Origin of the sequence: Amycolatopsis bartoniae (genome assembly GCF_014191255.1) — a bacterium.
In the GTDB taxonomy this organism is placed as follows: Bacteria; Actinomycetota; Actinomycetes; order Mycobacteriales; family Pseudonocardiaceae; genus Amycolatopsis_E; species Amycolatopsis_E bartoniae.
In genome coordinates this window covers 111,811-168,134 of the sequence record NZ_JACHWH010000009.1, presented here as the reverse complement: position 1 = coordinate 168,134, position 56,324 = coordinate 111,811, and the positions used below count along the sequence as shown (strand labels likewise).

Annotated in this window: 54 protein-coding genes (2 of these 54 only partly in view); 28 read left to right on the top strand and 26 right to left on the bottom strand. The window is 72.6% G+C overall.

Translation table 11 applies throughout. The features are described 5' to 3' along the window. Positions 1-356, top strand: partial view of an aldo/keto reductase gene (locus FHX82_RS30405; protein WP_145936271.1) — the 3' portion only. 460 nt of this gene lie to the left of the window's left edge; only the last 356 of its 816 coding nucleotides appear in the window; its start codon lies beyond the left edge, outside the window; it ends in the stop codon at positions 354-356. 144 nt (positions 357-500) lie between these two features. Here FHX82_RS30405 and FHX82_RS30400 read toward each other — a convergent pair whose 3' ends face one another. The 5 genes from FHX82_RS30400 to FHX82_RS30380 form a co-directional block, all read right to left on the bottom strand. Next, complete coding sequence (locus FHX82_RS30400) at positions 501-2,609, bottom strand: 3-hydroxyacyl-CoA dehydrogenase NAD-binding domain-containing protein (protein ID WP_145936270.1); 2,109 nt, start codon at positions 2,607-2,609, stop codon at positions 501-503. Beyond that, positions 2,606-3,799 carry a thiolase family protein gene (locus FHX82_RS30395; RefSeq protein ID WP_145936311.1) on the bottom strand — a complete coding sequence of 398 codons (1,194 nt, stop codon included), beginning with the start codon at positions 3,797-3,799 and terminating at the stop codon, positions 2,606-2,608. The genes FHX82_RS30400 and FHX82_RS30395 overlap by 4 nt, the downstream gene beginning before the upstream one ends. Positions 3,800-3,997: 198 nt before the next feature. After that, positions 3,998-5,236, bottom strand: a complete 1,239-nt coding sequence (locus tag FHX82_RS30390) for a ribonuclease D (RefSeq protein ID WP_145936269.1) — start codon at positions 5,234-5,236, stop codon at positions 3,998-4,000. A gap of 68 nt (positions 5,237-5,304) precedes the next feature. Next, complete coding sequence (locus tag FHX82_RS30385) at positions 5,305-6,021, bottom strand: response regulator (RefSeq protein WP_091510303.1); 717 nt, start codon at positions 6,019-6,021, stop codon at positions 5,305-5,307. 424 nt (positions 6,022-6,445) lie between these two features. Beyond that, a complete protein-coding gene (locus tag FHX82_RS30380) occupies positions 6,446-7,009 on the bottom strand; it encodes a DUF3000 domain-containing protein (protein ID WP_183176921.1) in 564 nt (187 codons plus the stop codon). Between the two features lie 87 nt (positions 7,010-7,096). Here FHX82_RS30380 and hemE point away from each other — a divergent pair, with 87 nt between their 5' ends. The 4 genes from hemE to FHX82_RS30360 are packed head-to-tail and all read left to right on the top strand — an operon-like array spanning position 7,097 to position 11,539. Next, entirely contained in the window at positions 7,097-8,173 is a 1,077-nt protein-coding gene (gene hemE, locus FHX82_RS30375) for a uroporphyrinogen decarboxylase (protein WP_145936268.1), read from the top strand. Further along, entirely contained in the window at positions 8,173-9,546 is a 1,374-nt protein-coding gene (hemG, locus tag FHX82_RS30370) for a protoporphyrinogen oxidase (protein ID WP_183176920.1), read from the top strand. The genes hemE and hemG overlap by 1 nt, the downstream gene beginning before the upstream one ends. Positions 9,547-9,550: 4 nt before the next feature. Further along, positions 9,551-10,243: a hydrogen peroxide-dependent heme synthase gene (gene hemQ, locus FHX82_RS30365; RefSeq protein ID WP_145936266.1), complete on the top strand. Its 693-nt coding sequence runs from the start codon at positions 9,551-9,553 to the stop codon at positions 10,241-10,243. Positions 10,244-10,294: 51 nt separating this feature from the next. Beyond that, entirely contained in the window at positions 10,295-11,539 is a 1,245-nt protein-coding gene (locus FHX82_RS30360; protein WP_145936309.1) for a CoA transferase, read from the top strand. A 40-nt stretch (positions 11,540-11,579) separates the two neighbouring features. On the opposite strand, the gene msrB is transcribed toward FHX82_RS30360, so the two are convergent. From msrB to FHX82_RS30340, 4 genes are read right to left on the bottom strand one after another with little or no spacing between them, the layout of a single operon-like run. Further along, positions 11,580-12,002, bottom strand: coding sequence for a peptide-methionine (R)-S-oxide reductase MsrB (msrB, locus tag FHX82_RS30355; RefSeq protein WP_145936265.1), 423 nt, complete (start codon positions 12,000-12,002; stop codon positions 11,580-11,582). A gap of 10 nt (positions 12,003-12,012) precedes the next feature. Next, positions 12,013-12,306 (bottom strand): hypothetical protein, encoded by a 294-nt coding sequence (locus tag FHX82_RS30350; RefSeq protein ID WP_145936264.1) that lies wholly within the window; start codon positions 12,304-12,306, stop codon positions 12,013-12,015. A gap of 18 nt (positions 12,307-12,324) precedes the next feature. Next, a complete protein-coding gene (locus FHX82_RS30345) occupies positions 12,325-13,884 on the bottom strand; it encodes a serine/threonine-protein kinase (protein WP_145936263.1) in 1,560 nt (519 codons plus the stop codon). A gap of 20 nt (positions 13,885-13,904) precedes the next feature. After that, on the bottom strand, positions 13,905-14,633 hold the full coding sequence (locus FHX82_RS30340) for a TVP38/TMEM64 family protein (RefSeq protein WP_145936262.1): 729 nt from the start codon (positions 14,631-14,633) through the stop codon (positions 13,905-13,907). 31 nt (positions 14,634-14,664) lie between these two features. Here FHX82_RS30340 and FHX82_RS30335 point away from each other — a divergent pair, with 31 nt between their 5' ends. From FHX82_RS30335 to FHX82_RS30320, 4 genes are all read left to right on the top strand, one after another. After that, complete coding sequence (locus FHX82_RS30335; RefSeq protein WP_145936261.1) at positions 14,665-14,955, top strand: hypothetical protein; 291 nt, start codon at positions 14,665-14,667, stop codon at positions 14,953-14,955. Positions 14,956-14,959: 4 nt separating this feature from the next. Beyond that, positions 14,960-15,979 (top strand): non-homologous end-joining DNA ligase, encoded by a 1,020-nt coding sequence (gene ligD / locus FHX82_RS30330; protein WP_145936260.1) that lies wholly within the window; start codon positions 14,960-14,962, stop codon positions 15,977-15,979. Between the two features lie 106 nt (positions 15,980-16,085). Continuing rightward, positions 16,086-16,976, top strand: coding sequence for an LLM class flavin-dependent oxidoreductase (locus FHX82_RS30325; protein ID WP_145936259.1), 891 nt, complete (start codon positions 16,086-16,088; stop codon positions 16,974-16,976). Positions 16,977-17,014: 38 nt separating this feature from the next. Continuing rightward, positions 17,015-18,040, top strand: a complete 1,026-nt coding sequence (locus tag FHX82_RS30320; protein WP_145936258.1) for an LLM class flavin-dependent oxidoreductase — start codon at positions 17,015-17,017, stop codon at positions 18,038-18,040. Here the strand turns inward: FHX82_RS30320 and FHX82_RS30315 are convergent. The 5 genes from FHX82_RS30315 to FHX82_RS30295 all read right to left on the bottom strand — a co-directional run bounded on the left by FHX82_RS30315 (position 17,938) and on the right by FHX82_RS30295 (position 23,273). Next, positions 17,938-19,158, bottom strand: coding sequence for a glycosyltransferase 87 family protein (locus tag FHX82_RS30315; RefSeq protein ID WP_229880974.1), 1,221 nt, complete (start codon positions 19,156-19,158; stop codon positions 17,938-17,940). The two genes, FHX82_RS30320 and FHX82_RS30315, sit on opposite strands and share 103 nt — an antisense overlap. 132 nt (positions 19,159-19,290) lie before the next feature. Next, positions 19,291-20,850, bottom strand: coding sequence for an alpha/beta hydrolase (locus tag FHX82_RS30310; RefSeq protein ID WP_229880976.1), 1,560 nt, complete (start codon positions 20,848-20,850; stop codon positions 19,291-19,293). Positions 20,851-20,906: 56 nt separating this feature from the next. Further along, positions 20,907-21,977 (bottom strand): ATP-dependent DNA ligase, encoded by a 1,071-nt coding sequence (locus FHX82_RS30305; protein ID WP_145936257.1) that lies wholly within the window; start codon positions 21,975-21,977, stop codon positions 20,907-20,909. Positions 21,978-21,992: 15 nt separating this feature from the next. Then, positions 21,993-22,517 carry a GNAT family N-acetyltransferase gene (locus FHX82_RS30300; RefSeq protein WP_145936256.1) on the bottom strand — a complete coding sequence of 175 codons (525 nt, stop codon included), beginning with the start codon at positions 22,515-22,517 and terminating at the stop codon, positions 21,993-21,995. A 9-nt stretch (positions 22,518-22,526) separates the two neighbouring features. Beyond that, positions 22,527-23,273 carry a pyrimidine reductase family protein gene (locus FHX82_RS30295; RefSeq protein ID WP_145936255.1) on the bottom strand — a complete coding sequence of 249 codons (747 nt, stop codon included), beginning with the start codon at positions 23,271-23,273 and terminating at the stop codon, positions 22,527-22,529. Between the two features lie 40 nt (positions 23,274-23,313). Between FHX82_RS30295 and zapE the strand changes: the two genes are divergently transcribed. Next, the gene (gene zapE / locus FHX82_RS30290; RefSeq protein ID WP_229880978.1) at positions 23,314-24,336 is read left to right on the top strand and encodes a cell division protein ZapE; all 1,023 of its coding nucleotides are present in this window, start codon (positions 23,314-23,316) and stop codon (positions 24,334-24,336) included. Here zapE and FHX82_RS30285 read toward each other — a convergent pair. Both FHX82_RS30285 and FHX82_RS30280 read right to left on the bottom strand, forming a co-directional pair. Then, complete coding sequence (locus tag FHX82_RS30285) at positions 24,236-24,844, bottom strand: phosphatase PAP2 family protein (protein ID WP_145936253.1); 609 nt, start codon at positions 24,842-24,844, stop codon at positions 24,236-24,238. The two genes, zapE and FHX82_RS30285, sit on opposite strands and share 101 nt — an antisense overlap. Before the next feature lie 57 nt (positions 24,845-24,901). Continuing rightward, a complete protein-coding gene (locus FHX82_RS30280; protein ID WP_145936252.1) occupies positions 24,902-25,360 on the bottom strand; it encodes a MarR family winged helix-turn-helix transcriptional regulator in 459 nt (152 codons plus the stop codon). 93 nt (positions 25,361-25,453) lie between these two features. On the opposite strand from FHX82_RS30280, the gene FHX82_RS30275 reads away from it, so the two are divergent. Next, positions 25,454-26,509, top strand: coding sequence for an SDR family NAD(P)-dependent oxidoreductase (locus FHX82_RS30275; protein WP_145936251.1), 1,056 nt, complete (start codon positions 25,454-25,456; stop codon positions 26,507-26,509). A gap of 37 nt (positions 26,510-26,546) precedes the next feature. Here FHX82_RS30275 and FHX82_RS30270 read toward each other — a convergent pair whose 3' ends face one another. After that, the gene (locus FHX82_RS30270) at positions 26,547-27,002 is read right to left on the bottom strand and encodes a MarR family winged helix-turn-helix transcriptional regulator (protein ID WP_145936250.1); all 456 of its coding nucleotides are present in this window, start codon (positions 27,000-27,002) and stop codon (positions 26,547-26,549) included. Between the two features lie 41 nt (positions 27,003-27,043). Between FHX82_RS30270 and FHX82_RS30265 the strand changes: the two genes are divergently transcribed. Further along, a complete protein-coding gene (locus FHX82_RS30265; protein WP_145936249.1) occupies positions 27,044-27,943 on the top strand; it encodes an alpha/beta hydrolase in 900 nt (299 codons plus the stop codon). Here the strand turns inward: FHX82_RS30265 and rocD are convergent. Beyond that, positions 27,930-29,126 carry an ornithine--oxo-acid transaminase gene (rocD, locus tag FHX82_RS30260; RefSeq protein WP_145936248.1) on the bottom strand — a complete coding sequence of 399 codons (1,197 nt, stop codon included), beginning with the start codon at positions 29,124-29,126 and terminating at the stop codon, positions 27,930-27,932. The genes FHX82_RS30265 and rocD overlap by 14 nt on opposite strands. Positions 29,127-29,265: 139 nt before the next feature. Here rocD and FHX82_RS30255 point away from each other — a divergent pair, with 139 nt between their 5' ends. From FHX82_RS30255 to FHX82_RS30230, 6 genes are all read left to right on the top strand, one after another. Then, entirely contained in the window at positions 29,266-31,332 is a 2,067-nt protein-coding gene (locus FHX82_RS30255) for a S9 family peptidase (RefSeq protein WP_145936247.1), read from the top strand. Next, on the top strand, positions 31,329-32,279 hold the full coding sequence (locus tag FHX82_RS30250) for an LLM class F420-dependent oxidoreductase (RefSeq protein WP_145936246.1): 951 nt from the start codon (positions 31,329-31,331) through the stop codon (positions 32,277-32,279). The genes FHX82_RS30255 and FHX82_RS30250 overlap by 4 nt, the downstream gene beginning before the upstream one ends. A gap of 609 nt (positions 32,280-32,888) precedes the next feature. After that, positions 32,889-34,271 carry a pyridoxal phosphate-dependent decarboxylase family protein gene (locus FHX82_RS30245; RefSeq protein WP_373308644.1) on the top strand — a complete coding sequence of 461 codons (1,383 nt, stop codon included), beginning with the start codon at positions 32,889-32,891 and terminating at the stop codon, positions 34,269-34,271. Next, entirely contained in the window at positions 34,268-35,548 is a 1,281-nt protein-coding gene (locus FHX82_RS30240; RefSeq protein ID WP_145937038.1) for a lysine N(6)-hydroxylase/L-ornithine N(5)-oxygenase family protein, read from the top strand. The genes FHX82_RS30245 and FHX82_RS30240 overlap by 4 nt, the downstream gene beginning before the upstream one ends. Then, the gene (locus FHX82_RS30235; protein ID WP_145937037.1) at positions 35,545-37,293 is read left to right on the top strand and encodes an IucA/IucC family protein; all 1,749 of its coding nucleotides are present in this window, start codon (positions 35,545-35,547) and stop codon (positions 37,291-37,293) included. Before FHX82_RS30240 ends, FHX82_RS30235 begins: the two co-directional genes overlap by 4 nt. Positions 37,294-37,331: 38 nt before the next feature. Further along, a complete protein-coding gene (locus tag FHX82_RS30230) occupies positions 37,332-38,516 on the top strand; it encodes a type I glutamate--ammonia ligase (protein ID WP_229880979.1) in 1,185 nt (394 codons plus the stop codon). Here FHX82_RS30230 and FHX82_RS30225 read toward each other — a convergent pair. Next, complete coding sequence (locus FHX82_RS30225; RefSeq protein ID WP_145937035.1) at positions 38,476-39,717, bottom strand: glycosyltransferase 87 family protein; 1,242 nt, start codon at positions 39,715-39,717, stop codon at positions 38,476-38,478. The two genes, FHX82_RS30230 and FHX82_RS30225, sit on opposite strands and share 41 nt — an antisense overlap. A 52-nt stretch (positions 39,718-39,769) precedes the next feature. Further along, positions 39,770-40,114, bottom strand: a complete 345-nt coding sequence (locus FHX82_RS30220; RefSeq protein WP_145937034.1) for an STAS domain-containing protein — start codon at positions 40,112-40,114, stop codon at positions 39,770-39,772. Positions 40,115-40,170: 56 nt separating this feature from the next. Between FHX82_RS30220 and FHX82_RS30215 the strand changes: the two genes are divergently transcribed. Beyond that, on the top strand, positions 40,171-40,659 hold the full coding sequence (locus tag FHX82_RS30215; RefSeq protein ID WP_311733416.1) for a DUF6098 family protein: 489 nt from the start codon (positions 40,171-40,173) through the stop codon (positions 40,657-40,659). 57 nt (positions 40,660-40,716) lie between these two features. Further along, the gene (locus FHX82_RS30210) at positions 40,717-40,896 is read left to right on the top strand and encodes a hypothetical protein (RefSeq protein ID WP_145937032.1); all 180 of its coding nucleotides are present in this window, start codon (positions 40,717-40,719) and stop codon (positions 40,894-40,896) included. Here FHX82_RS30210 and FHX82_RS37425 read toward each other — a convergent pair whose 3' ends face one another. Both FHX82_RS37425 and FHX82_RS37420 read right to left on the bottom strand, forming a co-directional pair. Beyond that, positions 40,897-41,232: an anti-sigma factor antagonist gene (locus FHX82_RS37425; RefSeq protein ID WP_229880980.1), complete on the bottom strand. Its 336-nt coding sequence runs from the start codon at positions 41,230-41,232 to the stop codon at positions 40,897-40,899. It abuts the gene before it with no gap. Beyond that, on the bottom strand, positions 41,229-41,624 hold the full coding sequence (locus tag FHX82_RS37420) for an Hsp20/alpha crystallin family protein (protein ID WP_229880981.1): 396 nt from the start codon (positions 41,622-41,624) through the stop codon (positions 41,229-41,231). Before FHX82_RS37420 ends, FHX82_RS37425 begins: the two co-directional genes overlap by 4 nt. A 94-nt stretch (positions 41,625-41,718) precedes the next feature. On the opposite strand from FHX82_RS37420, the gene FHX82_RS30200 reads away from it, so the two are divergent. Genes FHX82_RS30200 through FHX82_RS30190 form a run of 3 tightly spaced genes read left to right on the top strand, consistent with a single transcriptional unit; the run spans position 41,719 to position 44,371 of the window. After that, positions 41,719-42,363 carry an HSP18 transcriptional regulator gene (locus FHX82_RS30200; protein WP_229880983.1) on the top strand — a complete coding sequence of 215 codons (645 nt, stop codon included), beginning with the start codon at positions 41,719-41,721 and terminating at the stop codon, positions 42,361-42,363. Positions 42,364-42,414: 51 nt separating this feature from the next. Continuing rightward, positions 42,415-43,212 carry an alpha/beta fold hydrolase gene (locus FHX82_RS30195; RefSeq protein WP_145937030.1) on the top strand — a complete coding sequence of 266 codons (798 nt, stop codon included), beginning with the start codon at positions 42,415-42,417 and terminating at the stop codon, positions 43,210-43,212. Positions 43,213-43,216: 4 nt separating this feature from the next. After that, positions 43,217-44,371 (top strand): PP2C family protein-serine/threonine phosphatase, encoded by a 1,155-nt coding sequence (locus tag FHX82_RS30190; protein ID WP_145937029.1) that lies wholly within the window; start codon positions 43,217-43,219, stop codon positions 44,369-44,371. Between the two features lie 4 nt (positions 44,372-44,375). On the opposite strand, the gene FHX82_RS30185 is transcribed toward FHX82_RS30190, so the two are convergent. After that, positions 44,376-45,182, bottom strand: coding sequence for an alpha/beta fold hydrolase (locus FHX82_RS30185; RefSeq protein ID WP_145937028.1), 807 nt, complete (start codon positions 45,180-45,182; stop codon positions 44,376-44,378). 197 nt (positions 45,183-45,379) lie between these two features. Between FHX82_RS30185 and FHX82_RS30180 the strand changes: the two genes are divergently transcribed. From FHX82_RS30180 to FHX82_RS30165, 4 genes are read left to right on the top strand one after another with little or no spacing between them, the layout of a single operon-like run. Next, positions 45,380-48,760: a S8 family peptidase gene (locus tag FHX82_RS30180; protein WP_145937027.1), complete on the top strand. Its 3,381-nt coding sequence runs from the start codon at positions 45,380-45,382 to the stop codon at positions 48,758-48,760. Positions 48,761-48,815: 55 nt separating this feature from the next. Further along, a complete protein-coding gene (locus FHX82_RS30175; RefSeq protein ID WP_229880985.1) occupies positions 48,816-50,735 on the top strand; it encodes a S9 family peptidase in 1,920 nt (639 codons plus the stop codon). Between the two features lie 47 nt (positions 50,736-50,782). Then, positions 50,783-52,204: a serine/threonine-protein kinase gene (locus FHX82_RS30170; protein ID WP_229880987.1), complete on the top strand. Its 1,422-nt coding sequence runs from the start codon at positions 50,783-50,785 to the stop codon at positions 52,202-52,204. Between the two features lie 33 nt (positions 52,205-52,237). Then, entirely contained in the window at positions 52,238-53,068 is an 831-nt protein-coding gene (locus tag FHX82_RS30165) for an SDR family NAD(P)-dependent oxidoreductase (protein WP_145937025.1), read from the top strand. A gap of 5 nt (positions 53,069-53,073) precedes the next feature. Here FHX82_RS30165 and FHX82_RS30160 read toward each other — a convergent pair whose 3' ends face one another. Both FHX82_RS30160 and FHX82_RS30155 read right to left on the bottom strand, forming a co-directional pair. Next, positions 53,074-54,243, bottom strand: coding sequence for an acyl-CoA dehydrogenase family protein (locus FHX82_RS30160; RefSeq protein WP_145937024.1), 1,170 nt, complete (start codon positions 54,241-54,243; stop codon positions 53,074-53,076). Beyond that, positions 54,240-55,181 (bottom strand): alpha/beta fold hydrolase, encoded by a 942-nt coding sequence (locus FHX82_RS30155; RefSeq protein ID WP_229880989.1) that lies wholly within the window; start codon positions 55,179-55,181, stop codon positions 54,240-54,242. The genes FHX82_RS30160 and FHX82_RS30155 overlap by 4 nt, the downstream gene beginning before the upstream one ends. 125 nt (positions 55,182-55,306) lie before the next feature. Between FHX82_RS30155 and FHX82_RS30150 the strand changes: the two genes are divergently transcribed. Beyond that, positions 55,307-56,269, top strand: coding sequence for an AraC-like ligand-binding domain-containing protein (locus FHX82_RS30150; RefSeq protein ID WP_145937023.1), 963 nt, complete (start codon positions 55,307-55,309; stop codon positions 56,267-56,269). Here FHX82_RS30150 and FHX82_RS30145 read toward each other — a convergent pair. Then, positions 56,202-56,324, bottom strand: the 3' end of a protein-coding gene (locus FHX82_RS30145) for an LLM class flavin-dependent oxidoreductase (RefSeq protein WP_221216726.1). It continues 846 nt past the right edge of the window; the window shows 123 of its 969 coding nt (coding positions 847-969); the start codon falls outside the window, past its right edge — the gene reads right to left on this strand; the stop codon is at positions 56,202-56,204. The two genes, FHX82_RS30150 and FHX82_RS30145, sit on opposite strands and share 68 nt — an antisense overlap.

The following is a 56,324-nucleotide window of genomic DNA, read 5'->3' as shown; positions in this document are numbered from 1 at the left end:
TGGTGCCGGCGGTCGACCAGGTCGAGCTGCACCCGGCGCTGCAGCAGCCGGAGCTGCGCAAGTTCGACGCCGACCACGGGATCGTGACGGAGGCGTGGAGCCCGCTCGCCCGGGGCGGGCTGCTGTCGCACCAGGTGATCACCACGATCGCCCGGAAGCACGGCAAGACCCCGGCGCAGGTCGTGCTGCGGTGGCACATCGAGATGGACCTGGTGGCGATCCCGAAGTCCGCGACACCGGAGCGCATCCGGGAGAACATCGACATCTTCGACTTCGAGCTGGACGCCCAGGACGTGGCCGCACTGGCCACCCTGGAGTCCGGCGACCGCCAGGGCCCCCACCCGGACGAGGGATAGCGCGCTGGCGCCGCGAGCGTGAGGAGGACGACGAGATCTTCGGCCCCGACTACCCGGAAGACCCGTGGGAGCGCCGCCGCTGAGCAGCGAAAAGGCCACCCCCGCAACCAACCGTGGGGGTGGCCTTCCGCTGTCGCCCGGGGACTACGCCGGGACCGACGCCACGCCCGGCGCCAGGAACGGCTTGCCGTTCACCTTCGTCGAGATGCCCGTGCGGTCCAGGTACGGCGTGATGCCGCCGAGCCAGAACGGCCAGCCCGCGCCGAGGATCAGGCACAGGTCGATGTCCTGCGCCTCCGCGACCACGCCCTCGTCGAGCATGATGCGGATCTCCTCGGCGATCGCCGACAGCGCGCGCTCGCGCACCTCCTCCTCGGTGGACGGCTTGTCACCCTGCTGCCAGAGCGCCGAAACCTCCGGGTCCACGGTCTGCTGCCCCGTCGAATCCCACTGCCACACCGCGGTCTTGCCGGAGTCGACGAACCGCTTGAGGTTCTCGCTCACGCCGAACCGGTCGGGGAACGCCGCGTGCAGCGTCTCGCCCACGTGCAGCGCGATCGCCGGGCCCACGAGCTGCGTCAGCACCAGCGGCGACATCGGCAGGCCCAGCGGGTCGAGCGCGTGGTCGGCCACGTCGAACGGCGTGCCCTCGTCGATCGCCGTCAGCACCTCGCCGAGGAAGCGCAGCAGCAGCCGGTTCACGACGAACGCCGGCGCGTCCTTCACCAGCACACTGGACTTCTTCAGCTGCTTGCCCAGCGCGAACGCCGTCGCCAGCGACGCGTCGTCCGTCCGCTTGCCGCGCACGATCTCCAGCAGCGGCAGCACGGCCACCGGGTTGAAGAAGTGGAAACCGACGACCCGTTCCGGGTGCGCCAGCTTCGACGCCATCTCGCTGACCGACAGCGAGGACGTGTTGGTGGCCAGGATGGCTTCGGGCGAGACGTACTGCTCCAGCTCGCCGAACACCTGCTGCTTGACGCCCATCTCCTCGAACACGGCCTCGATCACGAAGTCCGCGTCCGCGAACGCCGCCTTGTCCAGCGAGCCGGACACCAGCGCCTTCAGTCGGTTCGCCTCGTCCGGAGAAACCCGCTTCTTGCCGAGGAGTTTGTCGATCTCACCGTGCACATAGGACACACCCTTGTCGATGCGCGCCTGGTCCACGTCGGTGAGCACCACCGGCACCTTGAGCCGCCGCACGAACAGCAGCGCCAGCTGCGACGCCATCAGGCCCGCGCCGACCACGCCGACCTTGCCCACCTTGCGCGCCAGCGACTTGTCCGGCGCACCGGCCGGCCGCTTCGCGCGCTTGTTGACGAGGTTGAACGAGTACAGCCCCGCGCGGAGCGTGTCGCTCATCAGCAGCTCGGCGAGCCCGTCGGTCTCGGCCGCGTAACCCGCGCCGAGGTCGTTGTTCTTCGCCAGTGCCAGCAGTTCCACGGCCTTCGTCGCACCAGGGGACGCGCCGTGCGTCTTTCCGTCCACAATGGACCGAGCACGCGCGATCGCGTTGTCCCACGCCTCGCCGCGGTCGATCTCGCGCCGCTGCACGGTGATCTCGCCGTTGACGACCTTCGCCAGCCACAGCAGCGACTGCTCCAGGTAGTCCGCCGAACCCAGGACCTCGTCCACGATGCCCAGCTCCGCCGCCTTCGCGACGTTCAGCATCTTGTTCTGGTTCAAGGCGTTCTCGATGATCACCGTGACCGCGGCGTCCGCGCCGATGAGGTTCGGCAGCAGCTGCGTGCCGCCCCAGCCCGGGAACAGGCCGAGGAACACCTCGGGGAACGCGATGGCGGCGGTGTTCTCCGACAGCGTGCGGTAGTGGCACGACAGGGCCAGCTCCAGCCCGCCGCCCATCACCGCGCCGTTGACGAACGCGAAGGTCGGGATCTTCGAGTCGGTCAGGCGGCGGAACACGGTGTGCCCGGTCTCGGCGATCTCACGCGCCAGCGACGGGTCGGAGATCGCCTCGACGCCGGACAGGTCCGCGCCGACGGCGAAGATGAACGGCTTGCCGGTGACGGCGATCGCGGCGGGCTCGGCGGCGAACGCCTCGTCCAGCGCCGCGTTGAGGCTCACCAGGCCCTGCGGCCCGAACGTCGACGGCCGGGTGTGGTCGTGGCCGTTGTCGAGGGTGACCAGCGCGACCGGCTTGTCCAGCCCAGGTACGCGCACCAGGCGCGTGACGGCCTTCGTCACCACCTCGTCCGGGAAGGCGGCCTGTGCCTGCTCAACCGTGAAGGTCACTTGTCGCTCCCGTCGTAGTTCGGGTTCTCCCACAGCACGGAACCACCCATGCCGATGCCGATGCACATCGTGGTGAGGCCGTAGCGGACCTCGGGGTGTTCGGCGAACTGGCGCGACAGCTGCGTCATCAGCCGCACGCCGGAGGACGCCAGCGGGTGCCCGCAGGCGATCGCGCCGCCCCACGGGTTCACGCGCTCGCTCGTGGCGTCGAGGCCGAAGTGGTCGAGGAAGGCGAGCACCTGCACGGCGAACGCCTCGTTGATCTCGAACAGCCCGATGTCCTCGATGGACAGTCCGGTGCGCGCGAGCAGCTTCTCGGTGGCGGGCACCGGGCCGATGCCCATCACCTCGGGCTCGACGCCCGCGAAGGAGTAGCCGACCAGCCGCATGCCGACGGGCAGGCCCAGCTCGCGGGCGGTGTCCTCGTCGGCGAGAATCGCGCCGGTCGCGCCGTCGTTGAGGCCCGCGGCGTTGCCCGCGGTGACGCGGCCGTGCGGGCGGAACGGGGTCTTGAGCTTCGCCAGCTGCTCGACGGTGGTGCCGGGGCGCGGCGGCTCGTCCTCGGTGGCCAGGCCCCAGCCCAGCTCCGGGTTGCGGATCGCGACGGGCACCAGCTCGGGGCCGATCTTGCCCGCCTTGACCGCGTCGGCGTAGCGCTCCTGGCTCTGCGCGGCATACTCGTCGGTGCGCTGCTTGGTGATCGCCGGGAAGCGGTCGTGCACGTTCTCGGCCGTCTGGCCCATGACCAGCGCGGTCGGGTCGACCAGCTTGTCGGCGACGATGCGCGGGTTCGGGTCGACGCCCTCGCCCATCGGGTGGCGGCCCATGTGCTCGACGCCACCCGCGATCGCGATGTCGTAGGCGCCGAAGCCGATGCCACCCGCGACGGAGGTCACCGCGGTCATCGCGCCGGCGCACATGCGGTCGATCGCGAAGCCGGGGACGGACTTGGGCAGGCCGGCCAGCAGCGCCGCGGTGCGGCCGATGGTCAGGCCCTGGTCACCGGTCTGGGTGGTGGCGGCGATGGCGACGTCGTCGACGCGCTCGGGCGGCAGCTCGGGGTGCCGGCGCAGCAGCTCGCGGATGACCTTGACCACGAGGTCGTCGGCCCGGGTGTTGGCGTAGATGCCCTTGTCGCCCGCCTTGCCGAACGGGGTGCGGACCCCGTCGACGAAGGCCACGGTGCGCACCGCCCGCGCAGACGGCGCCAGGGGTGTTGCGGCCACGGTTGCTCCTCACGGAAAAAGGAAGATGTACTCCCGCACCATAGCCCTTGTTACCCGTGGGTAACCAGTGGCGTGGCCCGGTCGAGTGGGTCACGCCACTTCCACGCCGCCGCGCACGCTCGAAGCGACTGTTTCCGGAGCGGAAGCCGCCCCCGGCAGCGGCTACTTCCCCGCCGTCTTCTGCAACGCCTCCGACAGCTTCCCGGCGGTCAGCTCGATCTGCCAGGGCCGCGCCCCACCGGCGCGCAACGCCTCGGCGACGCCCTCCGGCGAGCGGTCCGCGGGCGGGCGCCAGCAGGTGCGGCGCAGCAGGTCGGGCAGCAGGAGGTTCTCCACCGGCAGCCCGTGGTGCTCCGCGATCGCGTTGAGCGCGGCGCGCGCCGCGGCGAGGCGGGCCGCCGCGTCCGGGTCCTTGTCGGCCCAGCGGTTGGCCGGGGGCGGCCCGTCGTTCGGCTGGGACGGGTTCGGCAGCTGCTCGCGCGGCAGGCCCCGCGCGGTCTGCAGGTGCCGGAACCAGTTCCCCGTGTACCGCCGCTGCACGCGGCCGCCGAACACGGGCAGCGCCTGCAGCTCGGCGACGTTCTTGGGCTCCGACAGCACCGCGTTGATGATCGCGCTGTCCGGCAGCACCCGGCTGGGCGCGCGGTCGCGCTTGCGGGCCAGCTCGTCGCGCGCCTCCCACAGGGCGCGGACCGCCGCGAGCCCTCGTGCGGTGCGGACCTTGTGGATGCCGGACGTGCGCCGCCACGGTTCGTGGCGCGGCGCGGGCGGGGCCGCCGTCCGGACAGCCTCGAACTCCTGCCGCGCCCACTCCAGCTTCCCCTGCGCGGCCAGCTCGGCTTCGAGCTTCTCCCGCAGTGGGACGAGCAGCTCGACGTCGAGGGCGGCGTAGTTCAGCCAGTCCACGGGCAGCGGCCGCTTCGACCAGTCCGCGGCGCTGTGCCCCTTCTCCAGCCGGTAGCCCAGCAGCTTCTCGACAAGCGTGCCGAGCGCGACCCGCTCGTGGCCCGCCAGGCGCCCGGCCAGCTCGGTGTCGAACAGGCTCGCCGGAGCCAGGCCCAGCTCGGCCAGGCACGGCAGGTCCTGCGAGGCGGCGTGCAGCACCCATTCCTCGCCGTTGATCGCCTGCCGCAGCGGTTCGAGCTCGCCGTCCAGCGCGATCGGGTCCACCAGCAGCGTGCCCGCGCCTTCCCGGCGCAGCTGCACCAGGTAGGCCTTGGGCCAGTACCGGTAGCCCGAAGCTCGTTCGGTGTCGACCGCGATCGCGCCGGTGCCCGCGGCGAGCTTTTCGCACGCCCTGGCCAGCTCGACCGGGTCGGAGATCACGGGTGGAGTTCCGTCCGCCGGCTCCTGCAACAGGATCGGTTCAGCGGTCTCCGGGTCGTGATCTGCGGTTTCCACAGCTTTCCACCCTACGGGACGGGCCGACCGCGCCTGGTGGACCCGTCCCGCAGAGCGTTCATCTGAGGTCAGCGGATGACGCCCGCGCGCATCGCCAGCGCCACCATCTGCGCCCGGTCACCGGTGCCGAGCTTGCGCCCGATCCGCGACAGGTGCGACTTGACGGTGAGCGCGGAGAGGCTGAGCTCCTCGCCGATCTCCTTGTTGGACTGACCGTCCGCCACGAGCTGGAGAACCTCCACCTCGCGCGCGGACAGTTCCCGCGGTGTGTTGTCCGTGCCGGGAACCCGCGTGCCGGTGGCCAGCACCGGAGCAACACTCGGGTCCGCGTACACGCCGCCCTCGAGCACCCGCCGGACGCCGTCCGTCACCACCATGGGTGACGCCGACTTCAGCAGGTACGCCTGGGCGCCCGCCTGGAACGCCGACCGCACGGCGTACGGGTCGTCCGAGGACGCCAGTACGACGATGCGCGGCCAGCCGTGGTTGCGGAGCTCCGTGACCAGCTCGATGCCCGAACCATCGGGCAGCCCGAGGTCGAGAATCGCCAGGTCACAGGGACCTGTCGCGCTCGCACGCGCTCTGGCCTCGGCTACCGTGGCAGCCTCGTGTACGGTGCCCGCTCCCATCTGAGCGAGTCGTGCGGCAATAGCCTCCCTCAGCAACGGGTGGTCATCGACCACCAGCACGGAAAACAGCTCTTCCCGCGGGTGCGGAACCATGCTCGCCGGCAAAGCACCGGCTGGCGTGGATCTGACGGCCTGAGATAAGCCGACGGCAGCCACGTCACTACCTCCCTGGAGTCGGTCGTGCCCCCCGACCGGCACCGGGACTTTCGGCCAATCAGCCGCGCCAGCCTTAGACCGAAAGTGGTGTCGTCGAAGGAGCACTCTAGCCGTCTCAAGGGCTGAGCGGGGGGATCGAACGGGTATCTATCCCGATCGAGTAGTTACTAAGTGGTGTCCTTGTAACACAAACGGGTTAATACACCGCCGGTTGCTAACGACTTGCGGAGCGAACACGATAGAGCACAGTTGGAGGCCGTCGGATGCGCGTGCATACGGACCGTGCATCTGCTCGGGCACCAAGTTACCCGGCTTCGACCCGTCCGGGGAGAGGGTTCATCAGAACGCAGTAAAGGGTCCCCTCACCGACGGCGAGGGCGTGCGACCACCCGGTAGAGCGACAACCGGCGGAAGTCGCCTCCGGCTAGGAGCTCTGGCGGTGGCCGAAGAGGGTGACCCCGACCGGGGGAAGGCCGGCGACGCTGGACATCAGCTGCAGGAACGCCTCACCGTGCGGTTCGAGGTTGCCGTCGGTGGGTGTCCACGACGCCCGCAGTTCGAGGTCGTCGGTGCGTGCGGGGCCGGAGATGTCGCCGAAGCGGGCCGACGACGTCTCGGTGACCGTACCGCCCAGCGCGGTCCACTCGGCACCCGAGTGCTCCAGCGCGTCGGTCAGCCACGACCAGCCCACGGCGGGCAGGAAGGGATCGGTGGCCAGCTCGCGATCCAGCTCCGCCCGCACGTACACGACGAGCCGCAGCACGCCGTGCCAGTTCTCCTGGCCGTCGGGGTCGTGCAGCAGCACCAGCCTGCCCGAGGCGGGCACGTCGGCGGGTCCGGTGGTCTCGCAGCTGAGCGCGTACGCCCACGGAGCCAGCCGCTGCGGAGCGCGCACGGGCTCGAGGGTCATCTCCGGCCGGGGCCGGACGGCCTGCAGCGCCGCGACGGCTTCACGGAAGAGCTCGGGCGCATGCGTCATCGCGGTCACTCAGCCGACTCTAGGACCGATCAAGGAGCCTGGGGCGTAGACGCGCCGAAGGAGGGCCCCGCCCGCCCGCGTGGCACCATGAACACGATGTCTACTTCTGCCCCCTCACGCCGGCGGGCCCAGCGCGATCTGTCCGGAGCGCCCCTGCTGGTCGCTGCCCGCGGCGGCCGTCCCTCGCGGGTGCCGGTGTGGTTCATGCGCCAGGCCGGCCGGTCGCTGCCCGAGTACCGCGCGCTGCGCGAGGGCGTGCCGATGCTCAAGTCGTGCTTCGACCCCGAGATGCTCGCGGAGATCACGCTGCAGCCCGTGCGCCGCCACGGGGTCGACGCGGCGATCCTGTACAGCGACATCGTCGTCCCGCTGTTCGCGGCGGGCGTCGGGATCGACATCGTGCCCGGCACCGGCCCTGTCCTCGCCTCGCCGGTGCGGACGGCGGACGACGTCAAGGCGCTGCCGGAGCTCGAACCGGAGCAGGTCGCGGCCGTCGCCGAGGGCGTGGGGCTGCTGGTCGAGCGGCTCGGGGGCACGCCGCTGATCGGGTTCGCCGGTGCGCCGTTCACGCTCGCGTCCTACCTCATCGAGGGCGGGCCGAGCCGCAACTACGAGCACACCAAGGCGCTCATGCGCTCGCACCCGCGGCTGTGGCACGAGCTGGCCGACCGGCTCGCGACCATGGCGCTGACGTTCCTGCGCGTCCAGCTGGACGCCGGGGCGGACGCGGTGCAGCTGTTCGACTCCTGGGCCGGTGCGCTGTCGCTGCGTGAGTACCGCGAGTTCGTGCTGCCGCACTCGGCGAAGGTGCTCGGCGGGCTGGCGGAGTACGACGTGCCGCGGATCCACTTCGGCGTCGGCACCGGCGAGTTGCTGACCGCGATGCGCGAGGCGGGCGCCGACGTGGTGGGCGTCGACTGGCGGATCCCGCTCGACGAGGCCGTGCGGCGGCTGACGGCGGACGGCTCGCCCGCGCCCGCCGTGCAGGGCAACCTCGACCCGGCGCTGCTGGGCGCTTCGTGGCCGGTGATCGAGGCCGAGGTGCGGCGCGTCGTCGCCGAGGGCCGCGCCGCGGCGGGGCACATCTTCAACCTGGGGCACGGCGTGCTGCCCGGGACCGACCCCGAGGTGCTGACCAGGGTGGTCGAGCTGGTGCACGCGCTGGAGCCGTGATGCACGTCGCGGTGATCGGCGGCGGGATCTCCGGCGCCACGGCGGCGTACCGGCTGCGCGGGCAACTCGGTGCCGCGGCGACGATCACGCTGTTCGAGTCCGGCGACCGCCTCGGCGGCAAGCTGCGGACGATCGAGCTGGCCGGGCAGCCGTACGACGTGGGCGCGGAGGCGTTCCTCGCGCGCCGCCCGGAGGCGCTCGCGCTCGCCAAGGAGACCGGGCTGGGGGATCGGCTGACCCATCCGACCGGGGCCCGCTCCACGATCCGCGCGGGCGGGCAGCAGGTCGGCATGCCGGGCGGCACCGTGATGGGTGTTCCGGGTTCGCCCGAAGCGGTGGCCGGAGTTCTCTCCGAGGACGGGCGCCGCCGGGTCGAGGCGGAGGCCGGGCTGCCGCCGGTCCGGCTCGACGGTGACGTGGCGCTGGGCGCCCTGCTGCGCGAACGCTTCGGTGACGAGCTCGTGGACCGGCTGGTGGATCCGCTGCTCGGCGGCGTGTACGCGGGTGGGGCGGACGGGCTCGGCCTGCGGGCGACAGTCCCGGCGCTGGCTTCCGCGATCGAGAAGGGCGCCCGGTCGCTCACCGAGGCCGCCGCCTCGCTGGTGCCTGCCTCGCCGAGCGCCGCGCCGGTGTTCGGCACGCTCGCCGGAGGGCTGGGCACCCTGGTGGAGCGGCTCGTCGAGCTGGCGAAGCCGGACGTCCGGCTCAACACGCTCGTCCGCGGGCTGCGGCGCACGCCCGCCGGTTTCCGGCTGGAGCTGGTCGACGAGGCCGTGGACGTCGACGCGGTGCTGCTCGCCGTGCCCGCGCCCGCCGCCCGGCGGCTGCTCGAAGACGTCGCGCCCGCGGCGTCGTCGGCGCTCGGCTCGGTCGAGGTCGCGTCGATGGCCGTGGTCGCGCTGGCGCTGCCGCCGGACGCGGCCGTGCCGGACGCCTCCGGGGTGCTCATCAGCGCCGGGGAACCGCTCGCGTCGAAGGCGTTCACGTTCTCCAGCCGCAAGTGGCCGCACTTCGGCGACAGCGCGTTGTTCGTGCGTGGTTCCGTGGGCCGGTTCGGCGAACCGGGCGCGCTGCGGGCGGACGACGAGGAGCTGGTCCGGCTCGTGCGGGCCGATCTCGCGGAGCTGACCGGCGTGACGGCCGAGCCGCTCGACACGTACGTCATGCGCTGGGGCGGCGGCCTGCCGCAGTACGGCGTCGGGCACCTCGACGTCGTGGCGCGCGTCGAACGGGAGGTGGCGCGGGTGCCGGGGCTCGCCGTCGCGGGTGCCGCCCTGCACGGCGTGGGCGTGCCCGCCTGCATCGCCACGGCCACGGCGGCCGCGAGCCGCATCACCTCGGGGCCGCTTCCCGGCGGGTCAGTGCCATCATGAAGAGATGGCGCGCCTGAACTACAACGAGCTCAACGACACCATCCGCTACACCGCTTGGTCCGTGTTCCGGGTCGAGCCGGGCAGGCTCCCCGAAGACCGGGGCGAGGCGGCCCGGGAGACCACGGAGTACCTGGACGCCCTGGAGGGCAAGGGCGTGGTCGTGCGCGGCGTGTACGACGTGTCGGCGCTGCGCGCGGACGCGGACTTCCTGATCTGGTGGCACGCCGAGGAGGCCGAACAGGTGCAGGCCGCCTACACCGGCTTCCGCCGCACGCCGCTCGGGCGGGTGTCGACGCCGGTGTGGAGCCAGTTCGCGCTGCACCGGCCCGCGGAGTTCAACAAGAGCCACGTCCCGGCGTTCCTGGCCGGTGAGGAGGCTCGCAAGTACGTCTGCGTGTACCCGTTCGTGCGCTCCTACGAGTGGTACCTGCTGCCCGACGAGGATCGGCGCAAGATGCTCGCCGACCACGGCAAGATGGCGCGTGACTACCCGGACGTGCGAGCGAACACCGTGGCGTCGTTCGCGCTCGGTGACTACGAGTGGATCCTCGCCTTCGAGGCCGACGAGCTGCACCGGATCGTGGACCTGATGCGCCACCTGCGGGGCAGCGAGGCGCGGCGGCACGTGCGTGAAGAGGTCCCGTTCTACACCGGCACCCGCGTGCCCCCGGCCGAGCTGATCGCCGCCCTGCCGTAGGTGGACGGGCTCTGGCGGGCCCTCACGGGCGAGGAGCCGCGGCCGGTCGCGATGACCGGCCCGGAGTCCGTCCTGCCGGGGCCGTTCCGGGTGACCGAGGCGGCCGCGCAGAGCGTCGCCGCGGCGACGCTCGCGGCGGCGGAGCTGGTGCGGCTCAAGGGGATCGATCCCGGTGAGGTGTCGGTCGACCGCCGGCACGCGGCGGCGGTGTTCCGCAGCGAGCGGTACGTCCGCGTCGACGGGGAGCCGCCGGCGGCGCTGTGGGAACCGCTTTCCGGCGACTACCGGGCCGCGGACGGCTGGGTTCGGCTGCACTGCAACTACCCGCATCACGCGGAGGCGGCGTGCCGTGCGCTCGGCACGCGGGACCTGGCCGCAGCGGTGGCGACGCGGACTGCTTGGGACGTGCAGGAAGCGGTGGTCGCGGCAGGCGGTGCGGCGGCGGCGATGCGCCGGCCGGACGAGTGGCTCGCGTCGCCGCAGGGGCAGGCGGTGGCGGCCGCTCCGTTGGTGGAGTGGGATTTTCTCGGCGCCGCACCGGTTCGTGAACTGTCCACATCGGACCGTCCGCTCGGCGGGGTGCGCGTGCTGGAGCTGACGCACGTGATCGCCGGGCCCGCGGCGGGCCGGGTGCTGGCCGCGCACGGCGCGGAGGTGCTGCACATCAGCGCGGCGCACCAGCCGGTGCTGCGGCCGCTCGTGGTCGACCTCGGGATGGGAAAGCGGTCGGCGCACGTCGATCTGCGCACGGCCGAGGGCCGCGACACGCTGTGGCGGCTGGTGTCCGAGGCGGACGTGTTCCTGCAGTCCTACCGGCCGGACGCGTTGGCGCGGCTGGGTTTCTCGGCGGAGCGGCTGGCGCGGGCGCGGCCGGGGATCGTGGTCGCGGAGCTGGACGCGTACGGCTGGCGGGGCCCGTGGGCGGGGCGGCGCGGTTTCGACAGCCTGGTGCAGATGGCGTCGGGTATCGCGGCCGGTGAGGAGCCACGACCGCTGCCCGCGCAGGCGCTGGACCACGGCACGGGCTGGCTCACCGCGGCGGCGATCATGACGGCGCTGCGCCGCGGGGCCACTGAGGGCGGGAGCCGGCGGGTGCGGTTGTCGCTGGCGCGCACCGGCCACTGGCTCGACTCGCTGGGCCGTGAGGAGGGTGCCGTGGACGAGCTGGACCCGTCGGACCTGCTGGTGGAGACGGACAGCCCGTGGGGGCGGATCACGCACGTCCTGATGCCGGGCGCCCCGCTGGGAATGGCGGGGTCGCGGCTGCCGGGGATGGACCGGCCGGACTGGAACTGAGGGTGCCGGGCCGCCGCGCGCACGGCGGCCCGGCCGGTACTCACTGTGCCGGGGTGAGGCGCAGTGCGATGGAGTTGATGCAGTACCGCTGGTCGGTCGGGGTGGGGTAGCCCTCGCCCTCGAACACATGGCCCAGGTGGCTGTGGCAGGACGCGCACAGCACCTCCAGGCGGACCATGCCCAGCGAACGGTCCTCGCGGATCAGAACGGCGTCGGAGTCGGCCGGGTCGAAGAACGACGGCCAGCCGCAGTGGCTCTCGAACTTCGTGTCGCTGCGGAACAGCTCCGCCCCGCAGGCACGGCACTCGTAGACACCCTCGGTCTTGGTGTCGGTGTACTCCCCGGTGAACGGGCGCTCGGTGGCGGCCTGGCGGAGCACGGCGAACTCCTCCGGGCTCAGCTCCTCCCGCCACTCCTGCTCCGACTTGACCACGCGAGGGGTGGTTCCGGTGACAGGCTTCATGATTCCCAGGTTACCCGGCCGAGAGCCACTGGATCGCCCGCACGATGATGTCCCACGAGGCCACGATCACACCCAGCACGATCAGCACCACGATCGTCGCGGCGACCCACCAGCGCAGGCCACCGGCCCGGCTCGACGACTCGGCGAAGTCCTCCACCCGGCTCAGCGAGGCTTCGATCGTGAACCCCGGCTCGCAGCGCTGCATCCGGTCCAGGTGCGCGGCGAACGCCTGCGCTTCGGGGTCCTCCGGGTCCAGCCCGACCAGGTCGTCCTCGAAACGCCTGTTCCGCTCGCTCTCGGCCATACCGTCAACGGTAGGCCATCACCCCAGCTGGGTGTTCGCGTCGATGCGCAGCCCGGCGGAGGTGTTCACCACCCGCCAGTGGATGCGGCTGCCGTTGACCGTCACGTACATCTCCACCGAGCCGTCGGCGTTGGTGCCGCCCTCGGCGCGGATCGCGCTGTACGACTGGATCTTGTGCTCGGCCCAGTAGGACTGGAAGCCCTGCAGCGAACCGAACACCGCCTGCGCGCCCGGCGTGAGCAGGTCCCACGCGCCCTCGGAGCCGATCTGGTCGAGGTAGCGGTCCACCAGGTCACCGGCCTGGCTGTAGTTCACCGAGCCGCTGTTGGAGCTCTGGCCCACCGGCGCGGCCTCGACCGAGCTGGACCGGCTCGCCGACGGCGCCGACGAGGCCGTGCCCGTGCCGGCGCCGACGCCCTGCGCGTTGGACGCGCCGCCGCCGGAGTCGCCCGAGTTGAGCACGAAGAACAGCACCACCCCGAGCACCACCATGGCCGCGGCGACGGAGCCGATGATGACGTTGCGGCGCTTCGTGGCCCCCTGCTGCGCGGAGCCGCTCTGCCCGGCGGGGCGCTCGGGCGGGATGAACGCGGCCGTCGGGTTGCGCGGGGAACGCTGCTGCGGCGGGGCCGCGACGGCGGCGTTGATGCGCTGCCACGGCGGCCGCTCGACGGGCGCGGGCGGGGGCGGGACTTCGGCCGCGGGCACCGCGGCCGGCTGTCTGCCCGCCGAGTACAGCGGCGGCGACACCCTGGTGCCCGCCTTGGCGTCCGGCTCGCCCGCCGCGAGCGCGGCCAGCCTGTCACGCGCCTCGGCCATGCTCGGCCGCTCCTCCGGCTCGACACGCAGGAGGCTCATCAGCAGCGCGGTCGCCTTGCCGGACTGGCGCGGCGGGATCACCTGCCCGTTCGCCGCCGTGTACAGCAGCGCGAGCTGGTTGGTGCTGTTGCCGTACGGCGGCTGGCCCTCCAGCGCGTGGTACAGGGTGGCGCCGAGGGAGAAGACGTCGGACGCGGGCGACGGGTCGGAACCACGCGCCAGCTCCGGCGCGAGGTACGCCGGGGTGCCGCCGATGAGGCCCGTCTGCGTCAGCGTGAGGTCGCCGGCCGCGCGGGAGATCCCGAAGTCGGTGATCTTCGCGGTGCCGTGCTCGTCGATGAGGATGTTGGCGGGCTTGATGTCCCGGTGCACGATGCCCGCGCGGTGGGCCGCCACGATCGCCGACGCGACCTGCTGGCCGACCTTCGCGACCTGCGCGAGCGGCAGGGTGCCCTGCTCGGCGATCACGGCGGACAGGCTCTTGGACGGCAGGTACTCCATGACGAGGCACGGATCGCCGTCCTGCTCGGCGACGTCGAACACGACGATGGCGTTGGGGTGCTGGAACCGCGCGGCGTTCTTGGCCTCGCGCATGGCGCGCTGGCGCATGCTGCTGCGCTCGGCTTCGGACATCCCCGGCTGCGCGAGGATCTGCTTCACCGCCACCGCGCGTTCGAGGCGCTCGTCCACCGCGCGCCACACGACGCCCATGGCGCCGCTGCCGACGTGCTCGACGAGGCGATAGTGCCCTGCGATCAGCTGACCGGTCTCGATGGCGGCTACTCCTCGGAAACTGCCTGCATTTCATGGTGAGATCGAGCGCGCACACCCTCCCCGCGCACCGCGTCGAGTGTAGCGGGCTGTTTTGTGCGGCTTCCGTAAGCTGCCCCGCGAACGACCTTGATCATTCCGAGGGCTCCCACCAGCGCGAATCCGAGGTAGCACGCGAGCAGCGCCGGCGGGGTGCCGCCGGTGAGCGCGTCGCCGAGCACGACGACCGCGACCGTGCCCGGCAGGCTGCCGAGCACCGTGCCCACGAGGTACGGCAGCGGGCGCACCGAGAGGATGCCGCAGCAGTAGCCCAGCGGGGCGAACGGCACGACGGGGATCAGGCGCAGCGACGTGATCGCGAGGACCCCGCCGTCGGCCAGCCGTTCGTCGACCGTGCGCACCGCTTTCCGCTGCAGGTGCCGGGAAACGAGGTCCCGGCCCAGCACGCGGGCCAGCCCGAAGCCGAGCAGGCCGGAGATCGCGGTGGCGGTGAGCGCGACGGCGATCCCGGCGACCGGGCCGAGCAGCAGCCCGGCGGCGAGGTTGAAGACGGTGCGCGGGATCGGGGCGACGGTGAGCAGCGAGTACGCGGCGAGGAAGAGCAGCGCGGTGGCCCAGCCGGCGCCCGCCGCCCAGTCGCGCAGCTGCGCCGGGCTGGGCACGGGCAGCACGAAGGCCGCGGCGACGAGCCCGGCGAGCACGACACCCGCGACGATCAGCTTGGTCCGGCGGGACATGGCCTCCACGGTATTGCACGCGGGAAAACGGATGGCGCACCCCACCTCGCTCGTGCTCGGCTGGTGGCTGCCGAGCCGCCCCCTGCAGGAAGACCGCGCGGACTGGGCAGTGGTGCAGCGGGCGAGCGGGACGTACCTCGGCGAGGTCGTGCTGAGCGACGTCGACCCGGACAACGAGTCGGCCTCGTTCCGGATCGCGCTCGGCCGGTGGCTGGCGAGCCGCCCCTGCGGCGGGGTTGCACCGCGTGTCGCTGGAGGTGCTCGAAAGCGCCACGACGCGGTCCTGATGTCCGCCCTCTCGGGGCGATCACGGCTACGGTGAGGCCGTGCCCAAGAACGGCGAACCGGTCGAGTACCAGGTGGGGGAGCGGACCGTGCGGGTCTCCAGCCCCGACAAGGTCTACTTCCCCGAGCGCGGGATCACCAAGCGGCAGGTGGCCGAGTACTACCTCGCCGTCGCGGATCCGTTGCTCGCGGCGATCGGGGAGCGGCCCACGACGCTCAAGCGCTACCCCGACGGTGTCACCGGCGAGTACTTCTACGCCAAGCGCCTGCCGAAGGGCGCGCCGCCGTGGGTGGAGACCGCGCGGATCACCTTCCCGTCCGGCCGGACCGCCGACGAGGTGTGCCCGACCGAGCCCGCGGTGGCGTTGTGGGCGGCGAACCTCGGCACCTTCGACTTCCACCCGTGGCCCGTCCGTCGCTCCGACGTCGACCACCCGGACGAGCTGCGCATCGACGTCGACCCGTCCGACGAGACGGGCTTCGACGACGCCGTGCGTGTCGCGCAGACCGTGCGCGAGGTGCTCGCCGACGCCGGGATGACGGGCTACCCCAAGACGTCCGGCGGGCGCGGGGTGCACGTGCGGGTCCGGATCCGGCCGGAGTGGGACTTCATCGCCGTGCGGCACGCGGTGATCGCGCTGGGCCGCGAGGTCGAGCGGCGGCTGCCGAAGCTCGCCACCATCGCGTGGTGGAAGGAAGAACGCCAGGGCCGCGTGTTCCTGGACTACAACCAGGCCGCGCGCGACCGCACGATCGCGTCGGCGTGGTCGGTCCGCGGCACGCCCCGCGCGACGGTCTCGACGCCGGTGACGTGGGAGCAGCTGGCGGAGGTCCACCCGGACGACTTCGACGTGCTCACCGTCCCCGAGTGGTACGCCGAGCACGGCGACCCGCACACCGCGCTGGAGTCGGCGGCGTTCGGCCTGGAGACCGCGCTGGAGTGGTACGAGCGCGACGAACGGGACCACGGCCTGGGTGAGATGCCGTATCCGCCGGACTACCCGAAGATGCCGGGTGAGCCCAAGCGGGTGCAGCCGAGCAAGGCCCGCCAGGAGAGCTGATGCGCTTCGCGATCTCGATTCCGCAGTCTTCTGGGCTTGCTTCGTTCAGCGATGAGGCTCAAGCGCGTCCAGCCCGGCAAGGCGCGGAACGACTAGGTTCGGCATCATGCGCTTCGCGATCTCGATTCCGCAGTTCAGCGCCGACGGGGAGTTCGACCCCGTGGCGTTCCGCGCCTACCTCCGGCGCGCCGAGGAGCTCGGCTTCCACAGCGGCTGGACGCAGGAGCAGTTCTTCGGCACGCTCCCGACCATCGCCCCGCTCCAGGCGATGACCTACGCGGCCGCGTGCACGGAAACCCTGCGGCTCGGGTGCTCGGTGTTCGTCACGCCGCTGCACAACCCGGTGCACCTGGCGAAGGCCCTGTCGTCACTCGACCAGCTGAGCCTGGGCCGGATCGAGGTGGGCATCGGCACGGGCGGGCGCGCCCGGCCGTTTCCCGCGTTCGGCGTGACCGGCGAGGCGATCGTCGCGCGGTTCCTGGAGGGGCTGCAGGTGATGCGTGCGCTGTGGACCGAGCCCGAGGTGACGTTCGACGGGCGGTTCTGGCAGCTGGAGGGCGCGCCGATGGAGCCGAAGCCGTTCCAGAAGCCCGGGCCGCCGGTGTGGTTCGGCGGCAGCCACCCGAACGCGTTGCGCCGCGCCGTCCGGCACGGGGACGGCTTCTTCGGCGCGGGCTCCACGACAACAGAGAAGTTCGCCGAGCAAGTGCGGATCGTGCGGCAGGAGCGGGCCGATTTCCCGATCGCCAAACGGATCTACATCGCCGTGGACGACGACGGCGACCGCGCGCGGGAGCAGATCGCAGCTGGCCTTGCGGCGATCTACGGCAGGCGCGGCCTGGAAAGCGTCGCGGTCGCGGGGACGCCGGCCGAGTGCGTGCGCGGGGTCCAGGAGGTGGCGGACGCGGGCGCGGAACTGATCCTGTTCACCACGGTGTTCGAGCAGGCCGAGCAGCTGGAACGCCTCGCCGCGGAGGTCGTGCCGCACATCTCCTGACGGGAATCCGCGCCCCGGTGTCCGCTGTTGACCAAGGCATGAGGCTTTCGGTGCTGGACCGGTCACGCACGCGCGCGGGCGCGAGCCACGCGGACGCGTTGCGGGAGACGGTCGAGTTCGCGAAGCAGGCCGAAGCGCTGGGCTACCACCGCTTCTGGGTGTCGGAGCACCACAGCGTGCCAGGTGTCGCCGGGTCGGCGCCCACCGTCCTGGCCGCCGCGGTCGCGTCGGCCACCGAGCACATCCGCGTCGGCACCGGCGGCGTCATGCTGCCCAACCACCAGCCGCTCGTGGTCGCCGAGCAGTTCGGGGTGCTGGAGTCGCTGTTCCCCGGCCGCATCGACATGGGGCTGGGCCGCTCGGTCGGGTTCACCGGCGGCGTGCGGCGCGCGCTGGGGCACGGCAAGGAGGACGCCGAGGCGTTCGGCGAGCAGGTGCGGCAGCTGCTCGGGTTCCTCGACGGCAGCCAGCGCGAGCACCCCGGCGTGCACGCCTTCCCCGCCGAGGGCCTGCGCGTGCCGCCGTTTCTGCTGGCCACCGGCTCGGGCGCGGACCTCGCCGCCGAGCTGGGCCTGCCGCTCGTGATCGGCGCCGTGCGTGGGGAGCAGCGGATGCTCGACGCGATCGGCCGCTACCGCGAGCACTTCCGCCCCTCGCACTGGTCGCCGTACCCGTACGTCGTGCTGTCGGCGACCGCCGCCGCGGCCGAGACCGCCGAGCAGGCCGAACGGCTGCTGGTGCCCGAAGCCTGGGCGAGCGCGTACTCCCGCACCCACGGGGTGTTCCCGCCGCTGCGGCCCGCCGAGGAGGTGCTCGCGCTGGACATGACCGACCGCGAGCGTGCCTTGTTCACCGACGCGATGCGTGGTCAGATCCGCGGCACCGGCGAGCAGGCGGCGGCGGAGCTGGACGCGTTGGCCCGACGGGCGGGGGCGGACGAGGTGCTCGTGACCACCAGTACCTACGACCGCGCGGAGCTGCTCGACTCCTTCTCGCGGCTCGCCGTGAGCTTCTTCAACCGCACGGCCACGACGGCGAACGCGAGGACCGTCAGCCAGATGTAGGCGTTCTGGTAGACGATCTCCAGCCCGTGCCAGTCCGGGAAGTCGAGCACCGTGCCCACGTCCGCCCCGAGCAGGTCCAGCACGCCACCGGAGACCACGAACGCCGTGACCAGCAGCGCGAGCCACGCCCCGAAGGCCCGCGGCCGCAGCGAGGCGTCGAGCAGCCACACCAGCAGCGCGCCCAGCCACACCCAGTGGTGGACCCAGCTGTACGGCGAGACCAGCGTGGTCGCCAGGCCGCACAGCACCACCGCGAGCAGCTCCTGGCGGCCGAACGACAGCCGCCGCGCGAGCCACAGGCAGGCCAGCGCCAGCAGCGCCGCGGCGAGGAACCAGACGATCTTCCACCCGCCGGCGAGCCCGACGTCGCGGGCGAACATGCCGCGCAGCGACTCGTTGGACGGGTTCTCCGGCACACCGACGCGCGTCGGGTCGGCGAACGCGCCCGCCCAGTACGTCTTCGAGTCGTGCGGCAGCACCAGGAAGCCGAGCACGACGGTGGCCACGAACGTCACGGCCGACACCGCCGCCGCCCACCACCGGCGGGTGAACAGGAAGTACCCGATGAAGAACGCCGGCGTCAGCTTGATCCCGGCCGCGATCCCGGTGAGCACGCCCTTGCCGCGGAACGAGTCCGGCAGCAGCGCGTCGACCAGCACGAGCGCCATCAGCACCATGTTGACCTGGCCGAACGCCATGGTCTCGCGCACCGGCTCGCACCACATCAGCAGCGCCGCGATCGGCACGCTGAACACCACGAGCCGCAGGTCGCGGCGGTAGTTCAGCAGCGCGAGCGCGGACCAGACGGCGACCACGAGCACCAGGAAGTTGCCGATGCCGCCGACGTACTTGAACGCCTCCCCGGTGACCTTCGCCAGCGGCGCGAACAGCAGCGCCGAGAACGGGGTGTAGACGAACTCCCACTCACCGCGGGTGTGCCCGAGCAGCGGGGTGTCGTAGACGGAGACGCCGTCGAGCACCCGCTGCCCGGCGATCTGGTACACGCCCAGGTCCAGCAGGTGCAGGAGGTTCCCGATGTCCGAGAGCAGCTGCTTGAGGTACCAGGCGCCCGCCAGCACGCCCAGCACCAGGACGGACCAGAAAGCCGTCGCCGGCACGGCTCGTCTCTCGCGGGCCGACGGCGGCGGCGTGGTTGCCGGAGCCTCGACGGCCGATGACGACACGGTTACCCCCAGTGTGGGACTTGACCAATGGCGACTGCCAAGCGTAACGGCTCCCGGGGTGGGCTCCTAGGCGGGGCAGAGGGTGCCCTCCGCCGGCACCTTCCCGTCGGCCAGGAACGCCCGCACCACCTCCGCCATGCAGGCCGAACCCAGCGCGCCGTGCCCGGCGCCCTGCCACGAAACCCGCACCGCGGTCGGCATCTGCTCCGCGGCGCGGGTGGTGCCCGGCTCCGGCGTCACCGGATCGGTCTTCGTGCTCGTCACCAGAACGGGTGGCAGCCCGGCGACCCCCAGTGACGGCAGGGCGTCGGTGCGGCCGGGCCACGGCAGGCACCACACGAGCCGCTGCGTGACCAGCCCGCCGAACAGCGGCGAACGCTGCCGCAGGGTGTCGGTGAGCGTGGCGATCTGGTTGGCGGGCAGCCGGGCGGCGGTGTCGTTGCACTCGGTCGCGAGCGCCGCGTCGAGGCGGGACGGCGCCAGCGGCGACCCGTTGAGCAGCGGTGCGACGAACGCGGCCAGCGGCGTCGGGTTGCCGGTGCGCGCGGACTGGATCGCGTCGGCCAGCTCCGGCCAGCGCGCGCGTTCGGCCAGCCCCGCGACGACGGCGTTGAGCGCGACGCCGGGCCCGAAGTCCACGCCGCTGCCGAGCCGGGGCGGGGCCGACCGCAGCTGGTTCAGCAGCGCGGTGACCGCGCCGACGGCGTCCTGGCCGAGCGCGCAGCCGCGGGCGGCGCAGTCGGCGGCGAACGCCTCCAGGGTGGTCTGCTGCGCGCTCGCCAGGTCACCGAGGACAGTCGCGGAGTCGCTCGACGGGTCCGGCATGCCGTCGAACACGACGCGCCCGACCTCGCCGGGGAAGCGGTTGGCGTAGGCGACGAGCACGTCGGAAGCCTCGCCGCGGGCGATCACGTTGAGCTTCGGCACGCCCAGGCCCTCACGGATGCGGTCGAGGTCACCCGCCGTGCGCCAGCTGTCCAGCGCCTGCTGCGTGCTGCCCAGCTCGATCGCGCACTGCTGGCCCGCCCGGCGCGCCGCGTCGAGCACGGTTTCGAGGTCGCCGCCGCCGGGATCCTGGTCGAGGATCGTGCCGCGCACGTCGCTCGGCACGCAGCCCACCGGGTCGGAGTCGCCGCTGCCGCGCCGGTCGACGCCGACGAGCGAGAACCGCTGCAGCAGCGCGGGCGGCAGCACTGCGGCCAGGTGCGCGGCGTACTGCGTGCCGCTCTCGCCGTCGATGTCGTTGAGCACCACCAGCGGGACCGGCCCGTTCCCGGCCCTGAGCAGCGCGATGCGGGTCTGCACGCGGCCCGGCAGGTCCGGCGCGTCGAGCACGGACTGCACCTCGCCGCAGCTGAACCGGAGCGAGTCCGGCACCGCGGGCGGGTCGAGCCGGGCGCGGGTCTGGGCGTCGCAGTCGGACCACGTGATCGACGGCGACTGCGGCTCGGTCAGCGGCGGCAGCGGCACGGTCTGCGCCGTGCTCACCGGGCTCGACGCGGCCGGCTCGTCGTTCTCCACCACCGCGGGCCGCTGCGACGGCCCCGCGGTGCACGAGACCAGGCCCGGCACGAGCACGGCGAGCAACAGCAGGAAAGGCCGGCGGAGCAAGACGGGTCCCCTCACTTCTCAACGGTGCGCCCCGACCTTCGCACGCCCGCGGTGAGCAGCGGGTAAGTGGGTCAGGGTACGCGGACTTCGCCCTTGAACACCGCGTCCAGGTCGTAGCGGGCCGGCTCGTCCAGCTGCGCGTAGCCGCACGAGGCGGGCTCGCGGTCCGGGCGCCAGCGGACGAACTGCGCGGTGTGCCGGAAGCGCGCGGGATGGCCACCCTCGGTGTGCTCGTAGGCCACCTCCACCACCCGTTCCGGGCGCAGCGGCACCCACGCCTGCTCGGTACTGCGCCAGCGCGTGATGCCGCCGGGCAGGCGCTGCCCCTCGACGGTGGCATCGCCGAGCCACGGGTGCTCGCCGTCGGTGATCAGCCCGGCCAGCTCCCCGGCCAGCTCGCGGCGGCGGGCGACGGGGAAGGAACCGACGACGCCGACGTGGTGCAGCACGCCGTTGTCGTCGAACAGGCCCAGCAGCAGGGAACCGACGCTCTCCCCGGGCTCGGAGTCCTTGTGCCAGCGCAACCCCGCGACGACGCAGTCCGCGGTGCGGGTGTGCTTGTACTTCGCCATCACGCGCTTGCCCGGCGTGTACGGCTCGTCCAGCGGCTTGCCGATCACGCCGTCGAGCCCGGCGCCTTCGAACAGGGTGAACCACTCGCGCGCGGTCGCGGGGTCCTGCGTCGCGGGGGTGATGTTGAGGCCCTCGGCGGTCAGTTTCTCCAGCCGGGGCCTGCGCACGCTCGTCGGCTCGTCCACAAAGGACTCGTCGCCGAGTGCCAGCAGGTCGAAGGCGACGAACGTGGCCGGCGTCTGCTCGGCGAGCAGCGTGATGCGGCTTTCGGCGGGGTGGATCCGCTCGGTGAGCGCGTCGAAGTCGAGGTGCCCTTCGCGGGCGACGACGAGCTCGCCGTCGAGCACGACCTGCTGCGGCAGCACCTGCGACAGCTGCGCGAGCACCTCGGGGAAGTACCGGTTCAGCGGTTTCCCGGCGCGGGACTGGAGAGTGACCTCTTCCCCGTCGCGGAAGACGAGGCAGCGGAAGCCGTCCCACTTCGGCTCGAACAGCCAGCCCGCCTCGTCCGGGATCTTCTTGACCGGGCGCGCGAGCATCGGCTGGATGGGTGGGCTCAGCGGCAGCATGCCGGACATTCTGCCTCAGCGGGACAGCGGGAGCGTGCTTTCGTAGAAGACGAGCGGGCCCGCGACCGGGTCGCGGTACTCCTCCTGGAAGCGGAAGCCGAGCGAGCGGACCAGGCCGATCGACGCGGTGTTGGCGGCCTCGATCGTGGCGTAGACGGTGGACGCCTCGCCCGTGGAATACGCCCAGTCGGTGAGGGCGCGGATGGCCTCGGTGGCGATGCCGCGGCGCCGGTGGGCGGGCAGCACCTCGTAGCCGATCTCGACGACGGCGAGGTCGTCGGGCCGGTGGTGGAAGCCGACCTCACCGGCCAGCTCGCGGGTCTCGCGCAGCACGATCCCGCGCGAGAGCCACGGTTGTTCGGCCGGATCGTCGAGCAGCGCCTTGAGGTTCTCCTGCGCGGGCAGGATGTCGAGCCACTCCGGGGGCACGTCGGCGTCCAGCTCCGCGGCGAGCCCGGCGACGTCCCGTTCGACGACGAGCCGCAGCGCGCGCTCGGACAGTTCCACCAGATCCAGGCGCGCGGACCGGATGGCGGACATGGCGCCAGCCTAGGCGGTCTTCCGGTAGCGGAGCATGAGGAACCCGTCCTCGGAGAGGATCGACGCCAGGTCCAGGCGGGCGGCTTCGACCGCGGTGCGGCCCATCGCGATACGCGGGGCGCCGGCCCCCGCCAGCACCGGGGCGACCGTGAGGCACAGCTGGTCGACCAGGCCCGCGGCGATCAGCTCGCCGAACAGCAGCGGCCCGCCCTCGCAGTCGATCCGGCGCAGGCCGCGCGCGTTCAGCTCCTTCAGCGCCGTGGTGAGGTCGATCACCTGGTCGCCCGCGAGGATCACGTCCGCCCCCGCCTCGGCGAGCGCCGCGCGCCGGTCCTCGGGCGCCGCCGCGGTGGTGATGACGATCGGCGGCACCTTCGTGTCGGTGAACAGCGAGGACTCCGGGTCGATGCGTGCGCTGCCGCTCACCACGGCGATCGGCGGCAGCTCGGTCAGCCCCAGGCGACGGCGGCGGTCCTGCCGTTCCGGCGTTGTCCGCGCGCCTCGATACCCCTCGGCACGGGCGGTTCCGGCGCCGACGAGGACCACGTCCGCGAGGTCGCGGCCGAGCAGGAAGATCCGCTTGTCCGCGGGGGAGGACAGGCCTTCGGAGCGGTCGTCGAGCGTGGCGGCGCCGTCGGCGGAGGACACGAAGTTCACCTGCACCCACGGGCGGTCGAGGTCGCCAGGGAAGCCGTAGAGCCGCTCCAGATCGTCGTCGGTCACGTCGTCGAGTGGGGTCGGCCACAGCATGCGCATGCCCGGAATCGTAGTGTGGCGCCGCCACTACCCTCTTTTCATGCAGCTCACCGACCGCCGCCCCGAGATCAGCCCCGACGAGCTGATCTCGGCGCTCGTGCCGCCGCCGCGGTTCGACGCCGTCCGGTTCTCCACCTACATCCCCAACCCGGACGAGCCGAGCCAGGCGGAGGCGGTCGCGTCGTGCGAAGCGTTCGCGCAACGCATCGGCGCCGGGTCGGGGAAGAAGTCGCGGTTCTTCGGGCTGTTCGGCGGCGGCGGCGAGCCGGAGGGCAAGCAGGGGCTCTACCTCGACGGCGGGTTCGGCGTCGGCAAGACGCACCTGCTCGCGTCGACGTGGCACGCGGCGCCGGGCCCCAAGGCGTACGGCACGTTCGTCGAGCTGACCAACCTGGTGGGCGCGGTCGGGTTCGCCGAGGCGGTGCGGCGGCTGTCGGAGCACAAACTGCTCGCGATCGACGAGTTCGAGCTGGACGACCCGGGCGACACCACGCTGGTGAGCCGCCTGCTGCGGGAGCTGACCGACGCGGGCGTGTACGTCGCGGCGACGTCGAACACGCTGCCCGACAAGCTCGGCGAAGGCCGGTTCGCGGCGGAGGACTTCCTCCGGGAGATCCAGTCCCTGTCCTCGCGGTTCTCGGTCACCCGCGTGGACGGCCCCGACTACCGCCACCGCGGCCTGCCCGAGCCGCCCCCGCCGGTGGACGACGCGACGCTGGCGGAGTCCGCCGCCGCGCACGAGGGCTCGTCGCTCGACGACTTCGACGCGCTGTGCGACCACCTGGCGAGCCTGCACCCGTCGAAGTACGGGCGGCTCGTGGACGGCGTGCCGCTGGTGCACCTGCGGGGCGTGCACCCGGCGCCGGACCAGAACGTCGCGCTGCGGCTGGTCGCGTTCGCCGACCGGCTCTACGACCGCGCGATCCCGGTGCTCGCGTCGGGGCAGCCGCTGTCGCAGCTGTTCACCGAGGAGATGCTGCAGGGGGGCTACCGGAAGAAGTACCTGCGCGCGGTGAGCCGGCTGACGGCGCTCGCGCGGGATGCGTCGCCAGCGACAACGTGAGCACGGCGGCGACGGCGAAGCACGTCCCGCCGACGACGTCGACGGGGTAGTGGTAGCCGAAGCCGACGAGCCCGAACCCGGCGGCTGTGGTGACTGCGGCCGCGACGAGCGCGGTGGTGGCGCGGGCCGTGCCGGGCCGGGCCAGCAGCACCAGCACGGCGAGCACGGAGACGAGGCCGACGGTGTGCCCGCTGGGATAGGCGAGGTAGCCGTCGATGTGGTGACCGAACAGCGGTTTGAGCAGCCACGTGTTGAGCGCCAGCGGAACCGTCGGCCCGGCGAGGCAGAGCAGCACCGCCGCGCGGTCCCGGTGCAGCGCGGACACGGCCACCATGACGGCGACGAGCGGGATCAGCACGTACGGCTCGGTCGGCTGGACGAGCAGGGTGAGTAGCGCGTGCTGCGCGGTGCCGTCGCCGCGCCCGCGCTGCAGGACCTCCGGCGGCCACACCCCGAGCACGAGCATGACGACCACCGCGCCGGCGGCCGTTCCGAGTCGTCCCCTCACCGGCGCCAGGGTACTGGCGGGGTGCGGCGGACCTGTTCGATCGGGCCACCGCGATGCCTAAGCCGGTTGTGGTGCGTGGCTGTCGAGCAGTTTGGCCAGCAGGGACTGGAGTTGCCGCTGTTCGGCCGGGTCGAGGCCGGCCAGGAGCTCGGCCTGGACGGTGTCGGCGTGCTGCTGGAGTTCTTCGAGGTAGTGCCGTCCGGCGGCGGTGAGGGTGACGAGGTTGCGGCGCCGGTTGGCGGGGTCGGCCTGACGGTCGACCCGGTGGCTGCTTTCCAGCCGGGTGAGGATGCCGCTGACGTCGTTGCGGTCGAGGCCGAGGCGGCGGCCGATCTCGGCCTGGCTGAGCGCTCCGTACTCCTCCAGCGCCGCCAGCACGGCGAAATCGGCGCGGGCGCTCAACGGCATGCGTTGCGCGGTCAGCCGGGCGCCCAGCGTGGACACCTTGTTCGCCTGCCAGCTGGCGAGCCCGCGCAGCCGGGCCGGGGGTTGCAGTGGGTGATCGGTGGCCGCCATGCGCCCATCCTAACCGTTGGTCCTCCCAACATGTTCTGCTATGTTGGTACTACCAACGTTGGTGTTACCAACATTCTTTGAAGGAGCGATCACATGACCGACAGCACTGTCCATCCCGATCTGTCCGGTCGCCGGGTCGTCGTGCCGGGTGGCACCGGCGCCGTGGGCGAGGGTGTCGTCCGCGCCTACCTCGCCGCCGGCGCGGACGTCGTGGTCCCGACCCGCACCCAGGAGCGAGCGGACGAGTTCCTGCGGGTGCTCGGGGACGCGGCCGACGACCGGCTGCACCTGGTGGTGCACGACTACACGACGTTCCCCGGAGCCGCGCAGCTCGCCGACGAGATGCAGCGCAGGCTGGGCGGCGTCGACGACGTGGTGGCGCCGATCGGCGGCTGGTGGGCCGGGAAACCGCTCTGGGAGATCGACGAGAGCGACTGGCAGAGCGCCTTCACCGGGCTGGCCTCCACGCACATGGCCGTCCTGCGGGCCTTCCTTCCCAAGCTGAGCAGCCGCGGCAGCTACACGCTGATCGTCGGGGCCTCCGCGTTCACGCCGGTCCCCGGCAGCGGCCTGGTCAGCATGGAACAGGCAGCCCTGCTGATGTTGCGGCGGGTCGCCGAAGCCGAGCTCGACGGACCGCAGCGGATCCACGCACTGGTCCTCGGCCCGGTCGGTACCCGTCTCGCCGAGGCCGCGGAACCGGACTGGGTGAGCGCCGGCCAGGTCGGCGCGGTCGCCGTCGCCGCCTCGGCCGCGACCGAGGTGCCCAGCCGGGAGTTCCGGCTGGGCGACCGGGCCGAAGCCGAGGAGACACTGGCACTGCTGCGGACCGGTCAGCCGGTCAGCCCCGGCACGGTCGTGGCCGTGTCCACAATGGAACCCAAGGACGGACGACACGAGGACCTCGTCGCGTTGCTGGCCGAGCTCGCTCCGCGGATCCGCGCCGAACCGGGCTGCCTGGAGTACGCCGTGCATCGCGGCCACGGCGAGACCGGCGGACCGTTGCTGGTGATCCAGAAGTTCACTTCGATCGAGGCCTTCCGGCAGCACAGCACCACCGTGGCGAACCAGGTCCCCCGGATCGGCGCCCTCCTGGCGAAGCCACTGGTGCCACCGGCCCTGTTGGAACCGGTGCCCCAGGTTCGCTAGCGGCGGACCTGTTCGACGGCAACGAAACGCGTGCCGGTCAACCGGTCGGCGTCCCGATCCCGTCCCGCTCCAGCGCCGTACGCAGCAGCGAGAGGGCTCGGGCGGCGGGCGACAGCTGGGCATCGCTGAGCGGGCCGCCGAGCAGTTCCGCCAGGCGCTCGGTGAAGGTCCGCTCGGCGGCGTCGGCGAGCCGCGCCCCCTCGTCGGTTAGCACCAGCAGCGACGACCGGCGGTCGGCCGGGTTCGGCTGCCGCGCGACCCAGCCCCGCCGCTCCAGCCGGTCCATGCCCTTGCTGGTCGCCCCGATCCCGATGGCGAACTCGGCCGCCAGTTCGGCGACCCGTGCTCCCGGGTGTTCACGCAGGTGGTGCAGGAACTCGTACTGCGACGTGACGATGCCGTGCCGCTCCCGCAGCCGGTCGTTGAGCGCGTTGTACAGGCGCGTCTCGCAGCGGACCAGATCGGCGAAGAACGAGGTTGACTTATATGCCACGGAATATACTGTAGCGGAATCTACTTCTTCCAGGGAGCATCATGAGCAGGGCACAACGTGAGAAGATCGACGCGATGCTGCGCGAGCCGCGGCCCGAGGGCCCGCGTTCGGTCGAGGCGATCCGGGCGGGCTTCGCGGAGCTGATGGCGACGATGACCGTGCCGGACGGCATCCGGACGAGCGAGACGGCGCTCGGCGGGCACCGGACGCTACTGGTCGAACCGGCGGGCGAGGCGCGTCCCGGCACGATCCTGTACTTCCACGGCGGTTCCTTCGTGTTCGGCTCGCCGGAGACCGCGCTGTCGCTGACGGGGAACCTGGTGACCAGGACCGGTTTCAGGGCGTTCTCGCTGGACTACCGGCTCGCTCCCGAGCACCCGTTCCCGGCCGCGATCGAGGACGCCGTCGCCGCCTACCGTGCCCTCCTCGAAACCGGTGCGGACCCGGCGGCCATCGCGTTCGCCGGGGACTCCGCCGGCGGCGGTCTCACCGTCACGACCTGTCTCGCGGCCCGTGCCGCCGGCCTGCCGCTGCCCGCCGCGATCGTGGCGTTCTCGCCGGGGCTCGACGGCACCAGGACGGGCGAGAGCATGGACACCAAGGCGGGCATCGACCCGCTGTTCACGCGCGAGGGCCTGGAGTACACGGGCGCGATGTACTTCGCGGGGGCGGACCCGGCCCAGGAGTTGCTGAGCCCCGCGGTGTACGCCGACGTGACCGGGTTCCCGCCGATGCTGCTCCAGGTGGGCACCAACGAACTGCTGCTGGACGACGCGACCCGCATGGCGGCGCGGGCGAGGGCCGCCGGGGTGGACGTGATCCTCGACGTCACCGCCGGCGTGCCGCACGTGTTCCAGTCGTTCGCGGGGGTGCTCGACGAAGCCGGCGAGGCGCTCGACCGCGCCGCGCTGTTCCTCACCCAGCGGATCAACGCCGGATGACCTCCGCGATGGCGTCGAGGCCGCGGTCCAGGTCGGCCTCGCTGATCACCAGCGGTGGCGCGATCCGCAGGGTGTTGCCGTGCGTTTCCTTGCACAGCACGCCTTTCGTGGCCAGCACCTCCGACGCCTCGCGCCCGGACGGCCCGCCCGGCGTGATGTCCACCCCCGCCCACAGGCCGCGGCCGCGGACCTCCGCCAGGCCGCGCCCGACCAGCTCCGCCAGCCGCCCGTGCAGGTGCGCGCCGAGGCGGGTCGAGCGCTGCTGGAACTCGCCCGTCGACAGCAGCCGGACCACCGCCCGGCCGACGGCGCACGCCAGCGGGTTCCCGCCGAACGTCGAACCGTGCTCGCCGGGCCTGAGCACGCCCAGCACGTCCCGCCGCCCGACGACCGCCGACAGCGGCACGATTCCGCCGCCGAGCGCCTTGCCCAGGGTGTAGAGGTCGGCGCGCACGTGCTCGTGATCGAGCGCCAGCAGCGTGCCGGTGCGGGCGAGCCCGGACTGGATCTCGTCGGCGATCAGCAGCACGCCGTGCTCGTCGCACAGCCGCCGCGCCTCGGCGAGGTACCCGTCCGGCGGCACGATCACGCCCGCCTCGCCCTGCACCGGCTCCAGCAGCACCGCCGCCGTCCGCTCGGTGATCGCGTCCCGCAGCGCCGCCGCGTCGCCGTACTTCACCACCACGAACCCCGGCGTGAACGGGCCGAAGTGCGCCCGCGCGGTCTCGTCGGTGGAGAACGACACGATCGTCGTGGTGCGGCCGTGGAAGTTCGACCCGGCGACCACGATCTCCGCCGTCCCGTCCGGAATGCCCTTCACCTCGTAGGCCCACTTGCGCGCGACCTTGAGCGCGGACTCGACGGCTTCGGCGCCGGAGTTCATGGGCAGCACCATTTCGGTGCCGGTCAGCTCGGCCAGCTCCGCGCAGAACAGGCCCAGCTGGTCGTGGTGGAAGGCGCGCGAGGTGAGCGTGACGCGGCCGAGCTGCTCGACGGCCGCCGCGACGAGCGCCGGGTGCCGGTGCCCGAAGTTCAGCGCCGAGTACGCGGACAGGAAGTCCAGGTAGCGCCTGCCTTCGGTGTCGGTGACCCAGGCGCCCTCGCCGCCGGCGATGACCACCGGCAGCGGGTGGTAGTTGTGCGTGCTCCAGCGTTCGTCGAGCGCGATGAAGTCGGTGGCCATGTTTCACAGGTTAGAGCTGGAAAGCACACCGATCAGGACCACTTCGTTGCGTGCTTGCGGCCTGGAGCGGCTGATCGTTGCGCAACGCCGTCGCGGGCCGGACTCGCCAACATACCGGCCGGTCTGGAAGAGTGCGGGCGTGACCGATGAGCTCTCCTTCCTCCGCAAACAGGCCCGTACCCAGCGCTTCACCCTCGGCACGCCCCGTGAGTTCCGCGTCGCGCCCGACGGCGGGCGGCTGCTGTTCCTGCGTGCGGAGTCCGGCGTCGACCGGCGCAACAGCCTGTGGGAGCTGAATCTCGCCGACGGCACCGAGACGAAGGTCGTCGACGCCGCCGAGCTGCTGCCGGGCGAGGAGAACCTGCCGCCGGAGGAGCGCGCCCGGCGCGAGCGCAGCCGCGAGAGCGCGGGCGGCGTGGTCGGCTACGCCACCGACGCCGAGCTGCGGATCGCCGCGTTCTCGTTGTCCGGCAAGCTCTTCACGGTCGACCTCGCGACCCGGCAGGTCACGGAGCTGGTCGGCAGCTCGGTCGTCGACCCGCGGCCGAACCCGGCGGGCACGCACGTGGCGTACGTCCGCGACCGGCGGCTGCGCGTGGTCGACCTCGGCAGCAGGCAGGACCGCGTGCTGGTCGAGGAGGACGGCGAGGACATCGCGTGGGGGCTCGCGGAGTTCATCGCGGGCGAGGAGCTGGGCCGGGCCCGCGGCTACTGGTGGGCGCCGGACGGGCAGAGCCTGCTCGTCGAGCGCAGCGACCGGGCCGGGGTGCCGCGGTGGACCATCGCCGACCCGGCGCACCCGGAGAACCCCGCGAACGTCGTCGCGTATCCGGCCGCGGGTGAGCGGAACGTCGCGGTGTCGCTGGCTTTCGTGCACCTCGACGGCACCAGGGTGGACGTCGAGCGCGGCGACTGGGAATACCTCGTGGCGGTGCACTGGTCGGCGGGTGGCCCGCCGCTGCTGGCGGTGCAGAGCCGCGACCAGCGCACGTTCGAGATCCACTCCGTCGACCCGGCGACCGGCGCGACGAAGCTGCTGCACACCGAGACCGACGAGCGGTGGGTCGAGATCGTGCCCGGCGTGCCGGCGTGGACCCCGGACGGGCGGCTGGTCCGGGTGAGCGCGGCGGACGGCAGCTACCGGCTCGTCGTGGACGGCCAGCCCGTCACCGGGCCGGAGCTGCAGGTGCGATCGGTGCTCGACGTCGGCGACGAGGTGCTGTTCAGCGCGTCGGACGAGGACCCGACGCAGATCCACGTCTACCGCACGGGTCCGGTCCAGCGGGTGTCCACTTCGGACGGTGTGCACGTCGGGGCGGGGACGGCCGCGGTCACCGTGTTGTCGTCGTGGAGCCTGGACCACAGTGGACCGTCGGTTTCCGTGGTGCGCGGCGGTCGGCAGGTCGCGCAGGTGCGGTCGTACCCCGAGGATCCCGGCCTGGAGCCGAAACCGCTCTGGCTGACCGTCGGCGAGCGGAAGCTGCGTGCGGCGCTGCTGTTTCCGAGCGAGCACCGGCGGGGCGAGAAGCTGCCGGTGCTGCTCGACCCGTACGGCGGGCCCCACGCGCAACGAGTGCTGCAGAGCCGCAACGCGTTCTTGACCTCGCAATGGCTGGCGGACCAGGGTTTCGCGGTACTGGTGACCGACGGCCGCGGCACGCCCGGTCGCGGTCCGGCGTGGGAGAAGGAGGTCGCGGGGTCGCTCGCCGAGGTCACCCTCGCCGACCAGGTGGACGCCCTGCACGCGGTGGCCGCCGAGCATCCCGATCTGGACACCGAACGCGTGGCGATCCGGGGCTGGTCCTACGGCGGTTACCTGTCGGCGCTGGCGGTGTTGCGGCGGCCGGACGTTTTTCACGCGGCGGTGGCGGGGGCGCCGGTGACGGACTGGTCGTTGTACGACACGCACTACACGGAGCGCTACCTCGGCAAGCCGCAGGACGATCCCGAGGTGTACGAACGGAATTCCCTGATCGCCGACGCTGCACGGTTGGAGCGCTCGCTGCTGATCGTGCACGGGCTGGCCGACGACAACGTGTTCGTCGCGCACGCGCTGCGGCTGTCGTCGGCGCTGCTCGCGGCGGGGCGGGCGCACACGTTCCTGCCGCTGGTCGGCGCGACGCACATGACCCCGCAGGCCGAGGCGGTCGCGGAGAACCTGATGCGAGTACAGGTCGAGTGGATCAAGAAGGAGCTGAGCCGGTGACGCGCTGGGGAATCACGATCCCGCTGACGGGGGTGCCGCTGACGGCGCACCGCGAGCTGATCGAACGGCTGCCCGACCTCGGGTACACGGACGCCTGGTCAGCGGAAACGGCCGGCGCGGATGCGTTCTCGCCGTTGTTGCTGGCGTCGCAGTGGGCGCCGCAGCTGCGGCTGGGGACGGCGATCGTGCCGGTGTATACGCGGGGGCCGGGGCTGCTGGCGATGAGCGCGGCGGCGCTCGCGGAGGCCGCGCCGGAGCGGTTCGTGCTGGGCATCGGGACGTCGTCGCCGGTGATCGTGTCGAACTGGAACGCGGCGGAGTTCGCGAAGCCGTACCAGCGGACGCGCGACACGTTGCGGTTCCTGCGGTCGGCGCTGGCGGGGGAGAAGGTGAGCGCCGAGTACGAGACGTTCTCGGTGAGCAAGTTCAAGCTGGAGCGCGTGCCCGAGGTGGCGCCGCGGATCATGCTGGCGGCGCTGCGGCCGGGCATGCTGAGGCTGGCCGCGAAGGAGGCCGACGGGGCGATCACGAACTGGCTCGCGCCGACGGACGTGCCGAAGGTGCGGGCGGAGATCGGGCCGGACGTCGAGCTGGTGGCGCGGATCTTCGTCTGCCCGACGGAGGACGCTTCGGCCGCGCGGGCGCTGGGGCGCATGCTGATCAGCAGCTATCTGACGGTGCCGGTGTACGCAGCCTTCCACGACTGGCTCGGCCGCGGCGAGGCGCTGCGCAAGATGCACGAGCTGTGGGCGGCGGGCGACCGCAAGGGCGCGAACGCGGCGATCCCGGACGAGGTCGTGGACGACCTCATAGTGCACGGCAGCCCGGAAGCCTGCCGCGAGCGGTTGCAGTCCTATGCGGACAACGGTCTGGACACGCCGGTCATCGCGCTGTTGCCAACGGGCGGGAACCCGGCGGAGCAGGTGGAGGCGCTGGCACCCCGGTGAGACGCGGTGAGGCGGCGGGGTTCGGGGCGGTCCGGGGTGGTTGTGCTCCTGCTGCTTCGGCCTCGGGAGCGGTGAGGGAAAGCGCTTTCTCGGGCGGTGCCCTTCGGGAGTGGCCCGGTGGATGGGTGTTGGCTTCACCGCCCCCATCTCCCGGCCTAGAAAGTGCTTCCTCGCACCGTCTTGGTGATCGGAAGGAGCACCTGCGGTCAACCGCACCGTTCCCTCCGGCGGAGAGGTGGGTTGCTGTGCACGTGGCACCCACGGCCGCCGCCCACTGCCACCGCCCTGGCCCGCTGCCATGGCCACCGGGCGCCGCAGTCGTCCAACCCCTGCCTCCCGTTAACACGGCCAACGCCGCCCCGCGCCGCCACCGCCACCGCCACCGTCCGCCTGCTGCCTGCCGTCGCGAGTGCGGCCGCCGCTCAACCGCTGGTCACTTCCCTCCCCATCGCGAACCCCAACCCCGCCTCGCCCTACTCCAGTCGTGCTTGGCTCTTGAAACTGTTCCTCCAGACAGGGCACTTTGGTGGGAAATCGGGCTCGGGGACTGCCCACCAACCGGCCGCATCCGTACAGTGGCTTAGCGTAGGCATACCTAAGGAGTGATCAGTGGGCGATATCCCCGGGCTCGCAGGCGGGCGGCAGGGGCACGAGCGGCTCGCGAAGCTAATTCCGCTGGTCCTGCGCGGCCTGGCAGCCGGCACGGCCGAGCGTGCCGCGCCCGGGCCCGCCGGGGGGCCGGCGCCCGTCGCGGCGAGTGTCGCGGCGTTGGAACCGCTCGTGCCGGAGCATGGGGTCGGTGTCGAGAAAGCGCTTTCCGAGCTGTCCACCCTGCTCGCCGCGGGATCCGCCGACCCGGCCGATCCCTGGTGCGCCGCCCACCTGCACTGCCCGCCGCTCGCGGTGGGCGTCGCCGCGGACGTCGTTGCCGGGGCGCTCAACCCGTCGATGGACTCGTGGGACCAGGCGCCCGTCGCGAGCGAACTGGAGCGCGCGTTCCTCGGCGCCGTCGCTCGCCTGTGCTACCCCGGCGAACCCGCGCCCGACGCCCTCGTCACCACCGGCGGCACCGAGTCCAACCTGCTCGGCCTGCTGCTCGCCCGCGAGCAGAACCCGCGCGTGCAACCCGTGTGCGGACGCAACGCCCACCACAGCGTCGCCCGCGCCGCGTGGTTGCTCGGCCTGCCCGCGCCGGTCGTCGTCGAGTGCGACGGCGAACGACTCTCGCCCGCCGCGCTCGACGAAGTACTGCACAGCACCGGTCCCGCCGTCGTCGCCGCGACCGCCGGGACCACCAACACCGGCGAGATCGACCCGCTGCGCGACCTCGCCGAGATCTGCCGAAGCCACCAAGCCCGCCTGCACGTCGACGCGTCCTACGGCGGCCTCGCGCTGTGCAGCCCGCGCCTGGCGCACCTGCTCGACGGGCTCGCCGAGGCCGACTCCATCGCCCTCGACCTGCACAAGTTCGGCTGGCAGCCCATCGCGTCCGGGCTCTTCGCCGTCCGTGACGCGGCCGACCTCGCCGCCCTCGACATCACCGCCGAATACCTCAACGCCGACGACGACACCGAAGCCGGCCTGCCCGACCTGCTCGGCCGCTCGCTGCGCACCTCCCGCCGCCCGGACGCGTTCCGCATGGCCGTCACCCTGCGCGCGCTCGGCTGGGCGGGCATCGGCGCGCTCGTCGAGCACTGCTGCGACACCGCCCGCGAGGTCGCGAACGACATCGAACAGCACGCCGGCCTCGAACTCTGGGGCCCGCCCACGCTGTCGACCGTCCTGTTCCGCCCGGTCTCCGGCGACGTCGCCGCGGTGCGCCGCACCCTGCTCGAAGCAGGCACGGCGATCATCGGCCGCGCCACCATGCCGCCCGGCGAGGTCTGGCTCAAGCTCACCCTGCTGCACCCGCACACCACCGCGGCCGACTACCGTGGCCTGCTCGACACCGTCGTGGCCACGGCTCGCAGTGGCGCGGCGGTCGCCTCGTGACGCTGGACCTGGCCGGCGTCGGGATCGGCCCGTTCAACCTGTCGCTCGCCGCGCTCGCCGACCGCGTGCCGGGCCTGCGCACGGGGATGTTCGAGCGCCGCAAGGAGTTCCGCTGGCATCCCGGCCTGCTGATCGAGGGCGCCACGATCCAGGTGCCGTTCCTGGCCGACCTCGTCACGCTCGCCGACCCGACCCATCCACTGTCCTTTTTGAACTACCTGCGTGCGCACGACCGGCTCTTCCCGTTCTACTTCGCGGAGAAGTTCCACCTCGACCGCACCGAGTACGACGACTACTGCCGCTGGGCCGCGGGACAGCTCGACGCCTGCCACTTCGGCGTGGAGATCACCGGGATCGACGCCACAGAAAGCGTTTTCCAGCTCACCACGGGCGACGGTGAAACCATCGCCGCCCAGAATGTGGTGCTCGGCGTGGGCACCACCCCGTCTCTGCCGGAACCGTTGCGGCCCTTGGTTTCGCGGGCGCCGGTGCTGCACTCCGCCGACTACCTGACCGAACGTGAGCGGCTGCTCGCCGCGCCGGGTGTCACCGTGGTGGGCTCCGGGCAGTCGGGGGCGGAGGTGTTCCTCGACCTGCTGCGCCACCGGCGCCATCCGGGCGGCCTGCGCTGGATCGCGCGCACGGGGGCGTTCGCGCCGATGGAGTACTCGAAGCTCGGGCTGGAACAGTTCACCCCGGACTACACGACGTTCTTCCACGGCCTGGAGGAGTCCATTCGCGACAGTCTGCTACCTGCGCAATGGCAGCTGTACAAGGGAATCGACGCCAAGACGATCGCGGCGATCCACGAGGAGCTGTACCGGCTGAGCATCGGCGGCTGGCCGGACGTCGTGCTGACGCCCGGCGTCGAGTTGGTCTCGGCGGCCCTCGACGGGGGCCGCATCGCGCTCGGCCTGCGACACCAGCAGCAGGGCACCGAAGCCGTGTGGCACACCGACGCCGTCGTGTGCGCCACCGGCTACACCGAAACCCCGATCGACCACCTGCTGGGTCCGCTGGCGGACAGGCTGGTCACCGACGGCCGCGGCAGGCCCGTCGTCGAGCGGGACCACCGGTTGCGGCTCGACGGCGTGCCGGGGTCGGTCTTCGTGCAGAACGCCGAGCGGCACACGCACGGCGTCGGCGCGCCGGACCTCGGGCTCGCCGCGTACCGCGCGGCGTCGATCGTCAACTCGGTCTGCGGGCGCGAGGTCTACCGCCTCCCGTCGCGGACCGCTTTCACCACGTTCGGGCTGGCAGGCGAGGAGACGTCATGACGAGCGAAGCGGAAGCCTGGCGACAAGCCGGGGCGTTGATCGTGCACAAGATGCTCGGCGAACTGTCCTACGAGGGGCTGTTCCGGCCCGAACCGCGAAACGCGGACACCTGGTGCCTGGAGCTGCCCGACGGCGTGCGCTACGAGTTCCGTGCCCGGCGCGGTGCTTTCGACTCCTGGACCGTCACTCCGGGCAGCGCGACGCGGAACTCCGAGCCCGCGGACGATCCACGCACGCTCGTCGTCGACGCGCGTGTCCAGCTGGGACTGTCCGGGCTGCGGCTGGCCGACGTGCTGGCCGAGCTGACGTCCACCGTTGCCAACGAAGCGGCGCGGCTCCGGCGGGCTCCGACGGCCGCCGAGCTGTCCACGATGGACTACAACCTGGCTGACGGGCACCTCACCGGACATCCGCGGCTGGTGCTGAACAAGGGCCGCGTCGGTTTCTCGGCGCGCGACCGCGAGCGGTACTCCCCGGAGTCCGGCAGCGACCTGAAGCTGCGCTGGTTCGCCGTGCACCGGGACCACGCGCAGTTCCGGGCGGTGCCCGGCCTCGACGAGGAAACGTTGCTGCGCGAGGAACTCGACGAGGACCAGCGGGGCGAGTTCGCCGAAAAGGCAGGCGCGGACTACGTGCTCGTACCGGTCCACCCCTGGCAGGCCGACGAAATCCTCGGCACCCTCTACGCGGGCGAGCTGGCGAGCGGCGCCATCATCGACCTCGGTGAGAGCCGGGACAACTACCGTCCACATCAGACGGTGCGAACACTGGCGAACGTCAGCCGGCCCGATCGGCGTGACGTGAAGACCGCCGTCTCGGTGCGCAACACGCTCGTCTACCGCGGCCTCGCCTCCGCGGCGACGCTCGCCGGACCGGCCGTGACCACCTGGCTCCGGCAGCTCGACGCGGCAGATCCGTTGCTGTCGAAGCAATACCGGTTCGAGCTGCTCGGCGAGGTCGCGAGCGTGTCGGTGCGGCACCCGCTGTTCGGCGCGCTGGAGGAGCTGCCGTACCGGTTCCACGAGACTCTGGGCGCGCTGTGGCGCGAGCCGCTCGTGGCGCGGCTGGCCGACGGCGAGCAAGCGCTTTCCTTCGCCGCGCTGCCGTACCGCGACCAGCCCGGGAACTCCGTGCTCACCGAGCTGATCCGCCGGAGTGGACTGTCCGCTGAGGATTGGTGCGGGAAGCTGTTCGACCTGCTGCTCACGCCGCTGCTGCAATGGCTCCTGCCTTACGGTGTCGGGTTCTGCCCGCACGGCCAGAACCTGATCCTCATCGTGGACGCCGACGGCCGCCCGCTGCGGGTCGCGATCAAGGACTTCGCGCAGGGCGTGGACCTGCTCGACGAAGAGCTGGACTGCTACCGGCTGCTCGGCGAGGAGGCCGCGGCGGAGATGCTGCGCTGGCCGGCGCACCTGCTCGCGCAGTCGCTGTTCAGCTCCGTGTTCTCCGGGCAGCTGCGGTTCTGGGCGGAGATCCTGCACGACGACCTGGGCTTCCCGCGGCCGCGCTTCTGGTCACTGGTCCGGGATGTCGTCGCCCGCTACCGCAAGGACAATCCGGACGTCGCCGACCGGTTCGACGCCTGCCGCCTGTTCGCGCCCGACGTCGAGCGCGTGACGCTCAACCGCGAGCACCTGGCGGGCCAGGGCTTCGACAAGGTCGAGCGCGACGACGAGTTCGACGTGCGGTGGGGCCGGGTGCCGAACCCGTTGCACGCGCCCGATCCGGCCGGTGCGTGGTGAGACCGCTCGGGCCACGGCGCCTGGCCGAGCGGAAACCCTTGCCGCTGCCAGAGAACGCGCGTGTCCTGCTGCTCGTGCCGGACCCGCACGCCCGGTTCGCGGCCGTGGAACTGTCCGGCGACTTCGTGGCGGAGGAAGTGCTGGAGCGCGGGTACGGGTTGTGCACGTACGTCTTCGCGTGGACTCCCGAGCGGGAGCCGGTGGAGGCGTTGTCGCGTTACCTCGGCGGCTACGGCGATCTGCGCATGCGGCCGGACCTCGCGACCGTGTTTCCCTTGGAGGACGGTGTCTTCGCGGTCGTCTGCGACGTGGAGTGGCCCGACGGCTCGCCGGTCGAGGTGGCGCCGCGGCAGGTGCTGACCGACGAGCTGCGGGCGCTGGAGGAGCTCGGCTTCGTGCCGTCGGTGGGCATCGAGCACGAGGTCACGTTCTCCGCCGATGGCGAACCGCTGACCCCGCACGGCGTCGACTACGCGCTCGGCGGCGCCGAGCGGCTGCGGCCGCTGCTGCGGGACCTGCGTGAGCGACTCGCACCGCTGCGGGTGGAGTCCGCGCGGGGGGAGTGCCATCCGGGGCAGTACGAGATCGTGCTGCGCCACCGCGACGCGCTCGCCGCGTGTGACGACGCGATGCTGCAGCAACTGGTGGTGCGGAACACGGCCGCCGAGCACGGGGTGACCGCGAGCTACCTGGCCGCGCCCGCGACGGGCCAGGGCAACTCGTGCCACGTGCACCTGTCGCTGTCCCCGGCCGCGCTGGAGCCGTTCCTGGCCGGGGTGCTGCGTGAGGCGCGGGCACTGACGGCGATCTGGGCGCCGACGTGGAACAGCTACGTCCGGCTGCGCACCGGCCCGTTCTCGCCACGTGCGCTGCGGTGGGGCGTGGACGACCGGACAGCGGCGGTGCGCGTCGCGGGCTCCGGCGCCGGACGGCGGCTGGAGTTCCGGTTCGCGGGCGCGGACGCGCAGCCGCACCTCGTGGTGGCGGCGCTGCTCGCGGCCGGCCGCGCGGGGATCGAGGAAGGGCTGGCGCCACCACCGGAAGGCGAGCAGGTCGGCGAGCTGTGCGCCACGCCGTGGGAAGCGCTGGCCGCGCTGGAGGAGACGAAGGTGCTCGGCGCCGAACTGCTCGACCAGCAACGAGCCTTGCTGCGCGCGGAGATCGACGCGGGCTGCGACGCCGTCAGCGACTGGCAGCGGCGGCGGGGCGCGCTTCGGGCTTGACCGGCGACAGCTGCTCGGCATCGGGCCTGCGCAGCCGCGGGATCGCGAAAGCCAGCAGCAGCGCCACTCCGACCAGCGGATACGTGGCCGCGGACAGCTGCTGCGGCCAGTCCCAGTGGATGTGCACCACGGGGAAGTCCGTGTCCGGCAACGTGTGGAACGGCGCCCAGTAGAAGAACACCGTCGTGAGCACCGCCCACCCGAACCACGCCACCGCGAGCCACGACCGGTCCACCGCCCGCCGCACCCCGTAGGTGAGCAGCACGAGCAACGCGGGCGCCACCCACACGTAGTAGTGCGACCACGACGTCGGCGACACGAGCAGCGCCAGGCCCGCGTTGGCCATCAGCGCGAGCGCAGGCTCGGCGCGGCGCATCGCCAGCGCCACGACCGCGACCAGCGCGACGATCACCACGATCCACACGACCTTCTCGACGGCCTCCGGCATCCCGGTGCGCACCAGCGCCGCCTCGATGGTCTGGTTCGTCTTGAACGCCGTGCCGCTCACACCGCCGCCCGACAGCCCGCCCTGGAACCAGTACTCGACGGACGCGTGGAAGTCCGCGATGAACCCGATCCCCGCCGCGACGACGAACGTGATGCCCGCCCGCGCGGCCGAGCGGTAGTCCTTGCGCACCAGGAAGAACAACACGAACGCGGCGGGCGTGAGCTTGAGCGCCGCCGCGAGACCGATGCCGAAACCGCGCGGCCAGCCCGTCTTCCCGGCGAGGCAGTCCACCGCGACCAGCGCCATCATCACGAGACTGACCTGGCCGAACTGGTAGGTCTGGCTGACCGGCTCCAGGAACACCGTCAGCGGCAGCGCGAGCGAGGCCACCACCAGCCCGCCGAAGCGGCCCAGCGGGGGCCACGCCGTGCGCGCGACCAGGTACAGCGTCACCGCCAGGCACAGCGTGCTGAGCACGTACAGCGTCACGACCGCCGCGTCCCACGGCAGCAGCACCAGCGGGCTCAGGACCAGCACCGCGAACGGCGGGTACACGAACGGCAGCTCGGCGCCGTTCGCGACGGGCGGCAGCGTGCCGTACATGTCGTGGCCGTCCCACCACGCCTGCACGCCGTAGCGGTAGACCTCGAGGTCGATCTGCGGGCGCGTCGGCATGGCCGTGAACATCCCGCGGAAGGCGAAGAACAACCACACGGCGCACAGCACCGGGACAACCCAGACGTATTTGCGCATCGCATCCAGCTTAGAGACCGCCCCGATGATCTCGGCGGCGCGGGTCGCGGCCTCAGCCCTGGGAACCGGCCGGGACGGCGTCCAGGATCGTGAAGATCTGGTCCAGGCCCGTGAGCTTGAGCGGGTTGAGCACGGCCCGCGTGGTGGCGACCAGCCGCAGCTCCTGCCCCGCCTTGTGGCAGTCGCTCGCGGTCTCCACCAGCACGGCCAGGCCCGCGGAGTCGAGGAAGTCGACGTGGGTCAGGTCGAGCACGAGGGTCGCCGAGGCCGGCCGGTCCGCCGCGTGCGCCGCCGCGATGCCCTCCTGCAGCCGGGCGCTGGCACTCGCGTCCACCTCGCCGCTGGCCGCGACGACCAGCAGGTCATTGCCCCGCGTCCACTCGACGGTGAGCGTCACTGTCTCTCCTGTTCCCCAGTCCTGGTCCGCCTGTCACTGTATCCACCGCCGCCCGAGTGAAACCCGGGTGGCGGGGAACCCGGCCGGTCGTGAAGACCGTGTGCACTCTGGACCAGTTGGTGGAGCTCTTCGAGGCCGAATCCGGGCGCGACCTCTACGTCCGCTGGTCGAAAGGACCCGAAACCGACCTGGCTCCCGGCGGCCCGGGCCCGCAGGCCAGCCGGGACGCGCTCACCGGGATGCCACTGCCCGGGCTGTCCGCCAGCCCGCTCAAGGTCGAGCCGTGGTGGGACGACCGGCCGCTGCGGCTGTGGCTCGCCCGCCGCATCTACGACTACCGGCACCTGCGCGAGCTGCGCGGGCCCGGCGTGCGGCCCTGGGTGTTCCAGGGCACCGAGATCGCCCGCGGCCCCGACAACGAGCCGCTCGTGGAGTGCGACCGGCCACTGGCCTGGCTCACCGACGACGTGCTGCACGAGGCCCAGCGGCTGGTCGACGAGCAGGGCTCGCGCGAGTGGGGCCCGCTGGACCGCAGCAGGACCTGAGCGTTTGGCGGGGGCACCGCGTGGTAGCCCGCGACGGAGACCAGGAGGGAGCACGACATGGCGCAGGACCAGCGTTCTCCGGCCGGCGACGAGAAGCTCGAAGCGGTGCGGGAGAAGATCGAGGAAGCCAAGGCCGAGGCGGCCGAGGCGACCGGATACCGGCCCAGCAACCAGGCCTCGAAGACCGTCCCGGACGAGGAGCCGCCCGCCCGCGACGGGCATTTCTCCCCGTCCTGATCACGACGCGGCGACCGGCGTGCGGTCGACGACCGTGAGCACGTCGTCCAGCCCCGTGACGAACAGCGGCCGGCGCACGGCGTCGGTGGCGCACACCACCTCCAGCCGCTGCCCGGCCGCTTCGCACGCTTCGTGGGCCTCGGCGAGAACCGTGAGCCCGCACGAGTCGAGGAACCCGACGCCGGACAGGTCCACGACCAGCGACTTGAGCCCCGTCCCGGTGCGGGCCGCGACGAGGGCGTCCCGCAGCCGCGGCGCGGTGGCCGCGTCGACCTCCCCGGTGACGGTGACCCGCACGCGGTCCCGCTGCCGCTCCCACGCCACGTCCAGGTTCACGACTCGCCGCCGCTGATGGGGATCCTGCGGGTCGGCGACTGCCCGGCGAGCGGGATCCGCACCGTCAGCACCCCGTTGTCGTAGGTCGCGGCGGTGCGCCCGGTGTCGAACCCCTCGCCGAGGACGACCTGGCGGGAGAACACGCCCAGGACGCGTTCGGTGACCAGCGTCCGCGCGTTCTCGTCCGTCACGGGCGGGCGGCGCTCGGCCTTCACGGTCAGCACGGTGTGCTGGACGTCGAGCTCGATCGCGTCGCGGGTGAGGCCCGGCAGATCGAAGCAGAGGACCAGCTCGCCGTCGGCGCGGTAGGCGTCCATCGGGATCGACGCGGGCTGGGACCAGGTGCCGGCGGGCCAGCTGAGCCGGTCGAACGGGCCGGTGCGCAGCAACATCGTTTCCTCCTCGCAGCTCTGGTGTCGGCGCGCCCTCATGATTTAGCATGTCGTCAATCTGATGACAAGTGTGACGTCGTCGAGAGGATGACGAATGGGAGAAGGGTACGAGACGGCACTCGCTCAACTCCGCGGGCTGGGCCTGCCGCCGCAGCTGCCCGTGGCCGCCGAAGCGGTGGCGCTCGTGCAGACCGCCGTCGGCTCGTCCACCGAGCCCGCCGAGCTGCTGGCGGCGCTGACCGTGCTGCGCGGGCTGCGGGACGAGCTCGCCGAGTGGGAGCCCCGGTTGATCGGCGCGGCGCGCGAACAGGGCGTGAGCTGGGCGCGGCTCGCGCCGGCGCTGGGCGTGACCAGCAGGCAGGCCGCCGAACGCCGGTACCTGCGGCTGCGCCCGTCCGCTGAGCACCGCACCGGCGAGCAGCGGGTGGAGGCCGAGCGCAGCCGTCGCGCGGGAGAGCGGGCGGTGGCGGCGTGGGCACGGCAGAACTCCGGCTCGCTGCGGCGGCTCGCCGGGCAGATCGGCGCGCTGGAAGGGCTCGACGAGCGGGCGCAGGACCGCGTGCAGGAGGCGCTGGCCGACGACGACGCGGCGAGCCTGCTCTCACCGCTCGCGGAAGCGCACGCCGCCCTCGAAGGCCGGCACGTCGGCCTCGCCGAGCAGGTGCGGTCGATCACCGAGCGGGCACAGCAGGTGCGGCGGGACACGCAGCAGCAGCGCGTCGGCGACGGCGCCGGCTGAACCCGGTCTCGCGGGGCGGCGAGGGCGGCGCGACAGTGACAGGATGTGCCGGTGGACGTGCACAGCAGGAACAACGTGGTGGCGATCGGCAACCCCGGCGGGCGGGTGCTCCTGCTCGCCCACGGTTTCGGGTGTGACCAGCACCTGTGGCGGCTGGTGGCGCCCGCGCTGGCCGAGCGGTTCCGCGTCGTGCTGTTCGACCACGTCGGCGCCGGCCGCTCGGATGCGTCGGCCTGGGACCCGCGGCGGTACGCGAGCCTGGACGGGTACGCCGCCGACGTCGTGGAGCTGTGCGAGGAGCTGGACCTGCGGGACGTCGTGTTCGTCGGGCACTCGGTGTCCGCGATGATCGGCGTGCTGGCCACGATCGCCGCGCCGGAGCGGTTCGCGAAGCTGGTCCTGCTCACCCCGTCGCCGTGCTACCTGAACGACGGCGACTACCGGGGCGGGTTCAGCCGCGCCGACATCGACGAGCTGCTCGACTCGCTGGACAGCAACTACCTCGGCTGGTCCGCGACGATGGCCCCGGTGATCATGGGCACCCCGGACCGGCCGGAGCTGAACGACGAGCTGACCAACGCCTTCTGCCGCACCGATCCCGACATCGCGAGCGTGTTCGCCCGCGCCACCTTCCTCTCCGACAACCGCGCGGACCTGCCGAAGGTGCCGGTGCCCTCGCTCGCCATCGAATGCGCGCACGACGCCATCGCGCCCCGCGAGGTCGGCGCGTACGTGCGCGACCACATCCCCGGCTGCCGCCTGGTCACCCTCGATGCCGTCGGCCACTGTCCGCAGCTGAGCGCTCCGGAGCAGACGACGGAGGCGATCGCGGCGTTCGCCGCCGAGTGAGCCGATGACCGCGGGTGGGCCCGAGTTCGACGACAGCGCCGAGGACCTCTACGAGAACGCGCCCTGCGGCTACCTGTCCACGCTCCCCGACGGGCGGATCACCAGGATCAACGCCCGGTTGCTGGGCTGGCTCGGGTACCGGCGGGAGGACGTGGTGGGGCGGCTGCGGTTCGCCGACCTGCTGACCGTCGGCGGCAAGCTGTACCACGAGACGCACTTCGCGCCCCTGCTGCGGATGCAGGGCGAGCTGGGCGGCGTCGCGCTCGAACTGGTCGCCGCCGACGGGTCGCGGCTGCCGGTGCTGGCGACGTCCGCGGTGAAGGCCGGGCCGGACGGGGAGCCGAGGCAGATCCGCACCACGCTGTTCGAGGCGCGCGACCGGCGGGCCTACGAGCGCGAGCTGCTGCGGGCCCGCCGGGACGCCGACCGCGAACGCGACCGCGTGCAGCAGCTCGTCACCACCCTGCAGCGCAGCCTGCTGCCGCCGAACCTGACCGCGCCGCCCGGACTGGAGGTCGCGGCGTACTACCACCCGGCGTCGGCGGACCAGATCGGTGGCGACTTCTACGACCTGTTCCCGCTCGCCGCCGGGCGCTGGGGGTTCTTCCTCGGCGACGTGTGCGGCAAGGGCGCGGAGGCCGCGTCCGTGACGTCGCTGACGCGATACACGCTGCGGGCCGCCGCGGTCCACGACTCCGCGCCCGAGGCGGTGCTGAAAACGCTCGACACCGTGCTGCAGCAGGAGTACGGGCAGTTCTGCACCGTGCTCTACGGCGTGCTGGTGCCGGGGGAGAACGGCTGCGACATCACGCTCGCCAGCGGCGGCCATCCGCCGGCGCTGGTCCTGCGGGCCGACGGATCCCTGGAGCCGCTGCACACCCCGGGCGGGCAGCTGGTCGGCATTCTGCCCAACACGGTCTTCGCCACCACCTCGGCGCACCTCGGTCCCGGTGACGCGCTGCTGCTCTACACCGACGGGCTGTTCGAGGCCCGCACGACCGGGCGCGAGCGCTACGGCGAGGAAGCGCTGCACGCGTTCACGAAGGCGCTGGCCCCCACCACCGCACCCGCGCTGGTCGACGCGATCACCGGGCTGCTGCGCAGTTTCGGCGCGGGACTGGACGACGACGTGGCGGTGCTGGCGATGAGCGTGCGCTGAGCGCTCAGCCCAGGTCGGCCACGAACGCGGCGAGCGTGGCGGCGAACTGGTCAGGCGCTTCCTCGTGCGGCGCGTGGCCACCGGGGACGAGCTGGACCTCGCCCCGCCACAGCGTCGGGATCGTCAGCCCCCGCAGGTACTCCAGGCTCACCAGCTGCTCGCCCTCGCCGTGCAGGACGGCCAGCGGGCGGGTGAGGTTCGCGACGATGTCCACCTCGTCGGCGAACCGGCCGGCGGGCAGGGTCTCGCCGAGCCCGGCGCGGGCGGCGCCGTCGGTGGCGAGGATGTCCGCGGTGAAAGCGCTTTCCGAGAGCGCCGAACCGGGGGCGAGGAAGCTCAGCGCGTACGCGCGGGCGGCGTCGGCGTCGACGTCCGCGGTGAACCCGGTGGCCACCGCCGGGTTCGGCAGGAACGCCGTCCCGAGGTCCGCGGCCGAGGCGACCGGCGGCGTGCCGAACACGGCGAACCCGGCCGCGCCGGGCAGCGCGGGCGCGGCTTCGAGCGCGATGTGCCCGCCCAGGCTCCACCCGACCACGACGGCGTTCTCGGCGCCGGTGGCCTGGACGAAGGCGCGCAGCTTCGCCGCGTAGCCCGGTAGCGAGTAGGCCGAGGGGTCGGGTTCGGACTCGCCGTGCCCGGGCAGGTCGAAGGCGAGGCAGCGGAAGCGGCGGCCGAAGTCCCCGTCCAGCAGGGCGTGCCAGGTGCGCTTCGAGGACGAGTTGCCGTGCACGAACACCACCGGCCTGCCCGTGCCCGCCGACTCGCGGTACGCCAGCTGCCGCCCGTCCACCGTCACCTTGTGTGTCGTCATGCGGGAAGTCTGCCATGGCAGGTGCGGTTCCCGAGAATCCGCTTTGGTCGTAATTGCCGGAAATGTTCGCGACCAACGGCGGATTGCGGAAAGCCCTTTCCCGCGGACAGAATTCCCGCGCAGGGAAACCGGCGTGCCCGGTTTCGTCGGGGCTTGGCGATTCGCGAACTTCCTACGACATGAAAGGGGAACTGCTCATGCGGCGTTCCTCGAGAGCCTTCCGCGCGTGCGCGCTGGCGGCCGCGGGTGGGCTGGCGCTGGCCGGCACCGCCCAGCTGAGCACGAGCCCGCCCGCCGTCGCCGACTCCGCGCAGGAGTCGGTGATCGTGGTACTCAACGACCAGCTCCCCGACGCCCCGCCGACGAAGGCGGCCTCCGGCGCCCGCCACGACAAGGCGGCCACCGCGCAGGACGCGGTGCTGAACCGGCTCACCGGCGCGCGGCCCACCGCCGTCCGGCACTTCACGCTCGGCAACGCCTTCGCCGCCACCGTCACCGCCGCACAGGCCACCCAGCTCGCGCAGGACCCGGCGGTCGCGCAGGTGCTGCCCGACAGCAAGGTCACGCTGCCCGAACCGGCCACCCCGCGCACCGATCCCGCCGCGCCCCAGGCGAGCGCGCCGGGTGCCGGTGCGGCGCCGGGTGCGATCTGCCCGAGCGACCCGTCGAAACCGCTGGTGGAGCCGGAAGCGCTCACGTCCATCAACGCGACCGGTGCCGCCGCGCTCGCCGACGGTTCCGGCGTCAAGGTCGCCTTCCTGGCCGACAACATGGACCCGAACTACCCCGACTTCATCCGGCCCGACGGCTCGAAGGTGTTCGTCGACTACCAGGACTTCTCCGGCGACGGGCCCAACACGACCGACAGCGGCGCCGAGGCGTTCGGTGACGCCTCGTCGATCGCCGCGCAGGGCGTCGTCGTGCACGACCTGTCGAAGTTCGTCAACGAGAACCACCCGCTGCCGCCGGGCTGCAACATCGTCGTCAAGGGCGTGTCGCCCGGCGCGAGCCTGGTGGGGCTCAACGTGTTCGGCTCCACCGCGACGAACTCCGCGATCCTGCAGGCCATCGACTACGCGGTGACCGTGGACCACGTCGACGTGCTCAACGAGTCGCTCGGGCTGAACCAGTACCCCGACGCCAGCTCCCGCGAGCTGTTCCAGGTGTTCAACGACCAGGCCGTCGCCGCGGGCGTCACCGTCACCGCCTCCAGCGGCGACGCGGGCATCACGTCCACCATCGGCAGCCCGGCCACCGACCCGCTGGTGATTTCCACCGGCGCGACCACGGACAACCGGCTCTACGCGCAGACGACGTACGCCGCGTTCCCGTTCTCCAACGGGAAGTGGGTCAACGACAACATCTCCGCGCTGTCGTCGTCGGGCATCACGCAGAACGGCCGCACCATCGACCTCGTCGCGCCCGGCGAGGGCAACTGGGCCGACTGCTCCCCGGCCTACGCGGAATGCCGCAACTTCCACACCGTGCCCCAGCCGACCGACCTCGAATCCTTCGGCGGCACCAGTGAGTCGGCGCCACTGACCGCGGGCGTGGCGGCACTGGTGATCCAGGCCTACCGCGGCACCCACCACGGCGCGTCGCCGACCCCGGCGCAGGTCAAGCAGCTCATCACCGGCACCACGCGCGACCTCGGCCTGCCCGCCGACGAGCAGGGCGCCGGGCTGCTCGACGCCCGTGCGGCGGTGGAGGCGGCGCTGACCGCGCCCGGTTCGAGCGGCGCGCCCGCCGGTGTGTCGTCGAACATCACGCTGTCCGCCGACCAGGTCACCCTCGAAGGCGCGCCGGGCAGTACGCAGACCGCGACCGTCCAGGTGTCCAATGTGGGCACCAAGCCGCTGACGGTGGCCACCGGCACGAGGACCTTCGCGCCGCTGTCGTCGCAGACGCAGACCACCCCGTTCGACGCGAAAACGCTGCCGACCTTCCCGTACTACAACGGGACGAACTGGGCGTACAAGAAGATCACGTTCAGCGTGCCCGCCGGAGCGCAGCGCCTGCTGACGCGGATGGCGTGGCAGGGCAGCCCGAAGGTCGTCAACGGCACGTCGGTCACGCCCGTGGTGCGGCTGACGCTGCTCGCGCCGGACGGCACGTTCGTCGCCAACAGCCGCCCGCAGGGCGGGGCCGCGACGGCGAACTACGCCAACGTGGACGTTCGTGACCCCGCGGCGGGCACGTGGACCGCGGTGCTCTACTCGGCCTCGGGCGCGGCGGGCTACAGCGGGGACATCCAGTTCGCCGCCGACACCCAGCGCGCGGTGCCGTACGGCCAGGTCACCCCGCCGGTGCTGACGCTGGCGCCGGGCCAGACGAAGCCGGTCAAGATCGCGTTGCAGACCCCGTCCTCGGGCGGCGACGCGGACTACTCGGTGACCTTCGCGAGCTCCGACGGCCACCGGACCTCGCTGTCGGCGATCCTGCGGGCGCTCATCCCGACGCGCAACGGCAGCGGGCAGTTTGGCGGCACCATCACCGGCGGCAACGCGCGGGCGGTGTCCCCGGCGCAGACGTTCAGCTACGAGTTCGACGTGCCGAAGGGCAAGCGCGACCTCGACGTGGCCGTGCGCCTGGCCGACGCGGGCACCGTCGTGGACGGCGTGCTGGTGGACCCGAACGGCGAGCTGGCCGACGTCAACAGCAACATCTCGCTCGCGACGCCGACCACCGTCACCCAGGGCAAGGGTCTGCAGCTGCTCGACGCGAACCCGCTGCCGGGCCGCTGGCACCTGGTGATCGTCGTGCAGAACCCGGTCACCGGCAAGGAGCTCGAACAGCCCTTCACCGGCACGGTGAGCTTCGACCAGGTCGCGGTGTCCGCGCCCGGCCTGCCCTCGGGCGCCAGGCTCGCGGCGAACCGGCCGGTCACGGTGCCGGTCACCGTGCGCAACCCGGGTGTCGAGCCGATCGCCGTCGGGATCGACGCGCGCACCAATGCCACGCAGACCCTGCAGCCGGTGCCGGTGCAGGGCTCGACGGAGGTGGCGCTGCCCGAGGACTCCAGCGTCGCGCCGATCTACGAGGTGCCGCCGGACACGAGCAGGCTGACCGTCGCCACGTCGTCGAGCGTGCCGGCGCAGGTGGAGCTGCAGGGTTCGGCCGCGGGTATCGACGTGTTCGGTGACCTGAAGCAGGCGCAGGCGGGCAGCACCGTCTCGGTCGCGACGATCGGGGAGAAGAAGGGCTACGTCACGAAGGGCATCTGGTTCGCCGACGTGCAGGAGCTGGGCCCGTTCGGTCCCGCGGGCGCGCCGGCCGGGCACGCCAGCTACACGGCGTCGATGGTCACGGCGGGCTTCGACCCCGCGGTGACGTCGTCCACGGGTGACCCGTACGACCAGGCCGTCGACCCGGCGGGCACGGGCGGGACTCCGGTGATCGTGCAGCCGGGGCAGACCGTCACGCTCACCGTGACGATCACCCCGCAGGGGCGCGGCCAGTTCGCCGGGCACCTGAACGTCGTGACGGTCCCGACGCTGCCGACGGGCTTCACCGGCCTGCCGGAGGTCGGCACCGGCGAGGTCCTGGCCGCCCTGCCGTACTCCTACCGGATCGGCTGACGCCGGTGGGCCACCTCCGGTGCTGCGCCGGGGGTGGCCCACTAGCGTGGCCTTCGTGCGAATCTCCCCTTACGGTTCCTGGGCCACGCCGGTCACCGCGGATCTCGTGGTGGCGCAGGCGGTGCGCGTCGGCGACGCGCGGCCGGACGGCGACGCGGTCGTGTGGGCCGAGCGCAGGCCGGCCGAAGGCGGCCGCAGCCAGCTCGTGCGGTGCGCCGCCGACGGCACCCTCACCGAGCTGCTGCCCGGCGGGTTCGACGCCAGGACGGCGGTGCACGAGTACGGCGGCGGGGACTGGTGGGTCCGCGACGGCGTGGTGTGGTTCGCGAACTGGGCGGACCAGCGGCTGTACCGGGTGGCGGGCGGCGAGCCGGAGCCGCTGACGCCGGAGCCCGCGAGCCCGCGCGGCGACCGGTTCGCCGATGGCGACGTCCATCCCGGTGGGAGCGTGCTGGTCGCGGTGCGCGAGCAGCACACGCGGGACAACGTGCGCAACGAGATCGTGCGCCTAGCCGCCGACCGGCCCAGCGAGCCCGAGGTCCTGGTGAGCGGTCCGGACTTCGTTGCCTCGCCCCGCTTTTCGCCGGACGGCCGGCTGCTGGCCTGGGTGTCGTGGGACCACCCGTCGATGCCGTGGGACGACACGGTGCTCACCGTGCGGGACCTCGGCACCGGCGAGAACACCGTCGTGGCGGGCGGGCCGGGGGAGTCGGTGCTGGAGCCGCGCTGGCGCGCCGACGGCAGCCTGCTGTTCCTGTCCGACCGCACCGGCTGGTGGAACCTGTACCGCTGGGCTCCCGGCGAGGCGGTGACCCCGGTGGTCGTGCTCGACGCCGAGATCGGCGTGCCGGCCTGGACGCTGGGCAGCGCCCGGTACGCGCCGCTGCCGGACGGGCGGATCGTGTTCGCCCGCTGGTCCGGCGGGTACGACGGGCTCGCCGTCGCCACGCCGGACGGAGCCGTGACCGTGCCGGACCTGCCGTTCACCGCTGTCGGGGCGGTGCGCGCGGCGGGCGCGGACGAGGTGGTGCTGCTCGCCGGTTCGCCCGCGGAGGAGCCCGGCGTGTACCGGGTCACGGCCGAGGGCGAGGTCCGGACCGTCCGGCCGCCGCGGAAGCTGCCGTTCGACCCGGCGTACGTCTCGGCGCCCGAAGCGATCTCGTTCCCCTCCGGGGACGCCGTGGCGCACGGGCTGTTCTACCCGCCCGCGAACCCCGAGTTCGCCGGGCCCGAGGGCGAGCTGCCGCCGCTGATCGTGCTCATCCACGGCGGCCCGACCTCACAGGCGGCGCCGGTGCTCTCGCTCGCCGTGCAGTTCTGGACCACCCGCGGGTTCGCCGTGGTGGACGTGAACTACCGCGGCTCCACGGGTTTCGGCCGCGCGTTCCGCGAGCAGCTGCGAGGGCAGTGGGGTGTGGCGGACGTGGCCGACTGCCGCGCCGCCGCGCGGTGGCTCGCCGAGCAGGGCCGCGTCGACGAGCGGAAGCTGCTGATCCGTGGCGGTTCCGCCGGGGGCTACACGACGCTCGCCGCTCTCGCCCGCGAGGACACGCCGTTCGCGGCGGGCACGGACCTGTACGGCGTCGCCGACCTCGAAGCACTCGCCCGCGACACCCACAAGTTCGAGAGCCGCTACCTCGACGGGCTGATCGGGCCGTATCCCGAAGCACGCAAGGTGTACGTCGAGCGCTCGCCGCTTTCGCACGTCGGCTCGTTCGCGCGCCCGCTGCTGGTGCTGCAGGGCGCGGAGGACGCGGTGGTGCCGCCGAACCAGTCCGAGCTGATCGTCGAGGCGCTGCGCCGGCGGCGGCTTCCGGTGGCGTACCTGCTGTTCGAGGGCGAGCAGCACGGGTTCCGCCGCGCGGAGACCATCCGCCGGGCGCTCGGCGCGGAGCTGGGCTTCTACAGCCAGATCCTCGGTTTTCCCTTGCCACCGGAGGAGGATCTCGAAACGGTGGCGGTCGAGAACCTCTAGCGCGACGTTGCCCGGCGAGATCGGCGGACACCCCTTAGCCTGAACAAGTGATCTCTGCGCGGGCGGGCGCGGTGGGCGACCTCGTGGCGGGCCGCTACCGGTTGTTGCAGGAACTCGGTTCCGGCGCCATGGGTTCGGTGTGGCGGGCGTTCGACGAGCGACTGGGCCGGCGGGTCGCCGTCAAACGGGTGCTGCCCGTCGACGAGGCCGGCGACCTCCGCGACCGGGTGCTGCGCGAGGGCCGGATCGCCGCGCGGCTGCACCATCCGCACGCCGTCGCGGTCTTCGACGTCGTGGAGGACGACGGGCTGCCGGTGCTGGTGATGGAGTACCTGTCCGCCGACAGCCTCGCCGAGGTGCTCGCCGAGCGCGGCACGCTGCCGCCGACGGAGGTGGCCGAGATCGGCGCGCAGGTCGCCGACGCGCTGGCCGCGGCGCACGAGGCCGGGATCGTGCACCGGGACGTCAAGCCGGGCAACATCCTGTTGTCCGACGAGGGCGCGAAGCTCACCGACTTCGGGATCGCGCACGCGTCCGGCGACGCGACGATCACCGCGACCGGGATGGTCGCGGGCACCCCCGCGTACCTGCCGCCGGAGACCGTGCACGGCAGGCGCCCGCTGCCCGCGTCCGACGTGTACTCGCTCGGCGCGACCCTCTACACCGCCGTCGAGGGCACCCCGCCGTTCGGCCGGGACGTGGAAAACCCTTACGCCGTCCTGTATCGCATCGCGGCGGGCGAGCTGCGGCCCCCGCGGCAGGCGGGCCCGCTCACGCCGGTGCTGACCGCGATGCTCGCCCACGACGCCGTCGACCGGCCGACCGCCGAGGAGGCCGCGGCGCAGCTGCGTGCCATCGCCCAGGGCCGCGAGCTGCCCGTGACCCTGTCGCTGCCGCGGCCCCGGCGGCGGTTGCTGGCGGCGATCGCGGGGGCGCTGGCCGTGTTCGCGATGATCGCGTACCTCGTGCTCGACAAGTCCTCGCCCGCGACTCCGCCCGTCGTCGCCGCGACCGCCGCACCGTCCGCCATGGACCAGGAGAAGGCCGTGGCCGACTACTACGCCCTGCTGCCGGGCAAGGCGGGCGAGGCGTGGGGACGGCTCACGGCGCAGCGGCGCGCGCAGGGCGAGGATGCCTTCCTCGCGTACTGGTCGCAGGTGGCGACGGTGACCGCGAGCGCGCCGCACGCCGACGGCTCCGCCGTCACCGTCGTGCTGGACCTGAAGCTCAAGGACGGCACGATCGCCCACGAGGTGCACCGCATCGCGCTCGACAGACTGCTCATCGGCACGGACACCGTCCTCACCAGCGAGCGCACCGCGCCCGCGGCGCCCCCACCGCCACCGGTCACGGTCACGCAGGAGGTCCGTGCCGCGGCACCGGCACCGGTGCCCGCGCCGGCTCCCGCGGAGGTCGCCCAGGAGGCCGACCACGGGAAGAAGCTGGGGCACGACAAGGGCAAACACTAGTTTCGGCGAGCGGGCCGGGGGTAGCAGGGCGGTATGGGTTTCGAGGTACGGGGCGAGGGCCGGACGGCGGTGGTCACCGGCGCTTCGTCGGGGATCGGCGCGGAGTACGCGCGCAGGCTGGCCGAGCTGGGCTGGCAGCTGACGCTGGTCGCGCGCCGCGGGCAGCGGCTGGAGGCGCTGTCGGCGGAGTTGCGGAAGTCGGCGGGCGTGGAGGTCGAGACGCTGTCCGCGGACCTGGCGCTGCCCGAGGACGTCGCGCGGGTCGCGGAGCGCGTGGCCGCCGACGACGTGGCGCTGCTGGTGAACAACGCGGGCATCAACGGGTACGGCCCGTTCGACGAGACCGATCCCGCGTTGCTGCAGCGGGTGCTGGCCGTGAACGTCGCCGCGCCCACCGCGCTGGCGCGGGCCGCGCTGCCGGGCCTGCGGGCGCGGGGCGGGGCGCTGGTGAACGTGGCTTCGCTGCTCGCCTTCTCCGGTGGGTTGCCGCCGGATCCGTTGCCGTGGCGGGTGACGTACGCCGGGTCGAAGGGGTACCTGGTGACCTTCACGCGGACGCTGGCGGCGGAGCTGGGGCCGGACGCGGGCGTGACGGTGCAGGTGCTGTGCCCGGGTCTGACGGCGACGGAGTTCCACTTCACAGCGGGCTTGGAGCCGGTCGCGGGCGAGGAGGAACAGCGCGGCGAGCACGGTATGCCCGCGGAGGACGTCGTGCTGGCCTCGCTGGCGGCGCTGCGCAGCGGCGAGGTCGTGTGCGTCCCGGGTCTCGACGACCCGGCGGCGCTGGAGCAGCTCGCGGAGGCGGAGAACGCCGTGCGGGGCGCCTCGGTGGCGACGAAGGCCGCGGCCCGGTACCGGGGCTGACCCCCTCAGCCTCGCAGTTCCAGGAACACCCACCGTGCCTCGGGGGCCAGTCCGGCCAGCCACCGGCCGCAGTTCTGCAGCACCACCGGGCTCGACGTGACGTGCTGCGTGCCCGCGTGCAGGTCGCGGAAGTACCGCTGCAGGTCGCCCCGGCGCAGGGCCGTCGTGCCGCCCCACTTGTACGCCGTCAGCCCCACCTCGTGCACCGACCACGTGGTGTGGTTGAGCATCAGCCTCGTGAGCGTCTCCTGTTCCGTGGACAGCAGGTCGCCCGCGTCGAGCGTCGCCTCGTTGTCGGCCCACACCTGCTTCGCCCACGCCTCCGCGGCCCGCAGCTTCGCCTCCGCCTGCGCGTACTCCGCGTGGAACTGGCCCGTGTCCACCGACGCGCCCGGCGTGCCGGTCTTGCGCCCCACCAGGGCTTTCAGCTCGTCGAGCAGCCGCCGCCCCACGCCGAGCGCCCAGCCGGTGTGGCAGATGCCGGCCAGGTTGATCAACCCCATCCGGTAGACCGCACCGCCGTGCCGCGCGTCCATTGTGGACATCTCGAACACGTGCGTCTCCGGCACGAACAGGTTGTCGCAGGTGTAGTCGATGCTGTTCGTGGCACGCAGACCCATGACGTCCCAGTTGCCGTCGAGCGTCGCCTGCTCCTTGGGGAACGTGAAGATCAGCGCCTGCCCGGTCTCCTCGCAGAACGCCGCCGTGTGGACGTGGGTCGCCAGGGAGATGCCGGACGCGAAACCCCACTGCCCGCTGATCCGGTAGCCGCCCTCGGCACACACCGCCTTGCCCAGCCGCGTGCCCTGCCCCGCCATCAGGGCGTAGCGGCCGCCCGGCACGTCGGGGTACAGGTCCGCCACCGCCTCGTCGCCGAGGTACGCGGCCGTGGAGCCGGTGACCATCTGCACGGCCATGAACGCCCAGCCCGCCGACGCGTCGTGGTAGGCGATGCGGGCGATCGTGTCGATGACCTGGCGTGGCGAGAACTCGTACCCGCCCAGCTCGCGCGGGATCCCGATCTTGAACGCGCCGCTGTCGTGCAGTGCCTGTCCCACCTCGTCGGTGAGCCTGCCCAGCTCCTCGCCCTTCTCGGCGTGCTCCCGCAGCAGCGGGCCGATCTCGTCGAGCCGGGCGGAGACGCGGTCGAACTCCTCGCTCACGTGCAGGCTCATGCGGTCTCCTTCGCCGTGATCCACTCGATGACGGGTTCGACGGTCTCGTCGGAGTTGCTCTCGAAGACGAGCCCGTGGCCGTTGCCGGTGATGCCGCAGTCGGGCAGGTGCAGGTGCTCGGCCCGCGCGCCCGCGGCGTTGAGGAACTCGACGATCTGCGGGGTGAACCCGGCGAACGCGGACGCGCCACCGCTGACGACCACCACCGGTTTTCCCGCCAGCGCGGGAATCCGCCGCCCGGCGGCGTCGGCGGGCGTCACCGCGGGCGGGTCGTAGGTGATCTCCGCGCTGGTGAGCCCCCACGTGAGCGGACCGAGCCCGGGGAAGTCGGTGAACGGCGGGCCCATCGGCTCGATCGCGGCGATCGCCACCACGAGGTCCGGCCGCGCGTCTGTGGTCAGCCAGCCGACCGGACCACCCGCCGAGTGCGTGACCAGCACCGCGGGACCGGTCACGTCGAGCAGCCGGGACAACCGGTCGGCGTCGAGGCGCTGGGACGCCGCGAGGTCCGCGGGCAGCGGGCCCATCGACGCCAGCAGCTGGTCGGTGTCCCACGTCGTGTTCTCCGACGCGAACAGCGTGGCCGCCGCCTCGTAGGGCAGCTGTGGTCCCATCGGCCCGACGACGTCCGGGTGGTACGGCGAGCGCCCGTGCCCGCAGCGGTCCACGACGTAGACGGCGAACCCGGCCTCGACGAACCGCGTCGCCCAGCCGGGCCGCCCGTCCGGCGTGCCGAGCCAGTCGGTGCCCTGCCCGCCACCGCCGTGCACGAGCACCAGCGGATACGGGTGCGTCACCTCGCGCGGCGCCTCCCACTGCACGAACATCGGTGCGCGCTGCACGGTGCCGTGCGGGGCGGCCACCCGCTCGCCCGGAACCCAGAACTGGCCCCGCCGCACGGTGACCTCGTACCCGCCGCTCAGGTGTGGTGCCGCCATGATTCGCACGCTAAACGCGGCCCCCGTGGCGGTCATGTCGCTCCGGCGCAGAGCTCTGTCGAACGCGCGCAGGACCGGCTACCGTGGGGTGATCTCCGACAGCTGCGAGGCGGTGGGGATCGACGATGACGTCACTGACCGACCAGTTCGGGGATTTGGCCGTGTGCGGCGGGCCGAGGGTCGCCTTCGGCTCGTGGACCGACGCCGTGCGCCGCAGCGTGCTGCGCTTCCGCTTCGACTGCGACTCCCCGCGGGCGTTCGGCGGCACGATCAGGAACCGCTCGCTGGGCGGGGTCAACTTCGTCGACCTGGAGTCCGGGAAGCACGCCGCGTACCGGGACAGCGCCACGATTTCCGAGGCGGAGCCCGGGTTCTACGTGATGACGCTGCAGCTGTCCGGCGAGCTGCGGCTGGCGCAGCAGGACCGGGTCGCGGTGCTCAAGCCCGGGCTGTTCGCGTTGTACGACTCGGCCGAGCCCGCCGCGCTGACCGTCGGCGACGGCTACCGGTCCACGTGCGTCCGGTTTCCCAAGGCTTGGCTGGGCCCGTGCCGGCCTGCCGGGATCACCGCCCGCGCGTTCGAGTGCGAGCCGGGGATGCGCGCGGCGGTGTGGGGAATGCTGTTGAGCCTCAACCGGAACCTGGAGACGCTGGGCCCGGCGGGTCCGGCCGCGGTGCGGCACGTGATGGATCTCGTGGTCACGATGGTGCGGACCGAACTGGCCGGGCGCGCGCCGGAACGCCACGAGGTACTGCTGGCGGAGATCCAGGAGTACGTCGAGCAGCACCTGGCCGACCCGGCGCTGGACCCGCGGCGGATCGCGGCCGCGCACTTCGTGTCCCCGCGGCAGTTGCACGTGTTGTTCGAGCCGACGGGGACGACGGTGGGGGCGTGGATCCGCGAGCGGCGGCTGGACCACTGCCGCCGCGACCTGGCCGACCCGCTGCTGGCGGACGTGCCCGTCGCCGCGGTCGCCGCGCGGTGGGGTTTCCGCGGCGCGTCGCACTTCGGGCAGGTGTTCAAACGGGAGACGGGCCGGACACCGGCGGAGTTCCGCCGTGCCGCGCGAGCTCGCCCGCCGCGCTGATCGCGTCCTCCAGCGGCTCGGCGAGCAGCGGCAGCAGGACCACGGACTCGCTGCC

What these genes read in the sequence shown, in the direction of transcription:
- hemE (WP_145936268.1), top strand. Translation starts at nt 7,097, where the DNA reads ATGTCTACTTCTGCCCCCTCACGCCGGCGGGCCCAGCGCGATCTGTCC.
- hemG (WP_183176920.1), top strand. Translation starts at nt 8,173, where the DNA reads ATGCACGTCGCGGTGATCGGCGGCGGGATCTCCGGCGCCACGGCGGCG.
- hemQ (WP_145936266.1), top strand. Translation starts at nt 9,551, where the DNA reads ATGGCGCGCCTGAACTACAACGAGCTCAACGACACCATCCGCTACACC.
- FHX82_RS30360 (WP_145936309.1), top strand. Translation starts at nt 10,295, where the DNA reads ATGACCGGCCCGGAGTCCGTCCTGCCGGGGCCGTTCCGGGTGACCGAG.
- msrB (WP_145936265.1), bottom strand. Translation starts at nt 12,002, where the DNA reads ATGAAGCCTGTCACCGGAACCACCCCTCGCGTGGTCAAGTCGGAGCAG.
- FHX82_RS30350 (WP_145936264.1), bottom strand. Translation starts at nt 12,306, where the DNA reads ATGGCCGAGAGCGAGCGGAACAGGCGTTTCGAGGACGACCTGGTCGGG.
- FHX82_RS30340 (WP_145936262.1), bottom strand. Translation starts at nt 14,633, where the DNA reads ATGTCCCGCCGGACCAAGCTGATCGTCGCGGGTGTCGTGCTCGCCGGG.
- FHX82_RS30335 (WP_145936261.1), top strand. Translation starts at nt 14,665, where the DNA reads ATGGCGCACCCCACCTCGCTCGTGCTCGGCTGGTGGCTGCCGAGCCGC.
- FHX82_RS30325 (WP_145936259.1), top strand. Translation starts at nt 16,086, where the DNA reads ATGCGCTTCGCGATCTCGATTCCGCAGTTCAGCGCCGACGGGGAGTTC.
- FHX82_RS30320 (WP_145936258.1), top strand. Translation starts at nt 17,015, where the DNA reads ATGAGGCTTTCGGTGCTGGACCGGTCACGCACGCGCGCGGGCGCGAGC.
- FHX82_RS30305 (WP_145936257.1), bottom strand. Translation starts at nt 21,977, where the DNA reads ATGCTGCCGCTGAGCCCACCCATCCAGCCGATGCTCGCGCGCCCGGTC.
- FHX82_RS30300 (WP_145936256.1), bottom strand. Translation starts at nt 22,517, where the DNA reads ATGTCCGCCATCCGGTCCGCGCGCCTGGATCTGGTGGAACTGTCCGAG.
- FHX82_RS30295 (WP_145936255.1), bottom strand. Translation starts at nt 23,273, where the DNA reads ATGCGCATGCTGTGGCCGACCCCACTCGACGACGTGACCGACGACGAT.
- zapE (WP_229880978.1), top strand. Translation starts at nt 23,314, where the DNA reads ATGCAGCTCACCGACCGCCGCCCCGAGATCAGCCCCGACGAGCTGATC.
- FHX82_RS30280 (WP_145936252.1), bottom strand. Translation starts at nt 25,360, where the DNA reads ATGGCGGCCACCGATCACCCACTGCAACCCCCGGCCCGGCTGCGCGGG.
- FHX82_RS30275 (WP_145936251.1), top strand. Translation starts at nt 25,454, where the DNA reads ATGACCGACAGCACTGTCCATCCCGATCTGTCCGGTCGCCGGGTCGTC.
- FHX82_RS30265 (WP_145936249.1), top strand. Translation starts at nt 27,044, where the DNA reads ATGAGCAGGGCACAACGTGAGAAGATCGACGCGATGCTGCGCGAGCCG.
- rocD (WP_145936248.1), bottom strand. Translation starts at nt 29,126, where the DNA reads ATGGCCACCGACTTCATCGCGCTCGACGAACGCTGGAGCACGCACAAC.
- FHX82_RS30235 (WP_145937037.1), top strand. Translation starts at nt 35,545, where the DNA reads ATGACGAGCGAAGCGGAAGCCTGGCGACAAGCCGGGGCGTTGATCGTG.
- FHX82_RS30225 (WP_145937035.1), bottom strand. Translation starts at nt 39,717, where the DNA reads ATGCGCAAATACGTCTGGGTTGTCCCGGTGCTGTGCGCCGTGTGGTTG.
- FHX82_RS30210 (WP_145937032.1), top strand. Translation starts at nt 40,717, where the DNA reads ATGGCGCAGGACCAGCGTTCTCCGGCCGGCGACGAGAAGCTCGAAGCG.
- FHX82_RS37420 (WP_229880981.1), bottom strand. Translation starts at nt 41,624, where the DNA reads ATGTTGCTGCGCACCGGCCCGTTCGACCGGCTCAGCTGGCCCGCCGGC.
- FHX82_RS30200 (WP_229880983.1), top strand. Translation starts at nt 41,719, where the DNA reads ATGGGAGAAGGGTACGAGACGGCACTCGCTCAACTCCGCGGGCTGGGC.
- FHX82_RS30190 (WP_145937029.1), top strand. Translation starts at nt 43,217, where the DNA reads ATGACCGCGGGTGGGCCCGAGTTCGACGACAGCGCCGAGGACCTCTAC.
- FHX82_RS30185 (WP_145937028.1), bottom strand. Translation starts at nt 45,182, where the DNA reads ATGACGACACACAAGGTGACGGTGGACGGGCGGCAGCTGGCGTACCGC.
- FHX82_RS30180 (WP_145937027.1), top strand. Translation starts at nt 45,380, where the DNA reads ATGCGGCGTTCCTCGAGAGCCTTCCGCGCGTGCGCGCTGGCGGCCGCG.
- FHX82_RS30165 (WP_145937025.1), top strand. Translation starts at nt 52,238, where the DNA reads ATGGGTTTCGAGGTACGGGGCGAGGGCCGGACGGCGGTGGTCACCGGC.
- FHX82_RS30160 (WP_145937024.1), bottom strand. Translation starts at nt 54,243, where the DNA reads ATGAGCCTGCACGTGAGCGAGGAGTTCGACCGCGTCTCCGCCCGGCTC.
- FHX82_RS30155 (WP_229880989.1), bottom strand. Translation starts at nt 55,181, where the DNA reads ATGGCGGCACCACACCTGAGCGGCGGGTACGAGGTCACCGTGCGGCGG.
- FHX82_RS30150 (WP_145937023.1), top strand. Translation starts at nt 55,307, where the DNA reads ATGACGTCACTGACCGACCAGTTCGGGGATTTGGCCGTGTGCGGCGGG.